The organism is Burkholderia sp. Bmkn7 (assembly GCF_041103175.1).
Lineage (GTDB): Bacteria > Pseudomonadota > Gammaproteobacteria > Burkholderiales > Burkholderiaceae > Burkholderia > Burkholderia cepacia.
Window position 1 is genome coordinate 1 of the sequence record NZ_JBGCUH010000003.1, and the last position, 56,259, is coordinate 56,259.

A 56,259-nucleotide genomic window follows, 5' to 3' on the forward strand; every position below is an offset into this window, starting at 1 on the left:
CGACGCACCGCCGGCTTCGACGATAACAAGCAGTGCAGACAAGCAAGGCGCGCTGCCCCAGGGGGGGCGCGCGATTCGATCCCGATTTGACAGGCGCACGACAAGGAGAATCCGCAATGAAGAAGAAACTGATCTGCCTGCTGGTGGCCGGCGCGTTGCCGGGCATCGCGCTGGCCGACTCGACATCCGCCGAGATCAAGGCGCTGCAGGCGCAGGTCGCGGCGCTGCAGAAGCAGATGAAGGCGATGCAGGCGCAACTTTCGGCGAAGGGCGGCACCGCGACCGCCCAGGCCGGCACGAAGGCCGCGCCGGTCGCCGTGGCCGTCGATCCGGGCTCGCCGGACTACGGCAAGGCACAGGCGACGCTGACCAACGACGAAGTCGGCGAAATGAAACAGCAGATCGCGAACCAGCAGCTGAAGGTCGATTCGCTGACGGACGCGGCCAACACGGGCCCGCTGGCCGGCCTGTCGGTCACGGGCTACATCGACCCGACCTACATCTACAACCGCGCGGCCGGCACGTCGTCGTTCCTGTTCGCGAACCACGAGAACGCGTACAACTACTTCAACAGCACGTTCGGCGATCTCTACCTCGACATCAAGAAGACCTTCGGCGTCGGCCCGATGGCACCGTCGGCGGAAATCACGCTGATGCCGAACCGCGGCAACGGCATCACGCTGCTGCAGAACTCGCGCGGCTCGATCACCGACAACCTGCTGAACACGGCGGTCATCAACGTGCCGATCACCGCCGAGACGACACTCGTCGCCGGCTTGATCCCGAGCTTCGGCGGCTACGAGGTGCAGCAGTCGAACCAGATGCTCACGCTCACGCACAACCTGCTGTACGATTTCTCGGATCCGGGCAGCTATGTCGGGATCGGCGCGAACTACACGAAGGGCAACTGGGCGTGGAAGTTCTTCCTCGGCAACGAGCAGTACCGCACGTACGGTTCGGTCACGCAGAAGGGCACCAACGCGCTCGGCGACCCGATCACGACCAGCAACAAGGTGCCGACCTTCACCGCGCGCGCGGACTACACGTGGTCGAGCGCGCTCGACATCGGCGGGTCGTTCAACATCGGGCGGCAGACGCTCGCAAGCGCGCTCGATGCGAACGGCAACGCCAACTACGGCCCGGGCGGGGCGGCACCGAGTGCGTACGGTTCGTTCTTCTTCGGTGAACTCGACGCGACCTACACGCTCGCCGACATTCAGTACAACGCGGAAGTCGACTACGGCCGTCAGCAGCATGCGGCGTTCAACGGCGGGCTCGCCCAGTGGTACGGCCTGTCGCTGCTCGCGCACCGCAAGTTCAACGCGCCGGTGGTCGGCCGCATGGGCGTGACGCTGCGCTACGACCTGCTCGCCAACTCGAAGAACGGCGGCGGCGGCGGCGGCATCGCGCTGAACGGGAACGGGATGGATCCGAGCAACGGCTTCGGCGTCGACGCGGACTGCCTCGCGCAGTCGAAGGCCGGCGGCGGCCTGGGCTTCGAGTGCAAGGGGGCGGTACGCCAGGACGTCGCGCTCGACCTGCTGTTCTACCCGACCCAGCAGATCACCGTGAAGGTCGAATACCGGCACGACTGGGCGAACAACAAGGTGTTCCTGCGCAACGACGGTTCGTACGGTAAGTCCAACGACCTGCTCGCGACGCAGTTCATCTATTCGTTCTGACGCAGCACACGCGGGACGCCGTGCCGCGCGCACGGCGTCCCGCGCCGTTTTTACCGGCCGCAACACGATGCATCGCGCATCGCGTGGCGGCCGCAACGAGGGAGTCGGTCTGATGACGCAGTCTTTCACCCGCCGCGCCGATGCGCTCGCGCGCGACTCGTACTACGAGGCGACGGCCGTGCGGCCGGCCGCCGACGACCCGGTGCTCGAAGACACGATCGACGTCGACGTCTGCGTGATCGGCGCCGGCTTCGCCGGCCTGTCGACGGCGCTCGACTGCCGCGCGCGCGGGCTGTCGGTCGCGGTCATCGATGCGCACCGGCCCGGCTGGGGCGCGTCGGGCCGCAACGGCGGGCAGGCGATCACCGGCTTCGCGAAGGACGAGGAAATCGAGCGGCAGCTCGGCGCCGACGGCGCACGCGCCGCGTGGTCGCTGTCGCTCGACGGCGTCGCGCTGATCGCCGAGCGGATCGCGCGTTACGGGATCGACTGCGACTTCACGCGCGGCTACCTGACGGTCGCGACCAAACCGCGCCGCATCGACGACCTGCGCGCATGGATGGACGCCGCAACCGGGCGCTGGGGCCATCCGTCGCTGTCGTGGCTCGACACCGGCGAGATCCGCGCGCGCATCGCGTCGACACGCTATCTCGCGGGTGTCTACGACCCGCTGTCGGGCCACCTGCATCCGCTCAAGTACTGCCTCGGCCTCGCCGATGCCGCGCGGCGCGAAGGCGTCGCGCTGTACGCACACACGCCCGCGCTCGACGTCGTGCGCGGCGCGCGGCCCGTCGTGCGCACGCCGTCGGGCGACGTGCGCTGCCGCTTCGTCGTGTCGTGCTGCAACGCGGGCCCAGGCGGCGTGCTGCCGGCCGCGACGGCCGCCCGCATCGCGCCCATCGCGTCGTACATCATCGCGACCGAGCCGCTCGGCCAGGCACGCGCCGATGCGCTGATCGCGCAGCGCGAGGCCGTGTGCGACAACAACTTCTTCCTCGACTACTTCCGGCTGTCGGCCGACCACCGGATGCTGTTCGGCGGCCGCGCGAATTCGGCCGGCGCGTCACCCGCCACGCTCGCCGAAACGATCCGGCGGCGCATGGTCGGCGTGTTCCCGCAGCTCGGCGACGTGCGCGTCGACCACGCGTGGGGCGGCTTCGTCGACGTCACGCGCAACCGCGCGCCGGATTTCGGCGCGCTCGATCCGAACTTCTTCTACGTCCAGGGTTTCAGCGGGCACGGCGTCGCGCTCACCGGCGTTGCCGGACGCGCGATTGCCGGCGCGGTCGCGGGCGACACGCGCGCGTTCGACCTGTTCGCACGCATGCGCCACCGGCGCTTCCCCGGCGGCGACGCGTGGCGGCAACCCGCGCTCGAGCTCGGGATGCTGTACCACCGCGTGCGCGAGCTGTTCTAAGCCAATTTATTCGTTTTCCCGACCATGCAGACATTTGCCAACCAGCCGCACGTCGCGTCCTACTACGCGGCGACCGCCAACGATACGACCCGCCACGCGCCGCTCGCCGGCACGATCGATGCCGACGTGTGCGTGATCGGCGCGGGCCTCACGGGCCTGTCCGCCGCGCTCAACCTCGCCGAGCGCGGCCATTCGGTGACCGTGCTCGAAGCGTCGCGGGTCGGATGGGCGGCGAGCGGCCGCAACGGCGGCCAGCTGATCGGCGGGTTCGCGTGCGACATCGATACGTTTGCGCAGTTCATGCCGGAAGGCGACGTGAAGCGCATCTGGGACATGGGGCTCGAAACGCTGTCGCTCGTGAAGTCGCGCATCGCGCAACACGACATCGACTGCGCGCTGGTGCCCGGCTACCTGACCGCCGCGAACACCGAACGCGATGCCGATTCACTGAAACGCTGGCGCGACGAAGCCGCGAAGCGCTTCGGCTACGACCGCTTCCACTTCGTCGAAGCCGACGAACTCGGCGACTACGTGCAGTCCGACCGCTATTGCGGCGGCCTGTACGACCCGGACAGCGGCCACCTGCATCCGCTGAACTACACGCTCGGCCTCGCGCGCGCGGCTACCGGCGCGGGCGTGCGCATCCACGAGGACAGCTGCGTGACGCGCGTGCGCGACGTCGCGGGCGGCCATGTCGTCGAGACGAGCGGCGGCAACGTGCGCGCACGTTTCGTCGTGCTCGCGTGCAACACCTTCGTCGGCACGCTCGCGCCCGCGCTGGCGAAGAAGATCATGCCGGTCGGCACCTACGTGATCGCGACCGAGCCGCTCGGCGAAGCGCGCGCCGCCGCACTGATGCCCGCGCGCGCGGCGATCTGCGACAGCCGCTTCGTGCTCGACTATTTCCGGCCGGCGCCCGACACGCGGCTCGTGTGGGGCGGCAAGGTCAGCTATTCGACGCGGGAGCCGCGCGATCTCGCCGCGGCGATGCGCGCGGACATGCTGAAGACGTTCCCGCAGCTCGCGGACGTGAAGGTCGACTACGCGTGGGGCGGCTTCGTCGACATCACGATGAACCGCGCGCCGCACTTCGGCCGCATCGCGCCGACGCTGTATTTCGCGCAGGGGTTCTCGGGGCACGGCGTGAACACGACCGCGCTCGCGGGCAAGCTGATCGCCGAGGCGATCGACGGACAGGCGAGCCGCTTCGACCTGTTCGACAAGATCCGCCATCGCGACTTCCCCGGCGGCGAGGCATTGCGCACGCCGGCGCTCGTGCTCGCGATGAGCTGGTACCGGCTGCTCGACGCGTTCGGCGTGCATTGAGCGGCGGCGCGGGCGACGAGCGCCGCCGCCCGCCATGCAAGACGGCCGCGCGAACGCGGCCGCCGGGTGCCGGATGCCGGATGCCGGATGCCGGATGCCGGATGCCGGATGCCGGATGTCGCGGCGCCGGCGCGGCAGGCAGGCGACCTGGCCTGCCCGACCGGCCGAAGCCGCTGCATCCGCGCGGGTCAGTCAGTCCCGTACTTCGGCGAGTGCGGCCCGTACAGCAACCCGTTCGGCGGCCCCGCCGACAACAACCTGCTGCTGGTCAGCCCGGCCACATCGTGCGCTTCGTCGGTCAGCGAATGCGCGACCTGCTTGACGGCCGCCTGCACCAGCATCCCGACGACACCGAACGCATTGACGCTCATGGAGTTGCCGACCTCCTTGCCGGTCGCACGGCCCTCGCCCTGCCACAGCACGTCGCCGCTCTTCAGGTCGACGAGCTTCGCCGACGCCGCGACCACCGTCGTGCTGTCCACCACGTGGTAGACGGAGCCGTATTGCGTGATCTTCGAATAGAGCGCGGCATCCGCGCCGAAGATCTCGCGCAGCTTCGCCGGCGACGTGTTCTGGATCTCGGCCGCGTTCGCGAGGCCGTTCTGCTTGAAGGTCTCGTCCATCACCGCGACCGGCACCACGTAGTAGCCCGACTCGGCGAGCGGCTGCGTCATCTGCGACAGCACCCCGTAGGTCGCGCCGACATCGGTGGTCTCGTTGACCGGCGGCAGCACGAGGATCGAGCGCGGCTGGCTCTTCTTGAAGGCCGTGTAGTCGGGACGCTTGACGGGTTGCGCGCACGCGCTCAGCAGCGCGACGAGCGACAGCACGGACAGCAGCTTGAATGAAAGTGTCTTGATCATGGCACGCACGTTACTGTTGGGCGGGAGTCGGATCGGCTTGCTTCCGGCCGGCGATCGCCTGGTCGGCGGCCTTCGGGTTCGCGGCCTGCGGATTCACGGCCTTCTTCTTCATCAGGAAATCCATGTACGACGCGGATTCCGGAAAGAGCGCCTTCTCGGCCTCGAACGACTGCGTGGCCTGCTGCCCGTTGCCGACGCTCGCGTAGAGCATCCCGAGATGCGCATGGAAGCCGGGCGGCGGCTTGTTACCCTTCGCGCGAATCTCCTGCAGCGCCTTCTCGAGCGCGTCGATCTGCTGTTGCGGCGAGCTTTGCCCCTTGAAGTATTCGTACACCTGCGGCTGATAGCCGTTCCACTGATAGAGCGGCGGCGTGGTCGGTGCCGCGCAGCCCGCGAGCAGCATGGCGGCCGCCGTCGCCGGCAGCCAGATTCCCCGTTTCATGGTCTTGTCTCTTCCGATGAGTGAGTGATTCGTCGAGCGCGTGTCGCGCACGGCGCTTACTGCGGCACCTTCAGCGTGCCGGCGTCGACCTGGTCGACGAGATGGTTCACGGCCTCCTGGATCGCGAGATCCAGCACCTTGCCGTTGAGCGTCGAGTCATAACCTGCGGTGCCGCCGAAGCCGATCACCTCGCGGTTCGACAGGCTAAACTCGCCCGCACCCTGGCTCGACGCGACGACTTCCGACGTCGTCGTGTCAACGATGTTCAGGTTGACCTTCGCGTATGCGACCTGCGTCTTGCCGCGGCCGAGGATGCCGAACAGCTGGTGATCGCCGACGTCCTTGCGGCCGAACTCGGTCACGTCGCCGGTCACCACGTAGTTCGCGCCCTTCACGGCCTGCGCCTTCTTCATGAAGCCGGCTTCCTGCTTGATCTCGTCGAGGTTCTCGCGATCGAGCACGTTGAAGCGGCGGCTCTGCTGCAGGCGCGTGACGAGGATCGTCTTCGCCTGCCCGCCGAGGCGGTCGATGCCGTCCGAGAAGATGCCGCGCATGTAGCTCGAGCGGTTGTCGAACTTGCCGACCGCGATCGCGACGGGCTTGCCCGCATAGGGCTTCTGTGCGCTGCTCACGGCCGGCACGTCGAGCGTGCGCGACGATTCGGTCGCGCAGCCGGACAGCGCCGCAACGAGCGCCGCCGCCACGAGGACGGTGCGTCGTGTCTGAATGTTCACTGTTGGTCTCCTTGTGTGGAAAGATGGCCCGGAACGGGCACGCCGGCTCGCGAACGACCCGGCGGTCGAAACGGTTGCGGTGCGAACGGGGATGCGTGCGTCGGCGCGATGGACGCACGCGCGTTCATCGCCGCACCGGCGGTGGCAGTAGATGAGTGAAAGGAGCGCGCAACCCGTGCGTTGCGACGACATGCGGATGCGCGGCGCGGTACGCGACAGGCTCGCGCGCGCCGGCTACACCGTTATTCTGGTTACTGCGCTGTTGATCGCGCATGATCGGCCCCGTATATGATTTTTCGCGATCATATCAAGCCTGTTTATCGAGATGAGGAGTCTTGATAATAGTTGACGATTTTCTTACTTATCCGACGCGCGTGGTCGAATCGGCGCAATTCCTCGCCGACAGGGGCTTTGCAGGCATATGGGCGCAGCGTGCCGATTTTCCTTTGTTGTCTCTGAAGATCGATCTCGAATCCGGCAATATCAAGATATATTGTCCGTACCGCCCATCCGCATGACCCCTATCCCGAGAATAATCGCCGAAATCCGGCTGCCTTTACCGCACCCGGCCGGTTCGCCTGTCACGATGCATTCCGGCAACCCTGCCGCGCGCGCGTACGAACGCGCGCGCATCCGCGCCCGCTAGTCGGCCACCTTCTGCCGCATCGTCACGAACTCCTCGGCCGCGGTCGGGTGAATGCCGATCGTGTCGTCGAACTGCGCCTTCGTCGCGCCCGCGCGAATCGCGATCGCAATCCCCTGGATGATCTCGCCCGCATCGCGGCCGACCATGTGCGCGCCGACCACGCGCTGGCTGTCGCGCGCGACGACGAGCTTCATCAGCGTGCGCTCGTCGCGGCCCGACAGCGTGTGGCGCAGTGCCTTGAACGACGTGCGGTAGATGTCGACGTCGCCGTCGTAAAGATCGCGCGCGGTCGCCTCGGTGAGACCGACCGTCGCGACCTCGGGCTGGCTGAACACCGCCGACGGCACCCATTCGTGATCGGTCGCGACACGCGACCCGCCGAACAGCGTGCGGGCAAGCAACGCGCCGTCGCGCGTCGCCACCGGCGTGAGCTGCGGCCGCGACGTGACGTCGCCGATCGCATGGATCGACGGCACCGACGTCGCCGAATACGCATCGACGGCAATCGCGCCGCGTGCGTCGAGCAGCACGCCCGCCTGTTCGAGCCCGAGCCCGTCGACGTTCGGCACGCGGCCGGTCGCATACAGCACTTGATCGTACGGCCCGTGCCGCGCATCGCCGACGCGCACGCTCAGTGTGCCGTCGTCCGCGCGTTCGATCGACTCGACCACCGCCCGCGCGTGGATCGTGACGCCCTGCTTCGTCATCTCGCCGGTGAGGAACTGGCGCACGTCGTCGTCGAAGCCGCGCAGGATCTTTTCGCCGCGATAGAACAGGTCGACGTGGCTGCCGAAGCCGTTGAAGATGCCCGCGAACTCGACCGCGATATAACCGCCGCCGACCACCGCGATGCGTGCGGGCCGCGCGGCGAGCGACAACGCCTCGCGCGACGTGATCGCATGTTCGATGCCGGGCCGCGCCGGCATCGACGGGCGCGAACCGGTCGCGATCGCGATGTGGCGCGCGCGGATCGTGCGTTCGCCGATCGCGACCGTGTGCGCATCGACGAGCGTCGCGCGCCCGGCGTGCATCTCGACGCCCGATTGCCGCAGCAGGTTGATGTAGATGTCGCTGAGCCGGTTGATCTCGCGGTCCTTCGCGGCGATCAGCGCGGGCCAGTCGAGCGTGCCGGCGCCGAAGGTCCAGCCGAAGCCCTGCGCGTCCTCGACTTCGTGCGGGTAGTGCGATGCGTAGACGAGCAGCTTCTTCGGGATGCAGCCGCGCAGCACGCAGGTGCCGCCGATCTGCTCTTCTTCCGCTATGCCGACGCGGGCACCGTACGACGCGGACATGCGCGCAAGCCGCACGCCGCCCGAGCCGGCCCCGATGACGAACAGGTCGTAGTCGAAATCCATCGCATTGCCTCATCGCAGTTCGGATGCAGGCACGATAGCAAGATTCCGGAATTCTTGCGGCACACGGTGCCGCCACGCGCACGCCCAATAAAAAACGGCGAGAGACGTTGCCTCTCGCCGGTCAAACCGGCTGCCGGGTGTGCCATGCGTCACCGATCGACCGCATGCCCGACCTGCCGGCTGCGCGGCACCGGCCCGGCCGGGCGCGCGAAGGGCGCGCCCACGGCCGGACCAGCCGCCATGCTCATGCCTGCGACGTGTCGCTGCCGTCCGTCGCCTGCGTGTCGTCTGCCTGCTGCGGCTGCTCTTCCTTCTTCTCGAGCATGCCTTCGATCGCTTCCGCGCCCTTGAAGCCGGCGACGGCGGCTGCCGCCTTGGTCAGCAGGCCCGCATCCGGATCCAGCTTTTCCGCGCCTTCGACGGCCGCGATTGCGCCAGCGATTTCACCCACGGTGTTCAGGATACCCATCGTCATCCCCTTTCAAGAAAATCGTGAGCGCATCGTCCCACGAAAAAAAACCGGCGAACCGAGATTGTCATCACCGGATACACAAGTTACGCACCAGGCCGGCCGCGCTCGCCGAGCGTGACCGGAACGACGCACCGCGCGAGCCTGGCGGCACGCAACGGGCGATGCACGCAGCGTAGCGGAAAGGCTTCGCGCGCACTGTAAAAGTATGTTCTGGATTGCCGACGGTTCCCTTACGGCGCGGGGGTCTCGTGATGGAGCATTCGCCGAATAGTCGTGCGCGCGTATGAAGGTCGCACGACGAAAAAAAAGAGGCGCCTCGCGGCGCCCCTTCGATGCATGCCGGACGACTGCCGGCGCATGCGTTCCGGCGTTCGTCAGAAGATATTGCGCAGGCCGATCGCGATGCCGGTCTGGTTGCTGCGGCCGGGCAGCTCGACGTTCGCCGCGCCGTTCGTCTTGTTGAAGTCGACGGTGCCGTAGACTTCCGTGCGCTTGCTGAGCGCGTACTCGGCGATGCCGACGATCGCGTAGCGGTTGCCGCTCGCGAGCGTGCCGTTCGTGGTCATCGCATTGCGCATGTGGTCGTAGTAGAACGCGCCCGTCAGCGTCAGCGGTGCGCTGACCTGCCAGCTCACGCCCGCGAACGGACCGTCGTCGATCCGGCCGGTGCCCTTCGCGACCGGAATCGACTGCTGGGCGAGCAGGCTGTCGACGAAACCCGTGTCGTCCTTCGAGCGCAGGTAGCCCGCGTAGATCTTCGCCTTGCTGAACGCATACACGACGTTCGCGTGGTAGATCGTCTGCTTGCGCGCCGAGTTGTCGCTGTTCTGCTGCGCACCGGCCGCGATGCTGAGCGGGCCCATCACGTACGACAGCGACACGCCCCACGCATTGCCCTTGCCGAGCGAACCCGGGATCTGGCCCGAGAAGCCGCCGGCGCCGGTCGATTCGTAGTTGGTGCCGGTCGAGTACATCGCCTTCGCGGTCAGGCCTTCGAACTTGCCCGTGTACTTGATCTGGTTGTCCGCATACAGGCCGCCGCCGAGTGCGACCGGCAGCCACGCGTTTTCGAGATAGTTGCCGACCGTCAGCGGATCGTAGGTGTCCGACAGCAGGTCGAACAGCGGCGTCTTCTGGCGGCCGAGGGTCACCGTGCCGTACGGGCTCTGCAGGCCGACGTACGCCGCGCGGTTGAACAGGCGGCCGCTGTCGGCGAATGCGCCGTTCTGCAGGTTCACGCCGCTTTCGAGGTTGAACACGGCCTTCAGGCCGCCGCCGAGATCTTCCGTGCCGTAGATGCCGAAGCGGCTGTTCGTGATCGCGCCGTTGGTCATCGACAGCAGGCCGTCGTTCTTGGCGTTGGCGTTGGTGAGGTAGCGAATGCTGGCGTCGGCGACGCCCCAGAGCGTGACCGAGCTTTGTGCGGCCGCGTACTGGCTGGCAAATGCGAGCGCGGCGCCCCCTGCGATGGCTGCGAGTCGGGTGGTCTGCTTCATGAGCTTTCCTGGTTGTAGGTGTCTCCGTTCATGGCCGGCCGCGTGCGCAGCCGGGTGGCGATCGCTCGCGTTCTTGGCGCGCGCGATGTGGGCTGAATCATATGACGACTGCAATCGCTGAAAGAAATTGAAATGCGCGGTAACGGCGGAACTGTCGCCCGCGCACAACGCTGCGCGCGCGAGGCGCGCCGGGCGGGCGTCGGATGCCGCACGGCATCCTCCGGCCACGCGGCTTACGGGATGTCGGGTCTGTAAGCATCGCCCCGCAGGCGCGGGGGAACGGGCAGGCGGCCGGAAGTGCCGGCGGGAGGCTCCGTCACGCCGCCACAGGCGGCTCGCCGGGCGTCTCGCGCCGGCGCCAGGCACGCCGGAGGATCTCCGCGAACGCACCGGCGAGCAGCAGCACGGCACCCCACAGCGCGAACTCCGGCACGAGCCGCGTGACGAGGCCGCCGATCACCGCGCCGGCCAGGAAGCAGAAGCTGATCGTCGCGAGCAGCGCCGAGTCGTGCAGCGCGCCCGCGTCGTAGCGCGGGATCAGCCCGACGAACAGCTTCTGCGCGGCGCGGCGCAGGTTGCCGGTCGTCATCACCGACGTGTACGACAGTTCCTCGAGATGGGTGAACGACAGCGTCTGCAGCGTCGCGACGAACGAAATGCCCGGAATCAGCCATGCGCTCGACGCGCCGACGAGCCCGCTCGCGGCGACGCCGAGAAAGGCGATCTCGACGAGCAGGCTCGCGAATGCGGTATGCCGCATCCAGCCGCGCTGCGCGGCGAGGCCGAGCAGGTGCGCGACGAACACCGCGACCACGAAGCCGCCGAGCGGCGGCACGTGGTGCAGCGCGGCCGCCCATTCGCCGGCCGACACGTTGATGCCGAGCAGCGCGACGTTGCCCGTCATCGTGTTCGCGAACACGTGGCCGTGGCCCACGTACGTGTACGCATCGAGGTAGCCGCCGGACAGCGTCAGCAACGCGGCGACGGTGAGATTGCGGCTGGCGCCGTCGAGATCCATCGAGCCTCCCGTGAAGATTCGCGCCAGTATGGCGCACGGGACGTTACCGTGCGACGGTCATTGCCCGATACCCGTGAGCCCGATCAGCGCGCCGCCCGCGAGCAGCCACAGCGGATGGATGCGCGTGCGCCACGCGAGCACCGCGCACGCGGCGGTGATGCCCCACTGGATCGCCGTGCGGTTCGACGCCTCGGAGATCAGCACCGCGCTCGCCGCGACGAGCCCGGCCGTGACGGGCATCATCCCCTCCTGCACGTAGCGGCGCCACGGCCGGTCGCGAAAGCGCTCCCACGCATGCAGCGCGAGCACGGTGACGATCGACGACGGCCCGAACTTCGCGAGCGACGCGACCAGCAGCCCGCTCCAGCCGGCCACGTGCCAGCCGACCAGCGACACGATCATCATGTTCGGCCCGGGCGCCGCCTGGGCCAGCGCGAACAGCGCGGTGAACTCGTGCGCGCTCATCCAGTGATGGACGTCGACGACCTGCCGCTGCATCTCCGGCAGGATCGTGTTGCCGCCGCCGAATGCGAGCAGCGACAACTGGCTGAAGATCGTCGCGATGGCGATCAGCGTGTCGTTCATGGCCGGCCTCCCGGCTGCGCGTCGCGCGCCGCGGCCGGCGCCGGCTGCGGCGTGCCCGCGTCGCGGCGGCGCGACGCGAGCCAGATGCTGACGGGCGTCAGCACAAGCATCGCGGTCAGCAGCGGGATGCGCAGCACCGCGATCGCGACGAACGCGAGCGCCGCGATGCCGGCCGCCGCGCGCGCGTGCCGCAGCGGCTTCGCGACCTTCACGGCCATCGCGACGAGCAGCCCGGCCGCCGCGGCGGCGAGCCCCGCGAACAGGTGCTGCACGCGCGGATCGTTCTGCGTCTTCGCATACAGCACGCCGAGCGCGACGACGACGAGCGTCGGGCCCGCGATCAGCCCGAGAATGGCGGCGAACGCGCCGGCCACGCCGCGAAAGCGCATGCCGACGGCCACCGACAGGTTGATCACGTTGCCGCCCGGCAGGAACTGGCACAGCCCGAGCAGGTCGGTGAATTCGTCGGCGGAAAGCCACTTGCGCTCGTCGACGATGGTGCGCCGCGCGAACGGCAGCGCGCCGCCGAACGACATGAGGCCAAGCGACAGGAAGCCGGTGAACAACTCGGCGAGGCCGATGCGGCGGGGTGACGCGGCCGGCGGCGGAGCGGCGGGCGGAAAGGCGGATTGCATGGGGCTCCTCATCAAACGGTGAACCGAGGTTACCGCCGTTCGGCAGGCCTGCAAAACGATTTTATCGACGCGCCCTTGTGATCTAGAATCACAAGCATGGCACGCGATCTCCCGCCCTTTTCCGCGCTTCGGGCCTTTGAAGCCGCGGCACGACATGAAAGCTTCAGCGCCGCCGGCGACGAGCTGCATGTGACTCACGGTGCCATCAGCCGCCAGATCGCCGGGTTCGAGGCATGGCTCGGCAAGCCGGTGTTCCACCGCTACGGCAAGCGCGTGAAGCTCACCGACGAAGGCCGCCGCTACCTGGACACCGTGCGCGCGGCGTTCGACAGCATCGCGCACGCGACCGAGCAGCTGCGCAACACCGGCGCGGCGCGCGTGCTGCGCATCAACGCGCTGCCGACCTTCGCGATGAAATGGCTATTGCCGCGCCTGTCGCGGTTCCAGCGCGACGTGCCGAACGTCGAGCTGAAGCTGTCGACGTCGAACGCGCCGCTCGACGCGCTCGACGGTTTCGACGTCGCGATCCGCCGCGGCCCCGGCCACTGGTCGAACTGCACGAGCGGCCACTTCCTCGACGAAAGCGTGATTCCGGTCTGCAGCCCCGCGTTGCTCAAACGCGCGCCGATCGCGCGCGCGGACGATCTCGCGCGCCACGTGCTGCTGCATTCGGATACGCGGCCGGAAGGCTGGCGCGACTGGTTCGCGGCGGCCGGCGTGACGATGAAGGGGCGCAAGCGGCAGTCGTTCGACCACTTCTACCTGGCGCTGCAGGCGGCCGTCGACGGGCTCGGCGTCGCGCTCGGCCCGTTGCCGCTGATCGACGACGAGCTCGCGAGCGGCCGGCTCGTGATGCCGCTGGCGGGGCCGCGCATCGCGACGCGCAGCTACTGGTGGATCGCGCCGCGTGCGCCGGCCGACGATCCGCTCGTCGCGCAGTTCTGCGCGTGGCTGCAGGCGCAGTCGAATACCGGCGCGTGAGGCAAGCGCCCGCGGGCGGCATTGCACCGCCCGCTCCCGAATCACACCACCGGGCCCGGTTCCTTTTCCTTGCGCAGGATCGCGTACAGGATGATCGCGCCGAACGTCGCGGTGCCGATCCCGCCGAGCCCGAAGCCGCCGATCTTCAGCGAGAAGTCGCCGGCGCCGAGCACGAGCGTGACGGCCGCGACGATCAGGTTGCGGTTGTCGGAGAAGTCGACCTTGTTGACGACCCAGATCCGCGCGCCCGTCACCGCGATCAGCCCGAACACGACGATCGACACGCCGCCGAGCACGGGGCCCGGAATCGTCTGGATCACCGCGCCGAACTTCGGCGAGAAACCGAGCACGATCGCGATCAGCGCGGCGACCGCGAACACGAGCGTCGAGTAGATCCGCGTGACGGCCATCACGCCGATGTTCTCCGCGTAGGTCGTCACGCCCGTGCCGCCGACGCTGCCCGACACGATCGTCGCGAGCCCGTCGCCGATGAACGCGCGGCCCACGTAGCGATCGAGGCTGGTGCCCGTCATCGCGCTGACGGCCTTGATGTGGCCGAGGTTCTCCGCGACCAGGATCACCGCGATCGGCGCGAGCATCAGCATCGCGTGCGGATCGAACACCGGCGCGCGGAAGCTCGGCACGCCGAACCAGGCCGCGTGCCCGACGATCGAGAAATCGATCGGCTTGCCGAGCCCCATCCCGTTGGTCACGACCGCGTAGATCACGTAAGCGATCACCAGCCCGACGAGGATCAGCAGGCGCTGCACCATGCCGCGCGAGAACACCGCGACGCCGCCGACGCACAGCACCGTGACGAGCGCCATCACCGATTCGAAGGTCGACCCGGACACGCCCTTGACCGCGATCGGCGCAAGGTTGAGCCCGATCACCGCGACCACCGCGCCGGTCACGACCGGCGGCATCAGCGTCTCGATCCAGCGCGTGCCGATCGCCTGCACCAGCGCGCCGATCGCGACGTACACGACACCGCACGCGACGATCCCGCCGAGCGCGACCGGGATGTTCGGGTTCGGGCCGCTGCCGCCATAACCGGTCACCGCGATCACGAGGCCGATGAACGCGAAGCTCGAGCCGAGGTAGCTCGGCACGCGGCCGCCGACCAGCACGAAGAACAGCAGTGTGCCGATGCCCGACATGAAGATGCACAGGTTCGGGTCGAAGCCCATCAGCAGCGGCGCGAGCACGGTCGAGCCGAACATCGCGACGACGTGCTGCACGCCCATCGCGACCATCTGCGGCCACGGCAGGCGCTCGTCGGGGCCGACCACGCGCGATGCCGCGCCGGTCGATTGCACCCGCCAGCGCGGGAAGTAGGAATCGGACATGGGGAAAAGGGCTCCTGTCGGTCGGTCGCCGGCTGCGGAGGATGCGCCGGTCTGGAATCTGGCGCGAGTTTACGGAGCGGAAATGGGGCTGGCAAGCAGACCGACACGCGGGCCGGCGGGCGGCGCCGGCAGGCGCGGGGCGCGGCCGGGTGCAGGCGAAACGGGGCGCGATCGCGCGGCCCGGCGGCCGGCCGGCCGCGCATCGGGGGCAAGCGGGCGGCGGTCGACACCGGCCGCGACGCAAGCGTGCGCTCACATCGCGGCCGGCGCGGCGTGCATCAGGGGTTGATGTACTGGAACAGCGACAGGTTCTGCAGCTGCGCGTAAGCCTTCTGCGAGCCCGTCAGCGCGTTCTGCATCTGCAGGAACTGGCTGATCGTCGACACCATGTTGGTGCTCGTCAGGTCGGACAGGTTGCTGGTGACCTGCAGCGTGTTGGTCTGGTTCACGGTCTGCATCGCCTTGATTTCCTGCTCGCGGCCGCCGACCGACGCCTGCACGGTGAGGACGTTCGTCATCATGTTGTTCAGCTTCGTCGTGCCGGTGGTCATCGCGTTCGCGAGCGAGGCCGCGGCGGACGTGTTGCTGCTGATCGGCACCTTCAGCGCGGCGATCATCGAGTCGAGCGCCGCGAACACGTCGGTGCCGGCCTTCGGCGCGGGCGTGACGGTGAACGTGTCGCCAGGAGCCGGCGTTCCCGACACCGGCACCGACAGGCCGTTGCCGAGCGCGATCCCGGCGCCGGCCGAATACGGCTGCGCGGGGTTCGTGGTCGGCGGCACCACGGTGTTGTCGGTGACCGTATAGGTTGGCGCGGCGGCCGTCCCGCCGAACGTGATCGTGAACTGGTGCGTGTTGGTCGCGGCCGACGGGCTCGTGATCGACACCGCGCCGATCGTGCCCGTGCCCGTGTTGCCCGCGCCGGCGAGCGGCACCGGCTGGCTGCCGAGCATCGGCACCGACAGGAACACGTTCGCGCCGTTGTCGCCCTGCGAGATCGCGCGCGTATCGGCGATCTGCACCTGCCGCGTGCCCGTGTCGCCGCTGTAGGTCACGCCGCCGCCCGGCGCGTTCGAGAACGGCGCAGTGGTCGACTGGAAGCCCGAAAACAGGTAGTTGCCCGAGCCGTCGGTCGAGTTTGCGAGCGTCAGCAACTGGTCGCGATAGCCCTGCAGCTGGGTCGCTTGCGCCGCGCGGTCGCTGTCGGACAGCGAGCCGTCGCCGGCCTGGATCACGACCGTATGGATGTTGTTCAGCAGGTTGTTGACGCTGATGAGCGTCTGGTCTTCCTTCTGCAGCGACGACAGCGCGGCGCTCTGGTTCGACGCATACTGCGACAGCGTCGCCGACGTCATCGACAGCTGCACCGCCTGCGCGGCGCCGAGCGGGTTGTCGGCAGGCGTCGAGAGGCTCACGCCGCTCGAGATCTGCTGGTACAGCTGCGAGAGCTGCGCCTGCTGATCGTTCATCTGCGCGACGTTCATCTGGTAGAACTGCGTGGTGGAAATCCGCATCTGATCGATCTCCGAAATCAGTTGAACAGGCCGAGCACGGTCTGGAACAGCGTCGACGCGGTCTGGATCACCTTCGCGTTCGCCTGGTAGAGCTGCTGGTACTGCATCAGGTTGGCCGCCTCTTCGTTCTGGTTCACGCCCGACACCGACTGCTGCGCCTGCGTGATCTGGCCGATCAGCGAAGTCTGCGCGGCGCTCGACGACTTCAGCTGGCTCGTCGTGTTGCCGATGCTGTTCACGTAGCTCGCGTACGCGCCCGTCAGCGTGGTCGAGCCGTTGCCGAACGATTTCGCGCTGACGAGCTTCGACAGCGCAAGCGCGTTGCTGCCGTCGTTCGTGCCGCCCGTGTTCGGCGCGACCGTGAACGTGTCGCCGGCCGTGGGCGCGCCCGACACCGTGACCGTGACGCCGGCCGTCAGCGTGATCGGCGTGCCGGACTGGTACGGCTGCGCCGCGCTGGTCGTCGGCGGCACGGCCGTGTTGTCGGTGACGGTGTAGGTCGGGCTGGCGGTCGTGCCGCCCATCGTGATCGTGTAGTTGTGCGGGTTGGCCGCGGCCGTCGCGCTGGTGACCGACAGCCCGCCGATCGTGCCGGTGCCCGTGTTCGTCTTGGTGGCCGACGGCACGTACGGCGACGCCGCCGCGATCGCGGAGCCGTTCGACGTCGCGAGGCCGAAGCCGTTCAGCGCGCCGCGGGTCGGCTGCACGGTGAACTTGTCGCCGGCGCTCATCGCGCCGGACGAGAACGAGAAGTTCAGCCCGCCGATCGACGCCGGCATACTGGCCGACTGGCCGACCACCGCGCCGCTCGCGCGGTCGGTCAGCGTGTAGTTCGTGCCGTCGTACGACAGCGTGTAGTCGCTCGTGGTCGGTTGCGACGCGTTCGCGAACGACACGGACAGCGCCGCGTTGCCGGTATTGCCCTGGTTCGCGTACGTAATCGGCGTGCCGGTCGTGAACAGGTTGCCGCCGACGTTGCCCGACAGGTCGATGCCGAGCGCGTTCTGCGCGTTGACCTGCGCGGCGAAGCTGGTCGCGATCGCGCCGAGCTGCGCTTCGGCCGGGTCGAGCGTCTGGCTGCGGAACGCGAGCAGGCCGCCGAGCGTGCCGCCCGACAGCGACGCGTCGGACAGCGCCTGGTTCGGCCCCTGCGGGTTCGCGCCGGCGATGCCCTGCGACACGACGGTCAGCTCGCTCGGATCGGACGGCGACGTGACGGCCGCGAGCTGGTAGCTCTTGTTCGCGACGACGAGCGGCGTGCCGCCCGCGAGAAACACGCTGTAGCCGTCGCTGTTGCGCACGACCTGCACGCCCGCGAGGTTCGACAGGTTCGACACCGCGAGGTCGCGCTGGTCCATCAGCTGGTTCGGCGGCTGGCCCTGGCTGCTCGCGGACGCGATCTGCTGGTTCAGTTGCGCGATCTGCGCGGTGTACGCGTTGATCTGCGTCACGGTGCTCGTGAGCTGCGTGTTCACGCTCTGGCGCAGCGCGTCGTACTGCTGGCCGGCCGCCGTGATCTGGTTCGCGAGCGTCTGCGCATTGCTCATCGCGGTCTGCCGCACCGACGCGTCGGACGCGCTGTTCGCGACGTTCTGCATCCCGGTGAAGTAGTTCGTGATCGCGGTCGAGATGCCGGACGTCGGGCTGCCGATGTAGTTGTTCAGCTGCGTGACGAGCGAATACCACGTCGACAGTGCGCCGCTCTGCGTCTGCGCACCGTTCAGCTGGTCGCTCAGGTACTGGCTGTACTGCCGCTGCACGGTGACGGTGTTCACGCCCTGCGGCATGTAACCGCTGCTCGTGTACTGGCCGCTTGCCTCGGCATAAACGGGGCGTTCGACCGAATAACCCGGCGTCGCCGCGTTGCTGATGTTCTGGCCGGTCGTCGTGAGGCCCCAGAGTGCGGCATTCAGGCCGCTGACGCCGAGGTTCATGAGTGTGTTGGACATGCGCGATCCTGATGAGCCGGCCGCGCTGCGGCCGCCGGGTTGCGTGACTCCCGGTATAACGGCCGCGGATCGAAAAAATTGAGGAAAAAATGCACGCGCGACGCGCGCTCGCGCGTGGCGGGTCGAAACGCCCGGCGGCCCGGGCCGGCGGCGGTTGCTTGGGCAACCTCGGGCAGCCTCGAGCGGCCCCGGGCGGGGCCGGCCGCCGCGTGCGCGTCAGGCCCGCGCGAGCGAGCGGCGCTTCATCTCGAGCTGCGTGATCAGCCGCTGCAGCGTGTTCTCCGCGCTGCCCGGCAGCGACATGTAGCGAAAGCCGAGCTGGTAGCGCCGCGACCCGTTCGGCATCTGCGTCGAACGCTGCGACACGAGCTGCAGGTCGAGCGACAGCTTGCCGTGGCCGGTCAGCTCGAGCTCGACGTCGGGCAGCAGCGTGCCGACCTCGAGCGCCTCGACGCGTTCGTCGGCCGTGCGCAGCCCTACCCCGCCGAGCGACAGGTTGTGCACCTCGAACAGGAAGCTCTCGCCGTCCGGCAGCTTGCCGCGGCACACGTACGGATCGACGACCGGCGCATCGACGCGGAAATACTCGCGGCGCTGGATGCACATCAGGACGTCGGGGAAATCGGCGACGAACGCGGGCAGCCCCTCGTAGCGCGTCTCGCGCGGCGTGCCCGTGGAGAATTCGACGCGCACGCCCTCCGGCGCGGCCGCGAACGTGCAGTGCGACGCGCCCAGGATGCCGGCGTTCTGCTCGGACAGCGCGCCCCAGTCGAACGTGAACGTCCGCGCGCCGACATCCACCTCGAGCAGGCGCGTGACGAGCTGGCCGCCCGGGTACTGGACGGTCAGGAAATCGCCGCGATTGACGAGGTTGCGCAGCTGCACGCCGATTTCCAGCGGATTGCGGCGGGCATAGTCGGGCCCGGAGTGGCCTGCATCCAGGCTGGGGTCCGTCGACGTTTCGATATTCATGGCTAGCCGGTCTTTCTTGTCATGGGCGCCCGGGCAACCGGTGCGCGATAAAACCGGGCCAGAACGGGGGCCCGGTCGCAGGTCTCTCACACTTAGCGGCAGTGCTGACCGAAAGTTTAGATCGAAACGGGGATTTTTTTCGCGCAAACGTTGAAACCGCGCGCGGCGGGCTGCCGGGCGCGGTCCGAAAGGGGCAACGGCACTGGCCGACGGGCCGTCAGCCGATCTGCTGCATGATCGAGATCAGCTTCTTCGCGTAGTTCGGGTCGGTCGCGTAGCCGGCCTTCTGCATCCCGTGCGCGAAGCCTTCGACGCTGCGGCTCGCGCTCAGCACGCCCGAGTAGCGCGGATTGTTCTTCAGCAGGGTCGCGTAATCGGTCATCGCGTGCTCGTACGAGTCGTACGCGCGGAACTTCGCGACCACGCGGCGCGGCGTGCCGTTCACGTATTCGGTCGTCAGCGCCGACACCGTGCGGCCGGTCCAGCCCTTGGTCGCCTTGATGCCGAACACGTTGTAGCTGGTCGAGCCGTCGCTCGCGCGGATCTCGCGCTTGCCCCAGCCCGACTCGAGCGCGGCCTGACCGACGATGAAGCGCGCCGGGATGCCGGTCGACGCGCTGGCCGCCTGCGCGGGGCCCGCGAGCCGGTCGACGAACGCGTCGGCGTCCTGCACGCCGCTCGCGCCCTTCAGCGGCGGCGTCAGCGCGCTGCCGGCCGAGTAGCCGCGCGTGCCGGCGAGCCCGCCGTTGTTCGCCGCGTTCGCGTAGGCCTTCGCCATCGCGTTCATCGCGGCGAGGCCGCCTTCGTTACCCGACGTGCCGAGGCCGCCTGCGCCCAGGCCGGCCGCGCCGACATCGGCCGCCGTGTCGCTGCCCGCGCCCTGCCCCGCATTGCGCAGCAGCTGCTTCATCAGCGCGTCGGCGACGCCGATCCCGCGCGTCGACATCTGCTGCGCGAGCTGCTGGTCGAGCATCGACGTGTACAGCTTGGACGTATGCGAATCGAACAGCCCGCCGTCCGGCGACGCGTCGCGCATGCTCTTGAGCATCATCTGCGTGAACATCGCGTCGAACTGGCCGGCGACCGCCTTCGCGCCGGCCTGCGGCGACTGTTTCGCCTGCGCGCGCAGCGCGTCGAAACCCTGCACGTCGAGCGCGAAGCGCTGCGTGAGGTCGTTCGCGTTCGGAAGAGAGGCTGCCATTTAGATGATCTCCAGGTCGGCGCGCAGCGCGCCGGCGGCCTTCATCGCCTGCAGGATCGACATCAGGTCCGCGGGCGTCGCGCCGAGCGTGTTCAGCGCCTTCACGACGTCGGCGAGATTCGCGCCGGCCGTCACCATCTTCAGCGCGCCGTTGTCCTGCTTGAGCTGGATCTGCGACTGCTGCGCCACCACCGTCTGCCCGTTCGAGAACGGCCCCGGCTGCGATACCACCGGCTGAGTGTTGACCACGACCGACAGGTTGCCGTGCGCGACCGCGCAGCTCTGCAGCGTGACCATCTGGTTCATCACGATCGAGCCGGTGCGCGCGTTCAGGATCACCTTCGCCGCGGCCTTGTCCGGGCTCACGTCGAGGTTCTGCAGGCGCGCCATGAACGCGACCTGCTGCGCCGAATCGGCCGGCGCGGCGAGCTGGATCGTGCGGCCGTCGAGCGCCGTCGCGGTGCCCGGGCCGAAGCTCGAATTGACCGCGGACACGATCCGCTGCGCGGTGCCGTAGTCCATGTCGTTCAGCTGCAGCTGCAGCACGCCGTTCATCTGCGCGATCGCGTTCGGCACCGAACGCTCGACGATCGCGCCGCCGACGATCCGGCCGGCCGCGAGCTGGTTCACCTGCACGCGGCTGCCGTTCGCGCTCGCGCCCGCGCCGCCGACCGCCATGTTGCCCTGCGCGAGCGCGTAGACCTGGCCGTCCGCGCCCTTCAGCGGCGTGAGCAGCAGCGTGCCGCCGCGCAGGCTTTTCGCGTTGCCGAGCGACGACACGGTGACGTCGAGCGCCTCGCCCGGCCGCGCGAACGGCGGCAGCGTGGCGGTCACCATCACGGCCGCGACGTTCTTCAGCTGCATGTTGCTCAGCGACGACGGGCCGCCGTTGGCCGAACCGTTGTTGATCGAGATGCCGAGGTTCGCGAGCATGTTCGCGAGCGTCTGCGTCGTGAACGGCGTCTGCATCGTCTGGTCGCCCGTGCCGTCGAGACCGACGACGAGGCCATAGCCGATCAGCGGGTTGTCGCGCACGCCCTGGATCTGCGCGAGATCCTTCAGGCGTTCCGCGTGCGCGGGCGCCGCGCCGAGCACGCAGGCCGCCAGCACGAAGGCGGCCAGTGCACGGAACGACAGGCGGTGGAAAAGAGGCGGCTGCATCGTCATCACCACGGCGCGATGTTGAGGAAGAAGCGCTGCAGCCAGCCCATCGTCTCGGCTTCGTTGATGTAGCCCTTCGACGAGTATTCGATCTTCGCGTCGGCGACCTGCGTCGAGTAGACCGAGTTCGCGCCCGAGATCGTGTTCGGGTTCACGACGCCCGAGAAGCGCACGAATTCGTTGCCCTGGTTGATCAGCATCTGCTTCTCGCCGCTGACCACCAGGTTGCCGTTCGGCAGCACGTTGGTGACGGTCACGGTGATCGTGCCGTTGAACGTGTTCGCCGCGCTCGCGCCGCCGGTCGCCGCGAACTTGTTGTTGCCGGCGGCCGACAGGTTCGCCTTCGCGAACAGCCCGCCGAGGAAGCCGGCCGTCGGCACGTTGAAGTCGGTGTTGCCCTGCCGGTTCGTGTTCGCGCCCGACGACTTGGTCGCGTTGATGTTCTCCGCGATCATGATCGTCAGGATGTCGCCGACGTTGCGCGGCCGCTGATCCTCGAAGAGCGGCCGCCCCGCGTATCCGGGGTTGTAGATCGAGCCGGGCGCCTGCATCGACATCGGCGCCGGCGGCTGTGCCGTCATCGGCTGCTGGATGATCGGATCGCGCGGAATCTGCGCGCAACCGGCGGCGAGCGCCGCCACCGCGATCGCGCATGCGGCGCGGACGGTGGCTGACGGGAGGAGGCGAACCTGCTTCATGGCGACGACGGGACTTTCCGGTTAGCTCTTCATCTGCGTGACGGTCTGCAGCATCTGGTCGGACGTCGTCACGGCCTTGCTGTTGATCTCGTAGGCACGCTGCGTCTGGATCATGTTGACGAGCTCCTGCACGACGTTCACGTTCGACGCTTCGACGTAGTTCTGGTTGAGCACGCCCGCGCCGTTCAGGCCCGGCTGCGACACGTTCGGCGCGCCCGACGACGTGGTCTCGGAGAACAGGTTCTCGCCGCGCGCCTCGAGGCCGGCCGGGTTGATGAAGGTCGCGATCTGCAGCGAGCCGATCTGCACCGAGTTGGTCGAGCCCGCCTGCGTGACCGACACGACGCCGTCCTTGCCGATCGTCAGCGACGTCGCGTTCTGCGGGATCGTGATCGCCGGCAGGATCTGGTAGCCGCTCGACGTGACGAGCTGGCCCTGCGCGTTGGTCTGGAACGAGCCGTCGCGCGTGTACGCGTTCGTGCCGTCCGGCATCAGCACCTGGAAGAAGCCCGCGCCGTTGATCGCGACGTCCTTCGAGTTGCCGGTCTGCGTGAGGCCGCCCTGCGTGTACAGGCGCTCGGTCGCGACCTGCTGCACGCCGGTGCCGAGCTGCAGGCCCGACGGCAGCTCGGTCTGCTGCGTCGAGTTCGCGCCCGGCTGGCGGATGGTCTGGTACAGCAGATCCTCGAATACCGCGCGCGACGCCTTGAAGCCGTTCGTGCTGGTGTTCGCGAGGTTGTTCGAAATCACGTCCATCTGCGCCTGCTGCGCATTCATGCCGGTGGCGGCGATGTAGAGCGAACGGTTCACTTGTCAATTCTCCTGCGTGGGCTGGCGCGGGCGCTCAGCTGAAGTTGAGCAGCTGGTTCGCCGACTGCTCGTTCTGGTCGGCCGTCTGGATCAGCTTCGACTGAAGCTGGAACGCGCGCGCGTTGTCGATCATCGCGACCATCGCGGTCACCGGGTTGACGTTGCTGCCCTCGAGCGAATTCGGCGTGACGACCACGTTCGGGTCGGCGTCGGCCGGATTGCCGTCGGCGGTGCGGAACAACCCGTCGTTGCCGCGCGTGAGCGTGGCCGGATCGGGATTGACGAGCTTCATCTGGTCGACGATCGCGACCGCCGTCGGCGGGTCGCCCGGCATCAGCGCGGACACCGTGCCGTCCTTGCCGATCGTCACTTCCGCGTTCGGCGGCACCGAGATCGGGCCGCCGTTGCCGACGACCGGCAGGTTGCTCGCGGTGACGAGCTGGCCGTTCTCGTCGACATGCAGGTTGCCGGCGCGCGTGTACGCCTCGCTGCCGTCGGCCGCCTGCACCGCCAGCCAGCCGGCGCCCTGCACGGCGACGTCGAGCGGGTTGCCGGTGCGCGTGATCGGACCCGGCGCGTAATCGGCGCCGGGCGTCGACGCGAGCACGTAGGTGCGCGTCGTCGTCGGGTCGATGTTGCTGCCGTCGCCGAAATTCATCGGCACCGCGCGATACGTCGCGAGCTGCGCGCGAAAGCCCGTCGTCGACGCGTTCGCGAGGTTGTTCGCGACGATCGCCTGCTGGTCGAGCGACTGCGACGCGCCCGTCATCGCCGTGTAGATCAGTCGGTCCATGGCTGCCCGTTATCCGCGCTTACAGGTTGATGAGCGTCTGGTCGACGGTCTGCTGCGTCTTGATCGTCTGCGCGTTCGCCTGGTAGTTGCGCTGCGCGGTGATCAGGTTGACGAGCTGCGACGTGAGGTCGACGTTCGAGCTCTCGAGCGCGCTGCCCTGCAGCGTGCCGTGGTTCGTGCTGCCCGGCGCCGAGATCTGCGGCACGCCCGACGCGGAGCTCTCCGCGTACTGGTTGCCGCCGAGGTTCACCAGCCCGTTCGGGTTGTTGAAGTTCGCGAGCGCGATCTGGCCGAGCACGGACGTCTGGCCGTTCGAATAGTTGCCGGTCAGCTTGCCGTCGGTGCCGATCGTGTAGGTCGTCAGCGTGCCGCTCGCGAAGCCGTCCTGCGCGAGGTTGTTCACGCCGTCCTTGCCGCCGTACTGCGTCGTGCCGGTCAGGTCGAGCGTGAGGTTCTGCGGCGTCGCCGAGCCGTCGGTGTTCGGCACCGTGAACTGGAACTGGCCGAGCGACGTGGTCGGCGTGGCCGGCGTGCCCGTCGTCGTGCTCTGGATCGCGCCCGACGAGTTGAACGTGACCGTCCCGAGGTCGTTCGTCGCGCCGCCCTGCACGCCCGCGTATGCTTCCCACGTGCCGGCCGCCGACTTCACGAAATACATGTTGACCGCTTGCGAGCCGCCGAGCGAGTCGTATACCTGGATCGACGTCGAGTAGTTGTACGTCGTATTGTCGGTCGCGTTGAACGGCGTCTTGGTCGGCACCGTGTCCTGCGAGTTCAGGTTGAACTGCGCGGAGATCTTGGTCGTCGCGGTCGGCGCGAGGTTGGTCGTCGGCGCCTGCAGCGGCACGGTCTGCGCGGTGTTGATCACGCCGCCCGCGTTGGCTGCATAGCCCATCAGGTTGCGGCCCTGCGAGTCGACGATGAAGCCGTTCTTGTCACGCTGGAACGTGCCGTCGCGCGAGTACGTCGTCACGCCGTTGTTCGACATCTGGAAGAAGCCGTTGCCGTTGATCGCGACGTCGAGCGACGAGTTCGTCGTGGTGATCCCGCCCTGGCCGAAGTTCTGCTCGACCGAGTTCAGCCGCGTCCCGATGCCGATCTGCGTGTTGGTCGACGTCGCGACCGAGTTCGCGTACATGTCGGCGAACTGCGCGGTGCTCGACTTGAAGCCGACCGTGTTCGCGTTGGCGATGTTGTTGCCGATCACGTCGAGCGCGTTCGATGCACCCGAGAGGCCGCTCAGACCCTGTTGATAACCCATTTCGGTCTCCGTTTCGAGAATGCTCGATCAGTATCAGTTGGTGGTGTTGCCGCCGGCCGACGACGAGGACGACGCGGTGTTCGGGAAGATCGACGCGACCTGGGTCAGCCCCACCGTCGTGCCGTTCGACAGCACGAGCCCCGCCGTGCCGTCCGCCTGCTTGATCACGCTCTGCACCGTCGCGGCCGCGAGCGTCGTGGCCGGCTGCGGCGTGCCGTTGCTGTCGGTGTACGACGCGCTGACCGTGTACTTGCCGTCCGGCAGCGCGTTGCCCGCCGAGTCGGTCGGCGTCCAGTTGAACGGCACGGTGCCGGCCGACTGCGCGCCCGCCTTGATCGTGTTCACCACGGTGCCCGCCGCGTTCTTCACGGTGATCGTCAGGTTCGACACCGAGCTCGACAGCGACACGCCGAACGGCGACGCCGCGCCGCCCTTCACCGCGACCGCGTTGCCCGGCGCGAGCACGTTCGTGCCGATCAGCAGCGCGGCCTGCGTCTGCTGGCCGGCCGTGAGCTGCGACGACAGCGACGTGAGCGACGTATTCAGCTGCGCGATGCCGCTCACCGTGTTGATCTGCGCGAGCTGCGACGTCATCTGCGAGCTGTCGACCGGGCTCGTAGGATCCTGGTTCTGCAGCTGCGTGACGAGCAGCTTCAGGAACGTCGCCTGCAGGTCGCTCGCCGACGTGCCGTTGGTCGACGACACGTTGTTGGTGTTCATCGTGTCGGTCGGCAGGTTCGACACGTTCGTGCCGTTGCTGCCGATCGTCGTGCTGGAGGAAGTCATCCTGGGTGGCCTTCTGTCTGGACTTTCGGAACTGTCGGGTCTGTAAGGTCGGTCGGCGCGCGGCTTACGAGCCGATCGTCAGCGTCTTGAGCATCAGCGTCTTCGCGGTGTTCAGCGTCTCGACGTTGGCCTGGTACGAGCGCGACGCCGAGATCATGTTCACCATCTCCTGCACCGGATCGACGTTCGGCATCTGCACGTAGCCGTTCGCGTCGGCGGCCGGGTTCGACGGGTCGTAGGTCGACTTCATCGGCGACGGGTCGTCCATCACCTTCGTCACGCGCACGCCGCCCACGCCCTGGCCGGACGCGGTGCGCGCGCCGCCGATCGGGTCGGTCGCGAACACGACCTGCTTGGCCTTGTACGGCTTGCCGTCGGGGCCGGTCGCGCTGTCGGCGTTCGCGAGGTTCGACGCGGTGACGTTCAGGCGCTGCGACTGCGCGGACAGCGCCGAGCCGGCGACGCCGAAGATGTTCATCAACGAAGGCATGGAAGCTCCTTTTGCTCGGATTCGGAGGCGGCGCGCGCCGTCACTGGTTCGTCGTGATCGCGGCGATCATCGCCTTGATCTGCTGGGTCATCACGGTCATCCCGGTCTGGTAGTGCAGCGCGTTGTTCGCGAACTGCACGCGCTCGACGTCGAGATCGACCGTGTTGCCGTCGAGCGACGGCTGCAGCGGCATCCGGTACTGCGCGCGGCCGTAGTCGTCCGCCGGGCCGCCCGTCGGGATCAGCTTCGCGGTGCCGGCCATGTGGCCCGCCGCCGTCGACACCATCGACATGCCGCTCGTCACGCCGGCCGGCTGCGTCATCGGCAGTTGCGCGGCGTTGCTCGGCGCGAGGCCGCAATTGGCCTGCTTCAGCGAGCGCGCGAGCGTCGACGCGAAATCGACGTCGCGGGCCTGGTAGCCGGGCGTGTCGGAGTTCGCGATGTTCGACGACAGCAGTTCCTGCCGGTAGGCGCGCACGTCGAGCGCCTGTCGGCCGAACGCGAATTCCGCATCGAGTTTGTCCAGCATGTGTGCGTCTCTCCGTATGAAGCGCTGCACGCCCCTCGCGCCGGATGGCGGCCCGAGAGGCTTTTTTCCATGACAGCGATGGTAGGCGCCGGACGCAACCGGCAATCGGGCGAATAACGCGGCAAAGGCCCCCTCTATTCATCGTTTGCGCGACGGCCCCGCTCCCTAGAATGCGAAGCGGAGCAACGGATCGGGGATCGGGCGATGACTGGCAGCGCACTTCGCGGAAGGAACGGGCGGCTCATGCACGTCCGGCGTGCGTTTGCGCGTGCCTTTGCGCTCTCCGCGGCACTGTGGATCGCCGCCCCGGCCGCGCACGCGGACGACGGGATGATCGTGATTCCCGGGCGCGGCGAGACGGCCGAAACCGCGCTCGCGCACGCCAATGCGGCAAGCGGCGGGCAGTTCGCCGGGAATGCGGCGATGGCGCCGGGTGCGGGCCTCGCGCCGGACGCGGGTCGCTCGACGAGCGGCACGGGTGCCGCCAGCACCGGCTACGCGCCGCAACCGGCCGGCACGATGGTCGTGACGACCGTCCCGCCGCCGGCTGCTGTGGGACCGGCACCGGCGCCCGCGCCCCGCCCCGTCTACGCAGCCGCCCGCGCGAACGCCGGATACGGCGCGCCGCGTGCCGCCGATCCGACTGCGATCGCGACGGTCGTCGCCGGCACGGCCGAACCCGCGTCGAATCCCGTGCGGCCGGCCCCGCAGCCGGCCTTCGCCGCACGCATGGCGGCCGCCCGCGCCGCGTCGGCGTTGCCGGCGCCGCGCGCGACGCCGGGTTCCGCCAACCCGGCCCCGGCAGCCAATACCACCAATGCCGCCCAGCCCGCGACGCCGCCCGGCCAGCAGGATCCCGAGTCGATCCGCCGCGCGGCCCTCGCGTTCCTGCAGCAGCAGATCGCGGGCCTGCCCGGCAAGACCACCGCGACGGTCACGACCGCGTTTCCGCGCGGGCTCGCCGCGTGCACGACGCTCGAGCCGTTCATGCCGACCGGCGCGCGCCTGTGGGGCCGCACGACGGTCGGCGTGCGCTGCGCGGGCGAGCGGCCGTGGACCGTCTACCTGCAGGCGAAAGTCACCGTACAGGCCACCTATTACGTCGCCGCGCGCCAGATCGCGCCCGGCGAGCCGCTCTCCGCGGCCGACCTGGTCGCCCGCGACGGCGACCTGACGGTACTGCCGCTCGCGGTGATCACTGATCCGGCGCAGGCGATCGGCTCGACCGCGCTCGCGCGCATCTCGGCCGGGCTGCCGCTGCGGCAGGACCTGCTGAAGAGCGCGGCGTCGGTGTCGGCCGGCCAGACGGTGCGGGTGGTCGCGGCCGGGCCCGGTTTCACGATTTCGGCCGAGGGCAGCGCGCTGGCGAATGCCGCGCCCGGCCAGTCGGTCAGGGTGCGGATGGCGGCGGGCCAGATCGTCACGGCGATCGTCAAGGACGCCGGCACCGTGGAGATTCCGCTGTAGGGACGGATCCTGCGGCAAGAATGTAAAGAATTGTTTATTCGGAGCATTTCGGGCTCGCGATGCTAAAGTTCGGGCCGACCCGGCCGTTATCTGGGTCAAACCGAACAGGAAACCCATCGTGAAGATCGATTCCACTCCGAACCCGAGCCCCCTGGCGCCGACCGGCAACGGCGCGACCCGTGCGCCATCCGGCGCGGCCTCGTCTTCGTCCGCGCAGGCGGCCGACGCAGGGTCGACCGGCGGCGACACGACCGTGAACCTGTCGGGTCTGTCCGGCCAGTTGCGTTCGGTATCCGCGTCCGGCAACGCCGATATCGACACGGGCCTCGTCCAGTCGATCAAGGACGCGCTGAACAACGGCACGTTGACGATCGATGCGAGCAAGATCGCCGACGGCATATTGAATACCGCCCGCGAGCTGCTGCAGCAGCAGCGCCCGGGCAACTGAAGCCGGCCTCGCGGCCGGTCCCCCGGTCTACCGGTTTGCCGGCGCGCCCAACCCGCGCCGGCGCGACGAGCATGACGCGATGAGAGAAGAGCTGCTGGCCACGGTCAACGACGAACACGCGACGGTCGAGGCGTTCGCGTCCCTGCTCGCCTACGAGGAAAAGGCGCTGACGATGGCCCAGCCGCTCGAGATGCTGCCCGGGATCGTCGAGAAGAAGAGCGAGCTGATCGACCGGCTCGCGCAGCTCGAACGCACGCGCGACACCCAGCTTTCCGCGCTCGGCTTTCCGGCCGGCAAGAAGGGGATGGACCAGGCCGCCGAGCGCGATGCGCGCCTCGCCGGCCGCTGGCAGTTGCTGCAACAGGCCGCCGAACGCGCGCGCCAGGCCAATGCGAACAACGGGATGCTGATCCGGATCCGGATGGACTACAACGAGCGCGCGCTCGCGGTACTGCGCTCGGCGCCCGCGCCGGCCGGCGTCTATGGCCCCGACGGGCGCGTATCGGCGCTCATGCGCTGAAGCACGGACTGACCAACCGAGCGACCGGCAGCGGCGCCGCTGCCTTTCCTGCCGCACCACCTCATAGCAGCTCGTAGTACCTCGCAGCACCTCGCCGCCATTCGCGGCTTCCCGAGTTTCGACAGACCGGGCTCGAACCCGGCACCCACGGTCCCTTCCGATACACGGCTGCGCAGCCGCGCCGCCGTCCCGTCACAACAATCAGAAGAGGGCCGCATGCCATATTTCCGCATTCCGTTTTCGTACCGCACCGCCGCCGTTTCCGCCGCCGCGACGCTGGGCGCCGCATTGACGCTGTCCACCGCGCAGGCCGCCGGCGCCGCGCCGCTGCCCGTGCCAACGGGCGACATGTCGCTGTCGCCGGCCGGCCCCGACGTCGTGCCGCCGGCCGCCCCGGCTACGCCCGGCGCGACGCCGCGCGCGCCGCGCCGCGGCTCCGACACCTACACGTACCTGCGCTGCTGGTACCGGATCGACGCGGATCCGCTGAAGCCGGCCGCGACCTACGAATGGGCGCGCGACCCCGCCGGCGGCGACTGGTATCGCGTGTCCGGCTACTGGTGGGCGGACGGCATCACGCAGTGGAAGAACATGTTCTACAGCACGACGACGCAGGACACGCTCGCCGACGTGTGCCGCAAGACGCTGGCCGCGAAAGGCATCAGGTCCGACCTCGTGCAGGCGGTCGCGGCGAACAACGCGCTGTCGTTCAACTACACGGTGTGGACCGTCGACGCCGCGCAACAGGACGCACGCGTCAACAAGCTGATCGTGTTCGGCGACAGCCTGTCCGACACGCAGAACATGTTCAACGCGAGCCAGTGGAAGCTGCCGAACGCCACGAGCTGGAATGCGGGGCGCTTCAGCAACGGCCCGGTGTGGGCCGAATATCTCGCGAACGCGCTGCGGCTGCCGTTCTACAACTGGGCGATCGGCGGCGCGGCGACCGACCAGTACCTCGTCGTGCCGGGCCTCGTGCAGCAGATCGACTCGTGGCGCGAATACATGGATCGCGCACCGGACTACCGGCCCGCCAACACGCTGTTCGCGGTGTTCGCGGGCGGCAACGACCTGGTGAACTACGGGCGCTCGCCCGAGCAGGCGGCGAATGCGGTGCGCGACAGCCTCGAGCGGCTCGCCGCGGCCGGCGCGACGCGGATCATGCTCGTCACGCTGCCGGACGTGTCGCGCGCACCGGTGTTCGCGACGCGCACCGACACGGCAAACGTCGCCGCGCAGGTGAAGGACTACAACCGGCGCCTCGCCGACGCGGCCGCCGCGCTGCGCGCCCGTTACGGCGCGACGCTGCGGCTCGAGGTGTTCGACGCGTACGCGCTGTTCGACGACCTGCTGAGCCATCCGGCCCAATACGGCTTCGACGACGCGAAGCGCGCATGCCTCGACATCCCGAAACCGTCGTCGCTCACCTACCTGAGCGCGCAGACGCCGCGTGCGGACTGCCGCGACCCGGCGCGCTTCGTGTTCTGGGACACGCTGCACCCGACGACACGCACGCACGCGTGGCTCGCCGAGCGGATCGCGCCGTTCGCGCGGGCGCGCCTGCTGAACTGACCGGCGCGGGCGGCGGTGCCTACAGCAGCGGACACGCGGTGACCTGCGTGCCGCGCTCGACGCACAGCCGCTCGTAGTCGCGCAGGTACGCGCGCTCGTCGTCGTCCAGCAGGTCGAGATCGATCAGGTCCCAGTCGTAGCCGACCGTCACGATGTTCTCGAACGTCACGGTGTCCGGCTGCGCGTCGTCCTGACGGATGATCACGATGTTCTCGATCCGCACGCCGCCCTTGCCCGGCAGGTAGATGCCCGGCTCGACCGAAATCACCGCATTCGGCACGAGCCCGTACTGCGCGCCCGGCGCGAACCGCACGCCGCCCTCGTGCACGTGAATCCCGACGCCGTGCCCGGTGCCGTGGCCGAAATCGTGGCCGTGATCGCGGCACACCTGCCGCACGAGCGCATCGACGTCGCCGCCCTTTGCCGTGCTCGGGAAGCGCGTGACGAGCCCCTTGATGCAGGCCTTCAGCGCGACCGTGTAGATCTCGCGCTGCCACGGCTGCGCGACCGTGTCCGGGTGCGTCCGGCGCAGCACCACGCGCGTGCAGTCCGTCGCGAAGCCGGCTTCGTAATACGCGCCGCTGTCGAGCAGCACGAGTTCGCCTTCCGTCAGCTCGACGTCGGCGCTCGCCGCCGTGTAATGCGCGAACGCGCTGTTCGCGCCGTTCGCGGCGATCGACGGAAACGTCAGCGCAACCGCGGAGCGCGCGGCGTATGCATCGTTGATCGCGCGCGCCAGGTCGTATTCGGTATGGCGCACGCCCGGCTCGCCCGTCTTCGCCCAGCGCATCGTCTCGGCGATCGCCGCGGAACTGCGCGCAAACGCGTCGCGGAACCGGTCGAGCACCGCCGGCGTCTTGCCGGCCCGCATCGCCTCGACCGGGTTGAAGTCGGCATGCCGCGCCTGCGGCCACACCCGCTTCACCGCGTCGACGAGCGCGCAGTTCACCGATTCGAAGCCGTAGCACACGTGCTCGACCGCGAACGGCGCGAGAAAGCGCTCGAGCGCCGCGACATCGCGCCGGATCACATGCAGCGCCGGATACGATTCGAGCATGACCTCGCAGCGGTCGCAGCCTTCCGGCAGGAACAACGCCACCTGCCCGCCCACCGCGAACAGGAAGCCGAGGTGCGACGACGCATTCGGGATGTGATAACCGCGGCTGTTCAGCAGATACGCGAGGTCGTCCGATGCGCAGGTGAAGAAGGCGGTCCTGCCGTCCGGCGCGCCGGTGTGCGCGGCGAGCTTGGCGTTCAGCGCGTCGAGGTTCTGCGCGACGCTCAGGCCGGTCATCGCTTCCGGCACCTCGAAGATCGGCCGCTCGACGACCCAGCCCGGCAACGCGATCGCGCGATCGATCTCGCGATCGGCGAGACTCGTCCAGTCGAGCGACGCGGCCTGCGTCCGCTCGAACAGGCGATCGCGCTGCGCGACGCTGATCCGCCGCGCGTCGTAGCCGACCCGTGCGAGCCGGCTCCCGTGCGCGACCAGCCAGTCGGCCATCGCCTGCCAGATCGTCACGTTCATCCCGAGCTTCTCGATGCGCACGCGTGCCGGATCGCACTGCTGCTCGGCCTGCAGGTGATAACGGCCGTCGACGAACAGCACGAACGGCGGCACGCCGAGCGCCTGCGCGGTCGCCGCGCTCAGGAAGATCCCGCAGCCGGCCGAACCGTCGAAGCCCGACAGCGCATAACGCGGGTTGTTGCTGCGCGGCAGGTACTCGGTCACGTATTCGTCCTGTGACGTGACCAATACCGCATCGAGCCGCGCGGCGTCGAGCAGGCGCGACAGGGCCGCCTGCGTGTCGACGACGGACGCGTCGTAGGGGGGGAGGCCGGAGAAGCTGTATTTCAGTCGATCGATCATCGGAAGCCCGTTATGCATTGTTGTCGGCGGCCGGCGGTGACGCGGCGGGGGTACAGGCCAAAAGCGGGCCCAAAGCGGGCCCAAAGCAGGCTTGAAGCAGGCCTGACGCGGCCCGGCGCCGCTGCACGGTCGACGCTCGACCCGGCGCGGCACGACGCCGGGCCGCCGTACCGTCCCGGCGGCAGGCCCTTTAAAAAATTTCGTCTCACTTAACTTTTTTTGATACGCGCGACAGAATCTAGAGCACGCTGAAATCGAGGTCAAGCTGAAATTTTCGTAGCGCTAAAATCGGCATGACGCTTGCGGATCCCGGCACAACGGGCGTTCGTCCGGCGGCACCGCGCGGTACAATGCGCCGGCATCGCCGCCCCGACGGCCGTGCTTCATGCGGTGCGCGGAATTCCCTGTCCGGCGACTGCACCGCCCGTCCGCCCGCCTCCCGATTCGTTGCCGCGAAAGAGATTCATGGATTCAGACCTCATGCGTATCGGCCAGCGCATTCGCCGCCTGCGCCGGGAAGCGAAGAAGACGCTGCAGGAAGTCGCGACCGAAGCGAAACTGTCGGTCGGGTTCCTGTCCCAGGTCGAGCGCCATCTCACGGGCATCTCGCTGTCGTCGCTCGTCAACGTCGCGAAGGCGCTCGACGTGCCGCTCGGCGCGCTGATCGACCAGCCGCGCCAGGTGCGGCCCGATTCGCACGAGGGCAGCCGCAAGGCGTACGCGCTCGACGCCACGTCGCAATGGTACGAACGCCTGTCCACCACGTTCGACGGCAGCCAGATCAACGCGCTCAAGGTGCGGATGATGGAAGGCTACCGCTCGGAATGGGTGGCGCACGGCGGCGACGAATTCGTGTACGTGCTGGCCGGCCGGATCTGCTTCACGATCGGCAAGAAGCATTACCCGCTGTCGCCCGGCGACTCGCTGCACTTCGACGCGCGCAAGCGGCATCGGGTCGCCAACGTGGGCGACGGGCCGGCCGAGCTGATCGCGGTCGGCACGCTGCCGCTGTTCGACGACCGTCGCGCCGGGTTCGTGTCCGCGACGACGGACACCACGAAACCGGCCCCCGTCGTGCGCGCCACGGCGGGCGAACCGCGCACGAGCCGCCGCGCGCCGGCGCCCGAACGGGCGGATCGCGATCGGGCCGCCGGCTCGGTGAAAAAAGACCAGAAGGCGGCAGCCAAGCCGCGCGCGGCCGCCGGCAAACGCGTGGCGGCCGCCAAGCCGGCACGCAAGAAGAAGCCATAACGGCTTTGCAGGCGCGCGACGCGCGCCCTTCCTGCCGACCTTCCTGCCGCCCTATTCGCCGATCGCGAGCGCCTGCGCGACAGCCTCGATCCGCGCGCGATGCACGGCCTCCCGGATCTTCTCCGTATCGTTGCCGATGCCGCGCGCGATCGCGCCGGCATCGACGCTGCGCGCGGCCGCGAGCGCGACGCGCAGCCGCTCGGCCTGCGGATACGGCTGCGTATCGAGCCCGAGCCGCCCGCGCGCATCCGATTCACACGCCTGCAGCATCTCGGCGAAACGCGCCGGCTTGCGCAGCGCGTCGCTGCGCTCGAACAGCCGCACCAGCGCGGCCGCGCCCATCTCCATCACGCGATGCAGGTTGCCGTGCTCGCGCGCGACCACGAGCGCGAGATCGCGGCATTCGTTCGGCACGCGCAGCCGTTCGCACAACGGCTTGAGCAGGTCGACGCTGCGTCCCTCGTGGCCGATATGGCGCGGCAGCACGTCGGCAGGCGTCGTCGCCTTGCCGAGATCGTGCGTGAGCGCCGCGAAGCGCACCGGCAGCGAATAACCCTGCTTCGCCGCATAGTCGACGACCATCATCACGTGCACGCCGGTGTCGACCTCCGGGTGGTAGTCGGCGCGCTGCGGCACGCCCCACAACGCATCGACTTCGGGCAGGATGCGCGCGAGCGCGCCGCACTCGCGCAGCACCGCGAACATCCGCGACGGTTTCACCTCCATGAGCCCGCGCGCGATTTCCTGCCAGACGCGTTCGGGCACGAGCGCGTCGACCTCGCCCGCATCGACCATCCGCCGCATCAGCGCGAGCGTTTCGTCCGCGACCGTGAAATCCGCGAACCGCGCGGCAAAGCGCGCGATGCGCAGGATCCGCACCGGATCCTCGACGAACGCATCGCTCACATGGCGGAACACGCGCGCGCGCAGGTCGGCCTGCCCGTCGAACGGGTCGATCACGGGCCCGACCAGCTCGCCCTCCGGGCTCACCTCGCGCGCCATCGCGTTGATCGTCAGGTCGCGCCGCGCGAGATCCTCATCGAGCGTCACGTCCGGCGCGTAATGAAACTGGAAGCCGTGATAACCGGCCGCCGTCTTGCGCTCGGTGCGTGCGAGCGCGTACTCCTCCTGCGTCCGCGGATGCAGGAAGACCGGGAAATCCTTGCCCACCGGCCGGAAACCCTGCGCGGCCATCTGCTCGGGGGTCGCGCCCACCACCACGTAGTCGCGGTCCTGCACGGGCACGCCGAGCAATTCGTCGCGGATCGCACCGCCTACAGCGTAGATGTTCATGGCTGCGGCTCGAATTCGGCGATCACGTTCGTTTCACGGCGCGCGGCGTCGATCCAGCGCTGGACGGCCGGCAGCGCCGTCACGCGGGCCGCATAACCGGCCGCCTCCGGCGACAGGCCCGGCGCGTACGTGTTGAAGCGCATCACGACGGGCGCGTACATCGCATCGGCAATCCCGAATTCGCCGAACAGGAACGGCCCGCCCGACGCCTCGAGGCACGCGCTCCACAACGCGTCGATGCGCGCGACGTCGGCGAGCGCATCGGGCGTCGCGCCGCGCCCCGGCATCGACGCGCGCACGTTCATGCCCATCTGCGTGCGCAGCGCCGCGAAGCCCGCATGCATCTCGGCCGCGACGCAGCGCGCATGCGCGCGCTCGAGCGGATCGGCCGGCCACATCGGAAACTGCGGATAGCGTTCGGCGAGCGTCTCGGCGATCGCGAGCGAATCCCAGATCGCGACGCCGTGGTCGTCGATCAGGCACGGTACCTTGCCGGACGGCGAATACTCGAGGATGCGTGCGGCCGTGTCGTCGTGACGCAGCTCGATCGCGATCTCGTCGAACGGGATGCCGAAATGCACGAGCAGCAGCCACGGACGCATCGACCACGACGAGTAGTTCTTGTCTCCAATGACGAGTTTCATGACGGTGTTCCGGAAAGCGAGAAGGTGAAAAGGGTGAAGCTGAACGCCTAGCGGCGCGAGCGGAACCAGTCGAACCGGGACCGCTGCGCGGCCTGGCCGAGATACGCGGGCGCGATGCTTTCGAGACTCGCGGGCGAGATCCCGAGCTCCGGCGCGAGCGGCCCCGACAGCACGTTCGGCACCGACATCGTCGCGAGATTGTCGCGCGTGAGCACGGGCTCGCCGGGCAGGCATTCGAACACGCTCGCCTGCAGCCGCGCGAGCGCGTCGGGCAGCCGCACGATGCGTGCCTGCCGGCCGACCAGCGTGCCGCAATAGCGCACCAGCTGCTCGAGCGTGTAGACGGTCGGGCCGCCGAGTTCGTAGGTCTTGCCGTGCGCGGCCGCGAGATCGAGCGTGTTGACGAACGCACGCACGACATCGCCGACGAACACGGGCTGGAAGCGCGCGTCGGGCATCGCGAGCGGCAGCACGGGCACCGTGCGCTGCAGGTTCGCGAACGCGTTGAGGAACGCATCGCCGGGGCCGAACACGACCGACGGGCGGAAGATCGTCAGCGCGAGCGAATCGGTCGCCGCGATCGCATGCAGCGCGGCCTCGCCGTCGCCCTTCGAGCGCTGGTACATGCTCGCGCCATGCGAATCGGCGCCGAGCGCGCTCATGTGCAGCACGCGCCGCACGCCCACCTCGGTGCAGGCGGTCGCGAGCGCGGCCGGCAGCGTGACGTGCGCGCGTTCGAAGCCGGGCCCGTAGGGCGTACCGCGGCCGCCGTGCAGCACGCCGACGAGGTTGATCGCCGCGTGCGCACCGGCGACGAAGCGCGCGAGCGTGCGCGTGTCGAGCGCTTCGAGCTCGACGATTTCGACCGGCAGCATCTGCAGGTGGCGCGCGTGGTCGCGCCGGCGCGTGCCGATCCGTACCTGCTTGCCGGCTTCGATCAGCGCATTGACGAGCCTGCTGCCGATGAAGCCGGTGCCGCCCAGCAGCGCGACGGTCTGGCGATCCATGATGTGGGCCTCAAAAGAACACTGCCGCGTCTCGCGCGGCAGTGTGAAGATTGCTTATCAGGGCGAGATCATGCCTAGACGTTTCTTCAACGACTGCGGTTTGCCCTCGAAGAGCGCCGCGTAATAGACGGTGTTCGACAGCACGTTCTTCACGTAGTCGCGCGTCTCGTTGAACGGAATCGTTTCTGCGAAGATCGCGCCTTCGACCGGCTGCGTCAACACCTGGCGCCACTGGCGCGGCCGGCCCGGGCCAGCGTTGTAGCCGGCCGTGGCGAGCACCGGCGAGCTGTCGAAGTTGTTGTAGATGTCCGCCAGATACCAGGTGCCGAGCTGGATGTTGGTATCGATGTCGTGCATCTGCGTGCGCGAGATCGTGCCGAGGCCGAGCTTCTTCGCGACCATCTGCGCGGTGGCCGGCATCAGCTGCATCAGGCCGCCCGCGCCCACCGACGAACGCGCGCTCGTGATGAAGCGCGACTCCTGGCGGATCAGCCCGTACGCCCATTCGGTGTCGAGGCCCGTCGACTGCGCGTAGCGCTCGACGATGTTGCGGTACGGCGACGGGTAGCGCAGCGTGAAATCGTGCTCCGCTTTCGTGCGGTCGGCCGTGTTGACCGTGCGGTCGAGCAGGTCGACACGCTTGCCGTACTCGGCGGCCGCGAGCAGCTGGCGATCGGTCATCCCGCGCAGCGGCCAGTTCCATTCGCGGTTGCCCTCGAGGCGCAGGTTCAGCGCGTAGAAACGCTGCGCGAGCGCGAAGCCCGGAATCTTGCCCATCGCGTCGATCTCGGCGTCGCTCACCTTCGTGCGCGGCGGGATCGTCGTGCGCTGGCCCAGCTCTTCACCGGCGAGCTGCCCGTAGAAGTTGTACTGCCCGGCGACCTGCTCGAATTCCTGGTTCGCCTGCAGCGTGTCGCCGCTCTGCTTGAGCGCGCGCGCATGCCAGTAGATCCACGCCGGATCGTCGCGCAGCGACGGCGGCATCTGCTCGATCGACCAGCGCACCATCGGCCAGTTGCCGGCGAGCAGCGCGGCGCGCGTGCGCCATTCGTAGCCCGGGTTCGACAGCGGCGCATTCTTGGATTTCGCATACCAGACCGATGCGAGCGGCGAGCGCTTGATCGCGCCCTGGTAGCCGATCGCGCCCCACGCGATCGCCTGCTCCTGTTTGGTCAGCGAAGGCGCGACCGTCGTGAGCATGCCGGCGGCCGCGTCCGGATCGTTGCGCGCCATGCGGCCGAGCGCGATCAGCGCGAGCTGGTGCGACGTCGCGTCGGGGCCGACACCGCGCGCGAGGTACAGCGGCGGCGCGCTCGTCGCCTGGTCGAAGCCGACCGGACGCGCGCCGAGCGCGTCGACGATCTTGCCGCCGAGCGTCGTGTAGTTCTGCTCGTACGCGAGGCGCGCCTGCTGCCACACGTCGTCGCTCGTGAACTGCTGGTTGACCGTCAGCGCGGTGATCAGGTCGACGCATGCGTCGCCGTAATTCTTCGGCTCGACGAGCAGCGCACGCGCCGCATCGGCGACGTTCTCGCCGCGCGCCGCGCGCGATTCGAGCGCATAACACTTGACCTGCGTGTCGTCGTCGAGCACGAAGCGCTTGTATTGATCGTCGAAGTTGCGCCAGTCGTGGCGCGCACCGAGCACGAGCAGGTAGTCGTTGCGCAGGCGGTCGGCGATCGCCTGGCCATCGTAGCGCTGCAGGAACGACTGCACGGGCGCGTCCGGCGCATCCACGCGCGCGCGGCCCGTCGAATCGAACAACTGCGGCTTGATCTGGAAATACTCGACGTAGGACGGTACCGGATAGTTCGGAATCATCGACGCGAGCTGCGCGGCTTTCGCGGCGTCGTTGCGGCGCGCGGCTTCACGAAGCTGCACGAAGGTCTGGTCGTCCCCGGAGACCGTATCGTCGTTCGGTGCGGCGCACGCGGCCGTGCCCGCGACGAGCGCGGTGGCCGAAAGCGTCAGCGCGACCGCGCGATATACTCGGAAAAGGCTGTTCGACATCGTTTTGAATGGAGCACGAAGTGAGCGAAAGCATAGCACGCAACCCTGTGCCGAACCCGAAGGTTGCGCTACGCAAAACGCTGTCCGGCGCGCGTCGCGACGCCGCGTCGCAACCCGCCGCGAATGCCGCGCTCGACGCGCGGCTGCGCACGCTGCTCGAACGGCTCGCGCCGCGCACGGTCGGGTTCTACTGGCCGCTGCCGGGTGAATTCGATGCGCGCGATGCGGTGCTCGCCTGGTGCGCGGCCGGTGCCGGCCGGCGCGCGGCGCTGCCCGTGATCGGCGAGCGGCACACGCCGCTCGAGTTCCATGCATGGGGCACGCACACGCCGATGCGCGAAGGCCATCACCGGATTCCGGAACCGGCGTCGGGAATCGTCGTCGTGCCCGACCTGTTGCTGATTCCCTGTGTGGGATTCGATCTGCAGCGCTACCGGCTCGGCTACGGCGGCGGCTATTACGACCGCACGCTCGCCGCGTGGCCGGGCAGCCAGCCGCCCGTGACGGTCGGCATCGCCTATGAAGCGTGCCGCGTCGACGCACTGCCGGCCGAAGCGCACGATCTCGCACTGGGCTGGATCGTGACCGACGGCGCGCTCTACCCGGCCGCCGGATGATGCGGCGGGCGCCGCCGCGTCCGTCGTCGCACGCCCGCCGGCGCATTGCCGCGCGCCACGGCCGGCGCAACCCCGGCCCACCCCTGACCCAACCGTTTACAGCGACGCCGCCGCGCGCGCGGCCGTGTCGTACAGGCCCGATGCGTTGCGCAGCAACTGCGCCGCGTCGCCGATCTGCTCGTTGGTGAGCCCGCTGTCCTTCAGCGTCTCGATCAGGCAGTGCTCGCGCACCTCGCGGTACTTCAGGCACAGCTCGCGGCCCGCGTCGGTCGCGAAGAAGAACACTTCCTTGCCGCTCTTCTCGCTCTTCACATAGCCGCGGGCGATCAGTTTTTTCAGCGCATAGGTCGCGACGTGCGTATCCTCGATATTGAGCACGAAGCAGATGTCGGCGAGCTTCTTCTTGCGTTCACGGTGGCTGACGTGATGCAGCAGCGACACCTCGACCGCCGTCATGTCCTTCGCGCCGGCCGCCGACATGCAGCGCACCATCCACCGGTTGAACGCGTTGCCTGCCATGATGAGCCCGTATTCGAGCTCCGACAGCTCCGCGCTCGAATCGGAAACGAGGTGTTCGGATGACACGATCTTGGTCGCAGGACGCTTCATGTAAAGACGGAGCAAGCCGGATGACAGGGTGTGCCGAGTGTACGCCAGAAGCCCGGACATACGGGCTAGGCGAAAACGCTTATTGGGAAGTTGTCGATATTTTATTGACAATGTGCGCTAACATTGCCGTCCGAACCGTGCCAGTCTGATGACGCAACCCCGCATTTATCCGCTCGGCGATGCCGCCCTCGTCTGCGAGGTGCCGCCGCCCGCCACGCTCGATTGCCAGCGCCGCGTCTGGGCCGTTGCCGAGGTCGCGCGCGCGTGGCCCGACGTGGTCGACGTCGTCCCCGGCATGAACAACCTGACGATCGTGTTCGACCCGCTCGCCGCGACGGCCGACTCGCTCACGCCCGCGCTGCGTGACGCGTGGGAGACGGCCGACGTCGAGCATGCGGACGGTCGCGAGGTCGAAATCCCGGTCGAGTACGGCGGCGCCGCCGGCCCCGACCTGACGGCCGTCGCCGCCCATACCGGCCTGTCGGCCGACGAAGTCGTCGCGCGCCACGCAGCCGGCGCCTACGTCGTGTTCTTCGTCGGCTTCCAGCCGGGCTTCGCGTATCTCGGCGGGCTCGATGCCGCGCTGCACACGCCGCGCCGCGCGGCGCCGCGCCTCGAGGTGCCGGCCGGCTCGGTCGGCATCGGCGGCGCACAGACAGGCATCTACCCGGCCACGTCTCCCGGCGGCTGGCAACTGATCGGCCGCACGTCGCACGTGCTGTTCGATCCGGCGCGGCCGCAGCCGACGCTGCTGCTGCCCGGCGACCGCGTGCGCTTCACCATTGCGGGAGTCGACGCGCGATGACCCAGAACAACGCACCGGGCACCATCGAGGTGGTGCGGGCCGGCCCGCTGTCCACCGTGCAGGATCTCGGCCGCCGCGGCTCGCGCCATCTCGGCGTCGCGCAGGGCGGCGCGCTCGACAGCCTCGCGCTCGAGGTCGGCAACCGGCTGGTCGGCAACCGTCCCGACGCGGCCGCCGTCGAAATCACGATCGGCCCGGCCGCCTTCCGCTTCACGCGCGCGACCCGCATCGCGATCACCGGCACCGAGTTCGGCGCCACGCTCGACGGCCGGCGCGTATATTCGTGGTGGAGCCTGCCGGTCGAGGCCGGGCAGACGCTCGTGCTGCCGGCCGCGAAACGCGGGATGCGCGGCTACCTGTGCATCGCCGGCGGCATCGACGTGCTACCGATGCTCGGCTCGCGCAGCACCGATCTCGCGTCGCGCTTCGGCGGCCTCGGCGGCCGCGCGCTGCGCGACGGCGATCGCCTCCCGGTCGGCGTGCTTCCGGCCGGGATGGGCTGCCTCGCGGCCGATGCGCCCGAATTCGGCGTAAAGGCGCCGGCGTGGTGCGCGTTCGCGCGCGTCGACGAGCCGCCGCGCCGCCACCGCCCCGCGCATGCGCCGTGGGCGATGCCCGTGCGCGTGCTGCCGGGGCCCGACTACGCGTCGTTCGCCGCCGATGCGCAGCAGGCGTTCTGGGACGAGGAATGGCTCGTCACGGCGAACAGCAACCGCATGGGTTATCGGCTTGCGGGCGTCGAACTCGTGCGCGAGCGGCCGGCCGAGCTGCTGTCGCATGCGGTGCTGCCCGGCACGATCCAGGTGCCGCCGAACGGCCAGCCGATCGTGCTGATGCACGACGCGCAGACCACCGGCGGCTACCCGAAGATCGGCACGGTGATCCGTGCGGACCTGTGGAAACTCGCGCAGGCGCGGCTCAACCTGCCGATCCGCTTCGTGCGCACGACACCCGACGCCGCGCGCGCCGCCCTGGCCGCAGAACGTGCCTACCTGCGGCAGATCGACGTGGCGATCGACCTGCGCGAGGAAGCGCGCCGCCGCGCCCAGTCGCGCGCGGCATGACGATGGCGGTAGCAGTACCGAAGGCAGTAGCAGCAAGAACGGGCCACGCAATCAGTGGACGAGGAACACCATGGAAATCGATCTGAATGCCGATCTCGGCGAAGGATGCGGATCGGACGAGGCGCTGCTCGACCTCGTCACATCGGCGAACATCGCATGCGGCTGGCATGCAGGCGGCGCGAATGCGATGCGCGACTGCGTGCGCTGGGCCGTGCAGAAGGGCGTGTCGATCGGCGCGCACCCGAGCTTTCACGATCCGGAGAATTTCGGCCGCAAGGAAATGCAGCTGCCGGCCGGCGACATCTACGCGGGCGTGCTGTACCAGCTCGGCGCGCTGTCGGCGATCGCGCAGGCCGAAGGCGGGCGCATCGCGCACGTGAAACCGCACGGCGCGCTGTACAACCAGGCCGCACGCGACCCGATGATCGCCGATGCGGTGGTGTCCGCGATCCGCGACTTCGATCCGTCGCTCGCGGTGTTCGGGCTCGCGAACAGCGTGTTCGTCGCAGCCGCACGGCATGCGGGGCTCGCCGCGGTGGAGGAAGTGTTCGCCGATCGCGGCTACCGCGCGGACGGCTCGCTCGTGCCGCGCAGCCAGCCCGGCGCGCTGATCGACGATGAAGACGCGGTGCTCGCGCGCACGCTCGACATGGTGCGCAACCGGCAGGTGCGGGCACTGAGCGGCGAATGGGTGCCGCTCAATGCGCAGACCGTCTGCCTGCATGGCGACGGGCCGCATGCGCTCGCGTTCGCGAAGCGGATTCGAGCGGCGCTCGAGGCCTCCGGTGTCGATGTGGTGGCGCCGGGTGCGCTGCAGGCGGACGAGGGGACGTAAGCCATCCCCCGCCCGCAGTCCCTTGCTCCACGCGTAGCGCTTCTTGAGTGCAAGCCGCATCGCCTGCGTGCGTCGCGATAGCCTGAGCATCCGACGCGACGCGCCTTCACCGGTCGCCAAGTTTCTCCCATCGTCGAAAACGACAGATTTCGACCGCTCCCCGAAGTCTCCCTCTCGGCCAGCGCCTCCATTCGAAAGGCACGCTATTGCGACTCCTTTGACCTGCGCCCAAAAATCGATCCGCCGGGGCCGCGGAGAAACTCACGCACACTTCGCCAAAATCACGGAACGCCTTGTCTCAAAAAAAACCGTGAGAAATTCCATATTTTCTGACGACCGAACCGCTGTTAAGTTTGAGGGGAGACGGTCAATCGAATAGCGATCGGCTTGCTCGTATTTACAGGATACCTAAATTCAGGCGAGTTCTGACGCAAAACGAAACCGACCAAGCCAGCGGCGCAATTACCTGCATGCTCAATCCGAACCCGATCAATCTCGCCGACCTCGCGATCGCAACAGCGCTGGGAGCGCTGGCCGGCCCTCAAATGGCCATTCTGGCTGGCGGAGGGAATTTCCCTTCCGAAAGCTGGATTTGCCGGTTCTGATCGAGTCGAAGCCCCGACCAACCCGGCCGGGGCAATGTTCCTCCCCGACCTGACGAATCTTGATCGAAAAGCGCTCCAGCCAATGAAACTCCGCACGGTCACCGACATGCTGACGAGATACTGGACCTACGGCGTTTTTCTTGCTCCGCTAGCCCCCCGTTTCGGAGGCAACTGGAAGGGCATCATTCTTGCTGCAACCATCCGGACAGCTATAGTTTCGCTTTCCTATGCGATTCTGCTTCGCGCCTTCTCGTCACAAAAGACTTTCGGGTGGCTAATCGTCACCTCAGCCGCGCTTCTCTACTCGCTCCGGGTCGAATTCCGATGGAGCCGCAAAAATCGACACTGACGTCACGCGTCGTGCAGAAACCCCAAACGAACTCAAACCGATGAAATTCCGACCGCAATGAACGCACTGAAACGCCTCCCTGATTCGCCGGGTTCAGTTCAGTCCGCTTGCATCCCGCTTCGGAGGCGGGCGCACCGGAATTATCATGGCCGCCGCCGCGAAAACGGCGCTGTTCGCAATCGTCAATGCTGTCGTTCTTTGCTTCAGCGACATCGGAACCCCTATGTCCTGGATCGCATCCACAGCGCTCACGTTTCTTGCCATGCTGGGAAGCGAAGTAGTCTGCCGTTGGGCCCATCGCCACTAGCCGCGACACGCGCCGGCTGATCGACCCTGTTTGTGCGACACCACCGAAACGATGTCCGTTGGACGAGATCGTCCGAATCGATCATGCGGCCCGTCAATCAATGAAAAACAAAACCCTCGCCGAAACGCTCAGAAAATTTGCCCGGTACGGCATCTTTCTCGGTCCTCTTGCTCCTCGTCTGGGAGGTGGGTGGATCGGCACCCTGGCTGGCGGAGCAGTCAGAGGTCTCATATTTTCCACACTATCCGCACTAGCGCTGTACCTGCTGGGCACATGGGAACTGTTCAAATGGAGCGCGGGGGCCGTCGTATTCCTCGTGTATTCGCTCTTGCTCGAAATAGATCTCAGCCGGCCGCGACGACGCTGACAGCGGATCAACATGCTCGTTCACGCCGACATCGCACCACGCTTGCGGGCAACCGGCTCACCCGATCCGCTCTCCCATCCCTCACCTTCGCATGCATCGATCATCCCGAGCGCGAGTGCCCGCGTAATGGCGTGTGTGCGATTCCTCACACCCAGTATCCGCATCGCGCTCGCAATGTGATTGTCGACCGTGCCGATGGCCAGACTCAGCATCGCCGCGATTTCCTTCGTCGAATACCCCGCGCAAAGCAACTGCAGAACATCCTGCTGGCGCGCCGTCAACCGCATGCCCGCCACGATTTCCGGAAACGCAGGGCGCCCGTCGAGTATCGACTGCAATGCGCCGGAGAACACGCCGAGCGGTGCATCCTTGACGACGTACGCGATCATGCCGAGGCGCTTCGCCTCGGCGATCCACGACGGCCGCGCGCCGGCCGTGACGATCGCGCATCGATCGGCAATACCCGACGCGTGAAACTGTCGTGCCAGCGCCAGCCCGCCGCGGGGCATCTCGAGATCCACAAGAATCCGGAACCACGTGGGCACCCGACGAAAAGCGTCGATCGCACCGACTGCACTGTGACAAACCGTAACGTCGAGCCGGCTGTCGAGGTCAACGAGCACCCCGCCGATCGCATCCGCGACGATCGGGTGCCCATCGACCACCAGCACCGGCAGGCGCTCGCGTCCTTCTCGTTGCATCCGTCCACTCCTGTTCGCACCTGAGACAGAACGTCGACGGTGCCATCGCGGGCATCTCGAAACAATCGCATACCGTCCAATCCGCCAATCCGTGGACCGTAGTGCACGCCCGATGCGCGTGCAGGGTGCGATTCGACGATGGAACAGATGCGCCCGCAGGCGGTGTATGGATCATGCCGGCGTGCCCGGCAAGCGACGGGGCGATGCGCAGCAGCGCATCAGGACGCGCGCGATCGCGATTGGAACGGATCGGCGGCACAAAAGAAAAAAGCGCCCTCGTGGCGCTTTTCCGTTGGCGCAATCGCTGCGGCTTCGCCGTCTGTCGATTCGCCCCCCGAAACCGTCTTTCGACGGTGACCGGAAAAATCTTCCGGATTAAAAAACGTCCGCCGCCGCCCGATCACTGCCTTCCCCGGTCAGACGACGGAACGTTGCTTATCTGCAAGTCGGCCTGCATGCATGTTTTGTCCGACGATGATTGGCCCCGCCGTGCATGCAGACACTCCGCGGCCGGCACGTGCTTCACGTGCCGGCAACGCTAACCCCGCGCTTATTTCTGCTACCCCGTAGAACTTATCTATTCTTTTCATTTTTTCAACTTGTGGGGTGAAGAATAGATATTGGCGGAACGGGATGTCAATCGTTTTAAACGCTATTTTCCGACGATTCAAGGGTTTTCCTTATCGATTGCCGCCCACGCGCACGCGTTTCGCCGCGGGTGCGCGAGGCCAATCAAACAGGGGAAGATCGGTGCGGGCCGTCGGGCGCGATCAGTTCGCGTCAACCCGGTATCCTTGCTGGCGCAACAATTCGAGCACGCCGCGCGGGCCGCCCAGATGCAGCGCGCCGATCGCGACGAACAGCGGCCGGTTCGGTGCGGCGATTGCCGTCATCCGTGCAACAAAGCGGCGGTTGCGCTCGTACACGATCTTGTTGTCGATCGACGCCGACAACACCTTCGAACGCGCGAGCCGTTCGCTCTTCGCGACGGCCCACGCCGAGATCGCGTCGGCGTCGCCAATTCGCCACAGTCGATGCAGCGCCTTGATGTCGTCGGCGTTCTGCGCGGGCGTCTGCACCATGTCCTGCGCGAGCATCTCGCGCTGCTCGGCGAGCGTCAGCCCGGTGAACGCGCGCATCTGTTCGGCGAGCGTCTCGAGCCCGATCACGCGGCCGCCCTTCTTCTTCAGGAACACGTTCTGCAACTGCGCCTCGGTACCGTATTCGGTCTGCAGGCCGGCCGACAGCGAATCGTAGGTCTCGACGACGAGCGCCGCGAGCCACGGCCGCATCTTGCGGATCTCGGCGAGCGCGGCCGGGTTGCCGCGCAGGCGCGCCGCGAGCCGCTGCCACAGCGGCTCCGGTAGCAGGCGCTGCAGGCACGGGTAGCGGCATACGCCGTACTTCGACACGTCGTCCTGCGATTCGAGCAGGTCGTCGGGCGACAGCTCGAGCGCGAGCGTCGGCGATGCGGCGAGCGCCGCGAGAATGCGCGGCCGGAACGGCTGCGCGCTCGGGTAATCGGACGGGTCGCCCGTGTGCAGCGTGCCGAGCACGTAGAGCGTGACACGCCCCTTGGTCGCGACGTAGAACGGCATGCGCGCGGGCTGCACGCGCACCGCGCCGCTCGCGACCGTGCCGTTCGACACGGCGGGTGCATGAAAGCCCGGCAGGCTCATGCCGGGGGGCGGGACTTGCGACGGATGGATCGGTGAAGTGGCCGGCGCGCGCCCTTCGGCGCGCGCGGATTCGACGGGAACCACGAGGCTGGCCGCCACGCACGCGCCGGCCAGCGCCGCGCCCGTGACGGTACGCACGCCCCAGCGCCGCGCGTAGCGGTACGCGCGCATCACGCGCGCGCCGCCTGCCCCCGCACGGCGCACGCCGGACGCGCGCGCCGCCATCACTTCAGGCATTCGCCTCCCCTACCTCCTCGGCCCGATGGCAGGCCACGCGCCGGCCGTCGACCTCGCGCAGCTGCGGCTCCTCCGCACGGCAACGCTCGACCGCATACGGGCAGCGCTGGTGGAACGCGCAGCCCGACGGCGGATTGAGCGGCGACGGCAGTTCGCCCTGCAGCTTGATCTGCACGCGGCGGTCTTCCTCGAAGATCGCCGGCGTCGCCGACATCAGCGCGCGCGTGTACGGATGGCGCGGCCGCGCGTAGATCGTCGCCTTGTCGCCGAGCTCGGCGACGCTGCCGAAGTACATCACCATCACGTCGTCCGCAACGTGCTCGACCACCGACAGGTTGTGCGAGATGAACACGTAGCTCGTCTTGAACTGCTCCTGCAGATCCATGAACAGGTTCAGGATCTGCGCCTGGATCGACACGTCGAGCGCGGACACCGGCTCGTCGGCGACGACGATGCGCGGATCGAGGATCATCGCGCGCGCGATCGCGACACGCTGGCGCTGGCCGCCCGAGAACATGTGCGGATAGCGCTTCGCGTGCTCGGGCCGCAGGCCGACCGTGCGCATGATCTGCGCGATGCGCTGCGCGCGTTCGGCGGCCGTCAGGTTCGCGTTGATCTCGAGCGGCTCGGAGAGCGTCTGCTCGACGGTCTTGCGCGGGTTCAGCGACGCGAACGGGTTCTGGAACACCATCTGCACGCGGCGGCGCAGGTCGGCGACCGTCTCGCGGTTCGCGCCGGCGACGTCCTTGCCGTCGATCGTCAGGTGGCCCGCGGTGGGCGTCTCGATCATCGTGAGCTGGCGCGCGAGCGTGGATTTTCCGCAGCCCGATTCGCCGACGACGGCGAGCGTCTTGCCGCGCTTCAGCGAGAACGACACGCCGTTCAGCGCCTTCACCGTACCCTGCCCGAACATCCCGCGTTTCACCGAATAGTGTTTCGCGAGGCCGTCGGCCACCAGCACGGCTTCCTCGTCGTGCGGCGTGGCACGCGTCTGATTGACTGCATTCATCGTGCACCTCCCGTCAGGTCGAGGTTGGAAACATTGAGCGGCTTGATGCAGCGCGCACGCATCGCATCGTTGGCCGGCACCAGTGTATCGAGCGCCGGCCGCGCCTTGCGGCAATCGTCGACGACGTACTTGCAGCGCGGCGCGAACAGGCACCCGGACGGGCGATCATCGCGGCCCGGCACCATGCCCGGCAATGCGGCAAGGCGACGCGCCCCCTTATTGTGCTCGGGAATCGCGGCGAGCAGCGCTTCGGTGTACGGATGATGCGGCGCGCGGAAGATGTCGGGCACGCGATTGGTCTCGATGACCTCGCCTGCATACATCACCGCGACACGCTGCGCGACTTCCGACACCACGGCCAGGTCGTGCGAGATCAGCACGAGCGCCATCCCGCGCTCCTTCTGCAGCTTCACGAGCAGGTCCATGATCTGCGCCTGGATCGTCACGTCGAGCGCGGTGGTCGGCTCGTCGGCGATCAGCAGCTTCGGGTTGCACGCGACGGCCATCGCGATCATCACGCGCTGGTTCATCCCGCCCGACATCTGGTGCGGGAACGACGCGATGCGGTTCTTCGCATCGGGAATGCCGACCTGGTCGAGCAGTTCGAGCGCGCGCCGGTGCAGCGCGTCGCCGCGCAGCCCTTCGTGCAGCTTCAGCACTTCCTTGATCTGGTAACCGACGGTGTAGCTCGGGTTCAGGCTCGTCAGCGCATCCTGGAACACCATCGCGATGTCCTTGCCGACGATCTTGCGGCGCGCTTTCGGCGATGCCTTCAGCAGGTCCACGCCGTTGAACGTGACCTCGTCGGCCGTCACCTTGCCCGGTGCGTCGATCAGGCCCATCAGCGCCATCATCGTCACGCTCTTGCCCGAGCCCGATTCGCCGACGACGCCCACCACCTCGCCCGGCGCGATCGACAGGTTGATCCGGTCGACGGCGGGCAGGCCGTTGAAGTTCACCGCGAGATTGCGGATGGTCAGTAGGTTCTCGCTCATGTCATGCCATCCGCTTCAGTTTGGGATCGAGCGCGTCGCGCAGCCCGTCGCCGAGCAGGTTGATCGCGAGCACCGAAATCAGGATCGACAGGCCGGGCATCGTCACGATCCACCATGCGTTGTCGATGTAGTCGCGCGCAGAAGCGAGCATTGCGCCCCACTCGGCGGTCGGCGGCTGCACGCCGAGGCCGAGGAAGCCGAGCGCGGCCGCGTCGAGGATCGCCGACGAGAAGCCGAGCGTCGCCTGCACGATCAGCGGCGCCGTGCAGTTCGGCAGCACCTGCGAGAACATCAGGCGCAGCGTGCCGGCACCGGCCACGCGCGACGCCGTCACGTACTCCTTCTGCAGCTCGCCGAGCGCCGACGCACGCGTGAGACGCACATAGGCCGGCAGCGCGACGATCGCGATCGCGAACATCGTGTTGGTGAGGCCCGGGCCGATGATCGCGACGACCGCGACCGCGAGCAGCAGCGACGGCAGCGCGAGCAGCACGTCCATGATGCGCATCACGGGCGTGTCGGCCCACTTCTGGAAGAACGCGGCGACGAGCCCGAGCACGATGCCGGGGATCAGCGCGAGCACGACCGACACGAAGCCGATCCAGAACGACATCCGTGCGCCGAACATCAGGCGCGACAGGATGTCGCGGCCCGCTTCGTCGGTGCCGAGGATGAATTGCCAGTTGCCGCCCGCGAGCCACGCGGGCGGAATCTTCACGTAGTCGCGGTATTGCTCGACCGGGCTGTGCGGCGCGAGCAGCGGTGCGAGCAGCGCGACCAGGATCAGCACGATCACGACGATCCCGGCGCCGACGGCGCCGCGGTTGCGCGAGAAGTTGGCCCAGAACTCGCGCAGCGCGAGCGCACGGCCGCCGGCCGGCGCGGATTCGCTCGGCAAGGTGTTTTGCAGATTGCTCATGGAATTACCTCGTGTGGCGGATGCGCGGATTCAGCACGCCGTACAGCAGGTCGACGACCAGGTTCACGACGATCACGAGCGTCGCGATCAGCAGGATGCCGCCCTGGACGACCGGATAGTCGCGACGGCCGATCGCATCGATCAGCCACTTGCCGACACCGGGCCACGAAAAGAGCGTCTCGGTCAGCACGGCGCCCGCGAGCAGCGTGCCGATCTGCAGGCCGATCACGGTGACGACCGGGATCAGCGCATTGCGCAGCGCATGCACGACGACCACGCGCGCGGGCGACAGCCCCTTCGCGCGTGCGGTGCGGATGTAGTCCTCGCGCAGCACTTCGAGCATCGACGAACGCGTCATCCGTGCGATCACCGCGAGCGGGATCGTGCCGAGCACGATCGCGGGCAGGATCAGATGGCTGACCGCCGACTTGAACGAGCCTTCGTCCGGCGCGAGCAGCGCGTCGATCAGCATGAAGCCCGTCGGATGCGGGAAGTCGTATTCGACGGCGATGCGCCCCGACACGGGCGTCCAGCCGAGGTATGACGAAAACACCATGATGAGGATCAGCCCCCACCAGAAGATCGGCATCGAGTAGCCGGTGAGCGCGGTGCCCATCACGCCGTGATCGACGACCGAGCCGCGCCGCAGCGCGGCGATCACGCCGGCCGGCAGGCCGACCGCGAGCGCGAACACGAGCGCGCACAGCGACAGTTCGACGGTCGCCGGGAAGCGCGCGAAGAACTCGCCCGCGACGCTCGTGTTGGTGATGATCGACGTGCCGAGGTCGCCATGCAGCGCCCGGCCGATGTAGTGGAGGTACTGCATGGGCAGCGGCTGGTCGAGCCCGAGGCGTTTCATCGCCTCCGCATGCATCGCGGGATCGACGCCGCGCTCGCCCATCATCACTTCGATGGGGTCGCCCGGTATCAGGTGAATCAGCGCAAACGCCAGGATGGTGATGCCGATGAAGGTCGGGATCACCATCCCCACGCGGCGCAACACGAATGTGAACATGATGCGTCTCGTATTTTCTTGTGGGAAATGTGCGACCGGCGACGGGAAGCTTTTGGCCTCCCGCCGCCGGATGAATTAGCCGGTCTTCGCGACAGCTTACGACAGGCGTATTACTTCACGCCAACACCGTCGAAACGAGCATAGCCGAGCGGCTCGATACGCATGTCGACCACGTTCTTGCGCACCGGCTGGTAGACCGTCGAGTTCGCGATCGGCGAGAACGGCAACTGTTGCGCGAAGATCTGCTGGGCCTGCGTGTAGAGCTTCGTCCGCGCGTCCTGGCCCGTCGTCGTGCGGCCCTTCTGGACCAGCTCGTCGAACGGCTTGTAGCACCAGTGCGAGAAGTTGTTGCCCTTGATCGCTTCGCAGCCGAGCAGCGTGCCGAGCCAGTTGTCCGGGTCGCCGTTGTCGCCCGTCCAGCCGATCAGCATCGTGTCCTGCTCGCCCGAGTGCGCGCGCTTGATGTACTCGCCCCACTCGTACGTGACGATCTTCGCCTTCACGCCGATCTTCGCCCAGTCGGCCTGGATCATCTCGGCCATCAGGCGGGCGTTCGGGTTGTACGCGCGCTGCACCGGCATCGCCCACAGCGTGATCTCGAAGCCGTTCGCATAACCGGCCTTCGCCAGCAGCGCCTTCGCCTTCGCGGTGTCGTACGCGGCCATCTTCAGGTTCTTGTCGTACGACCATTGGGTCGGCGGCATCGGCGCGGAAGCCGCCTGGCCGGCGCCCTGGTAGACGGATTCGAGGATCGCCTTCTTGTTGATCGCCATGTCGAGCGCCTGACGCACCTCGAGCTTGTCGACCGGCTTGTGCTCGACGTTGTACGCGAGGTAGCCGAGGTTGAAGCCTGCCTGCGACGGCATGTCGACACCCGAATCGGCCTTCAGCGTCGCGATGTCGGCCGGACGCGGATAGCTCATCACCTGGCATTCGTTGCGCTTGATCTTCTGCACGCGCACGCCCGGGTCGGGCGTGATCGAGAAGATCAGCTTCGAGATCTTCACTTCGCCCTTCTTCCAGTAATCAGGATTGCCGTCGAACCGGATCGTCGCATCCTTCGTGTAGCTGCGGAAGATGAACGGGCCCGTGCCGACCGGCTTCTGGTTGATGTCGGCGGCCTTGCCGGCCTTCATCAGCTGGTCGCCGTATTCGGCCGACAGGATCGACGCGAATTCCATCGCCATGTTCTGGATGAACGGCGCATTCGGCTCGGCCAGCGTGAACTTCACGGTGTACGGATCGACCTTCTCGACCTTCGTGATCAGCTTGTCGAGGCCCATGTCGGTGAAGTACGGGAACGACACCGGGTACGCCTTGCGGAACGCCTGGTTCGGGTCGAGCATGCGCTGGAACGTGAACAGCACGTCGTCCGCGTTGAATTCACGCGTCGGCTTGAAGAAGTCGGTCGTGTGGAACTTCACGCCGTGGCGCAGGTGGAACGTGTACACCTTGCCGTCGGACGATACGTCCCATTTCTCGGCGAGGCCCGGCTCGACCTTCGTGCCGCCGCGCTCGAATTCGACGAGGCGGTTGTAGACGGTGAACGTGGCGGCGGTGAAATCGACGCCGGTCGTGAATTGCGCGGAATCGAAACCCGCCGGGCTGCCTTCTGAGCAGTAGACGAGCGTTTTGTTCGGAATCTGTGCGAATGCAGAACCCGCGACGCCGAGCGATGCCGCTGCCACGCCTGCAATGGCGGTAACACGCAGGGTGTGCAACAGACGATTGTATTCCATGTTTCCTCCAGGTCTCCAGGTCGGAACCGGCCCGCCAGGGGCCGGCGTACGCGGATATTACTTGAGCTAACGATGTGGCAACAAGCTGGAGAAAAAACTCCTCTACATGCCCGCGCGGGTTTGTGCCGATGTTTAGTGGGGGTAAAAAATGCGAAAACGCGCGCGAGCGACAATTCCGTTCATCTCGCGCAAGTTTCGTTCGACGACTAAACAATTCGGGCGCGAACACGAAGGCTCGATGCGCCGTTTCCGCGTGTTCCGCAGCACATCATTGCGTTTTGCGAAACGATCCGATGACCGCCTTCAAATCGTCATGTCGTCACGCGGGTGCGTCGAGATCGGCGCTGCGCGCGGGCACGAACGCGACCGCGACGATCGACAGCGCGATTCCCGCCATCACGTAGTAAGTCGGCGCGAGCGGCGTGCCCGTGACCTTGATCAGCCACGTGACGATGAACTGCCCGAAACCGCCGAACAGCATCACCGCGACGTTGTACGCGATCGACAGCCCGGTCGAGCGCACGTTGGCCGGGAACAGTTCGGCGATCATCGCGCCGAACGGCCCGTAGTAGCCCGCGAGCGTGATCGACAGCACGACCTGCACCGCGATCAGCCGCGCGATGCTCGGCGCCGCGTCGAGCCACGCGAACAGCGGATACATCAGCGCGAGCGTCAGCACCAGCGACCACAGCGACAGCCCCTTGCGGCCGATGCGGTCCGACCACGCGCCCGCGACCGGCGACAGCACCATCAGCAGCAGGTTGCCGGCGATCACCGCGTAGAACGATTCCGCGTAGGGCAGCTTCAGCTGCTTCACCGCGAAGGTCGGCAGATAGCTGATCAGCACGTAGATCGTCACCGTCAGCGCGATCACCGAGCCGAGCCCGCACAGCACCTCGCGCGGGTGGCGCGTGAACACTTCGCCGAGCGTCGCGCGGCGTGCGTTCTGCTGCGCATGCAGGAACGCTTCGGAATCGGCGAGATGGCGGCGGATGTAGAAGCCGATCGGGCCGATCACGAGCCCGAGGATGAACGGCACGCGCCAGCCCCAGCTGCGCAGTGCATCGTGCGACAGCCCGCGCGTGACGGCCGCGCCGACGAGCGCGCCGATCAGCAGCGCGGCCGCCTGGCTCGCCATCTGCCAGCTGCCGTAGAAGCCGCGTTTCGAGAACGGCGCGGCCTCGATCAGCAGCGCCGTCGCGCTGCCGAATTCACCGCCCGCGGAGAAGCCCTGCAGCAGGCGGCCCAGCACGATCAGGATCGGCCCGCCGATGCCGATCGCCGCGTAGGGCGGCGCGACCGCGAGCAGGAAGATGCCGCCCGTCATCAACAGGATCACGAGGGACAGCGCGGCCTTGCGGCCGGCGCGATCCGCGTACAGCCCGAACACGATGCCGCCGATCGGGCGCATGAAGAATGCGACGCCGAACGTCGCCGTCGTCAGCAGCAGCGACGAATATTCGCTGGAGGTCGGGAAGAACAGCTCGGCGATCACGACCGTCATGAAGCCGAACACCGTGAAGTCGTACCACTCGAGCGCGTTGCCGATCACGGCGGCGAACACCGCGCGGCGGTTCAGCGCACGCTCGGGCCGAATCGTTTTCGTTGAATTCGCAATCGTCGCCATGCGTGCCTCGTCCTCGTCAGTACGCCGTGTCGGGCGGCGCGGTGCGCGGGGTGCCCGCGGCGCGCTGGTTTGCAGCGAGTGTAGAAAGCGACGGAACCGTTTTCAAGCAATAAAAAACGCCCGCCATCGTTCGACGGCGGGCGTTTTGCGGTTTTCGCCACAATGCGGCATCGCACGATGCCGCACGGGCCTCAACCCATCTTCGAGAAGGCGCTGCACCAGCCCTTCGCCGACACCTGCTTGCCGGGGAAGGCGCCGCACGGGCCCGAGGCCGAGCCCTTCTTGCCCTGGTACAGCATGCAGGCCGCACAATCCTGGCCCGCTGCGTATTTCGGGTACTTCGTCTTGTCGACCTTCGTGGCATCGGCCTTGTAGCCGAGCGCCACGGCGGTCGGATCGGTTTCCGACAGCATCGGCGCATCGGCCAGCGCTTCGCGCGACAGCGCCAGCGCGGACACGGCACCAATGCTCGTAATCAGGAAACTCCGACGGGATGTTTTCATGGGGGACTCGCTCCAACGTTATCGGTTTGAAAGCTGTTCTGGCGACAGCCGTTCGACAGAATAACGCTCAAGCGAATAAATGTGCGCGCCGAAATTCCAGAGATAAGGAATTTCACACGGCTGCCACGTGCCCGCAACCTGGCCGACACGTGCCCGCTACATATCCGCGACACGCCCGCCACATCAGCGGTAAGCCGCCATGTCGCCCACGCGCTGCGCGAGCGCGAGCGACGCGGTGAGCCCCGGCGACTCGATGCCGAACAGGTTCACGAGCCCGCGCACGCCATGCTGCGCGGCGCCCTGCACGATGAAATCGGCCGGCGGCTCGCCGGGCCCCGCGAGCTTCGGCCGGATGCCCGCGTAGGCCGGCTGCAGCGCGTCGTCGGGCAAGCCCGGCCAGAACGCGCGGATCGACGCGTAAAACGCGGTCGCACGCGCCGGATCGACTTCGTAGCGCAGCGAATCGCACCACTCGACATCCGGGCCGAAACGCGCCTGCCCGCCGAGATCGAGCGTCAGGTGCACGCCGAGCCCCGCGCGATCGGGCATCGGGTAGATCAGGTGCGAGAACGGCGCGCGGCCCGACAGGCTGAAGTAATTGCCGCGCGCGAGATAGAGCGGCGGCACCCAGCGCGGGTCGAGGCCGCGCGTGCGGCGCGCCAGCGCCTGCGCGCCGAGGCCCGCGCTGTTGATCACGCACGCGGCCTCGATCTCGGCGGGCGCGTCGCCGCCCGTGCGCACGACGAAGCGCCCGCCGCGCAGCACGTCGATCGATTCGACCGCGGATTTCAGCGCGCACACGGCGCCGTCGCGCTCGGCGTCGCCGAGCAGCGCGAGCATCAGCTGGTGGCTGTCGACGATGCCGGTGGACGGCGAGAACAACGCCTCGACGCATTCGAGCGCGGGCTCGAGCGTCTGCGCCTCGGCACGCGTGAGCGGCATCAGGTCGAGCACGCCGTTTTCGGCCGCGCGCGCGGCGATCGCCTTCAACTGCTTCACCTGCGCGACGCTGGTGGCGACGAGCAGCTTG

The 56,259-nt window shown here is 67.9% G+C and carries 54 protein-coding genes (1 of these 54 only partly in view); 15 read left to right on the forward strand and 39 right to left on the reverse strand.

The genetic code is table 11. The features are described 5' to 3' along the window. Positions 1 to 116 precede the first annotated feature (116 nt). From AB3K92_RS21385 to AB3K92_RS21395, 3 genes are all read left to right on the forward strand, one after another. A complete protein-coding gene (locus AB3K92_RS21385) occupies positions 117 to 1,682 on the forward strand; it encodes a DUF3138 family protein (protein ID WP_027788938.1) in 1,566 nt (521 codons plus the stop codon). Between the two features lie 112 nt (positions 1,683 to 1,794). Then, positions 1,795 to 3,099: an FAD-binding oxidoreductase gene (locus AB3K92_RS21390; protein WP_060326690.1), complete on the forward strand. Its 1,305-nt coding sequence runs from the start codon at positions 1,795 to 1,797 to the stop codon at positions 3,097 to 3,099. 24 nt (positions 3,100 to 3,123) lie between these two features. Further along, positions 3,124 to 4,425, forward strand: coding sequence for an FAD-binding oxidoreductase (locus AB3K92_RS21395; RefSeq protein WP_048026634.1), 1,302 nt, complete (start codon positions 3,124 to 3,126; stop codon positions 4,423 to 4,425). A 188-nt stretch (positions 4,426 to 4,613) separates the two neighbouring features. Here the strand turns inward: AB3K92_RS21395 and AB3K92_RS21400 are convergent, their stop codons facing one another. From AB3K92_RS21400 to AB3K92_RS21440, 9 genes are all read right to left on the reverse strand, one after another. Beyond that, on the reverse strand, positions 4,614 to 5,288 hold the full coding sequence (locus AB3K92_RS21400) for a DUF799 domain-containing protein (RefSeq protein WP_369465805.1): 675 nt from the start codon (positions 5,286 to 5,288) through the stop codon (positions 4,614 to 4,616). A gap of 10 nt (positions 5,289 to 5,298) precedes the next feature. Continuing rightward, positions 5,299 to 5,730, reverse strand: coding sequence for a DUF4810 domain-containing protein (locus tag AB3K92_RS21405; RefSeq protein ID WP_048026633.1), 432 nt, complete (start codon positions 5,728 to 5,730; stop codon positions 5,299 to 5,301). 56 nt (positions 5,731 to 5,786) lie between these two features. Continuing rightward, the gene (locus tag AB3K92_RS21410) at positions 5,787 to 6,458 is read right to left on the reverse strand and encodes a CsgG/HfaB family protein (protein ID WP_182670311.1); all 672 of its coding nucleotides are present in this window, start codon (positions 6,456 to 6,458) and stop codon (positions 5,787 to 5,789) included. 648 nt (positions 6,459 to 7,106) lie between these two features. Beyond that, positions 7,107 to 8,465, reverse strand: a complete 1,359-nt coding sequence (gor, locus tag AB3K92_RS21415; RefSeq protein ID WP_369465806.1) for a glutathione-disulfide reductase — start codon at positions 8,463 to 8,465, stop codon at positions 7,107 to 7,109. 244 nt (positions 8,466 to 8,709) lie between these two features. Then, the gene (locus AB3K92_RS21420; RefSeq protein ID WP_027788932.1) at positions 8,710 to 8,934 is read right to left on the reverse strand and encodes a hypothetical protein; all 225 of its coding nucleotides are present in this window, start codon (positions 8,932 to 8,934) and stop codon (positions 8,710 to 8,712) included. A gap of 377 nt (positions 8,935 to 9,311) precedes the next feature. After that, positions 9,312 to 10,433, reverse strand: coding sequence for a porin (locus tag AB3K92_RS21425; RefSeq protein WP_011353454.1), 1,122 nt, complete (start codon positions 10,431 to 10,433; stop codon positions 9,312 to 9,314). Positions 10,434 to 10,749: 316 nt separating this feature from the next. Further along, entirely contained in the window at positions 10,750 to 11,451 is a 702-nt protein-coding gene (locus tag AB3K92_RS21430) for a YoaK family protein (RefSeq protein WP_059496526.1), read from the reverse strand. Between the two features lie 57 nt (positions 11,452 to 11,508). Next, positions 11,509 to 12,036, reverse strand: a complete 528-nt coding sequence (locus AB3K92_RS21435) for a chromate transporter (protein ID WP_369465807.1) — start codon at positions 12,034 to 12,036, stop codon at positions 11,509 to 11,511. Beyond that, positions 12,033 to 12,671 carry a chromate transporter gene (locus AB3K92_RS21440; protein WP_369465808.1) on the reverse strand — a complete coding sequence of 213 codons (639 nt, stop codon included), beginning with the start codon at positions 12,669 to 12,671 and terminating at the stop codon, positions 12,033 to 12,035. The genes AB3K92_RS21435 and AB3K92_RS21440 overlap by 4 nt, the downstream gene beginning before the upstream one ends. A gap of 96 nt (positions 12,672 to 12,767) precedes the next feature. On the opposite strand from AB3K92_RS21440, the gene AB3K92_RS21445 reads away from it, so the two are divergent. Next, positions 12,768 to 13,652: a transcriptional regulator GcvA gene (locus AB3K92_RS21445; RefSeq protein WP_021163478.1), complete on the forward strand. Its 885-nt coding sequence runs from the start codon at positions 12,768 to 12,770 to the stop codon at positions 13,650 to 13,652. Positions 13,653 to 13,693: 41 nt separating this feature from the next. Here the strand turns inward: AB3K92_RS21445 and AB3K92_RS21450 are convergent, their stop codons facing one another. The 13 genes from AB3K92_RS21450 to AB3K92_RS21510 form a co-directional block, all read right to left on the reverse strand. Continuing rightward, complete coding sequence (locus AB3K92_RS21450) at positions 13,694 to 15,001, reverse strand: solute carrier family 23 protein (protein WP_059586886.1); 1,308 nt, start codon at positions 14,999 to 15,001, stop codon at positions 13,694 to 13,696. A gap of 278 nt (positions 15,002 to 15,279) precedes the next feature. Further along, the gene (flgL, locus tag AB3K92_RS21455; protein ID WP_059496532.1) at positions 15,280 to 16,515 is read right to left on the reverse strand and encodes a flagellar hook-associated protein FlgL; all 1,236 of its coding nucleotides are present in this window, start codon (positions 16,513 to 16,515) and stop codon (positions 15,280 to 15,282) included. Between the two features lie 17 nt (positions 16,516 to 16,532). Further along, positions 16,533 to 18,464, reverse strand: coding sequence for a flagellar hook-associated protein FlgK (gene flgK / locus AB3K92_RS21460; protein WP_369465809.1), 1,932 nt, complete (start codon positions 18,462 to 18,464; stop codon positions 16,533 to 16,535). Between the two features lie 216 nt (positions 18,465 to 18,680). Next, positions 18,681 to 19,436, reverse strand: a complete 756-nt coding sequence (locus tag AB3K92_RS21465; protein ID WP_021164374.1) for a flagellar brake protein — start codon at positions 19,434 to 19,436, stop codon at positions 18,681 to 18,683. 217 nt (positions 19,437 to 19,653) lie between these two features. Then, complete coding sequence (flgJ, locus tag AB3K92_RS21470) at positions 19,654 to 20,637, reverse strand: flagellar assembly peptidoglycan hydrolase FlgJ (protein WP_027788924.1); 984 nt, start codon at positions 20,635 to 20,637, stop codon at positions 19,654 to 19,656. After that, complete coding sequence (locus AB3K92_RS21475) at positions 20,638 to 21,798, reverse strand: flagellar basal body P-ring protein FlgI (protein ID WP_369465810.1); 1,161 nt, start codon at positions 21,796 to 21,798, stop codon at positions 20,638 to 20,640. Between the two features lie 5 nt (positions 21,799 to 21,803). Continuing rightward, entirely contained in the window at positions 21,804 to 22,496 is a 693-nt protein-coding gene (gene flgH, locus AB3K92_RS21480) for a flagellar basal body L-ring protein FlgH (RefSeq protein WP_369465811.1), read from the reverse strand. A gap of 21 nt (positions 22,497 to 22,517) precedes the next feature. Further along, positions 22,518 to 23,306: a flagellar basal-body rod protein FlgG gene (gene flgG, locus AB3K92_RS21485; protein WP_021164160.1), complete on the reverse strand. Its 789-nt coding sequence runs from the start codon at positions 23,304 to 23,306 to the stop codon at positions 22,518 to 22,520. A 34-nt stretch (positions 23,307 to 23,340) separates the two neighbouring features. After that, positions 23,341 to 24,099: a flagellar basal-body rod protein FlgF gene (gene flgF, locus AB3K92_RS21490; RefSeq protein WP_027788921.1), complete on the reverse strand. Its 759-nt coding sequence runs from the start codon at positions 24,097 to 24,099 to the stop codon at positions 23,341 to 23,343. 19 nt (positions 24,100 to 24,118) lie between these two features. Then, the gene (flgE, locus tag AB3K92_RS21495; protein ID WP_021164158.1) at positions 24,119 to 25,360 is read right to left on the reverse strand and encodes a flagellar hook protein FlgE; all 1,242 of its coding nucleotides are present in this window, start codon (positions 25,358 to 25,360) and stop codon (positions 24,119 to 24,121) included. Between the two features lie 33 nt (positions 25,361 to 25,393). Then, on the reverse strand, positions 25,394 to 26,146 hold the full coding sequence (gene flgD, locus AB3K92_RS21500; RefSeq protein ID WP_369465812.1) for a flagellar hook assembly protein FlgD: 753 nt from the start codon (positions 26,144 to 26,146) through the stop codon (positions 25,394 to 25,396). A 64-nt stretch (positions 26,147 to 26,210) separates the two neighbouring features. Then, on the reverse strand, positions 26,211 to 26,636 hold the full coding sequence (gene flgC, locus AB3K92_RS21505; RefSeq protein ID WP_021164156.1) for a flagellar basal body rod protein FlgC: 426 nt from the start codon (positions 26,634 to 26,636) through the stop codon (positions 26,211 to 26,213). A 40-nt stretch (positions 26,637 to 26,676) separates the two neighbouring features. Then, positions 26,677 to 27,165: a flagellar basal body rod protein FlgB gene (locus AB3K92_RS21510; protein ID WP_369465813.1), complete on the reverse strand. Its 489-nt coding sequence runs from the start codon at positions 27,163 to 27,165 to the stop codon at positions 26,677 to 26,679. Positions 27,166 to 27,369: 204 nt separating this feature from the next. Here AB3K92_RS21510 and flgA point away from each other — a divergent pair, with 204 nt between their 5' ends. From flgA to AB3K92_RS21530, 4 genes are all read left to right on the forward strand, one after another. Next, a complete protein-coding gene (flgA, locus tag AB3K92_RS21515; protein WP_369465814.1) occupies positions 27,370 to 28,632 on the forward strand; it encodes a flagellar basal body P-ring formation chaperone FlgA in 1,263 nt (420 codons plus the stop codon). A 118-nt stretch (positions 28,633 to 28,750) separates the two neighbouring features. Continuing rightward, positions 28,751 to 29,080, forward strand: coding sequence for a flagellar biosynthesis anti-sigma factor FlgM (gene flgM, locus AB3K92_RS21520; RefSeq protein ID WP_048026624.1), 330 nt, complete (start codon positions 28,751 to 28,753; stop codon positions 29,078 to 29,080). A 79-nt stretch (positions 29,081 to 29,159) separates the two neighbouring features. Then, positions 29,160 to 29,600 (forward strand): flagella synthesis protein FlgN, encoded by a 441-nt coding sequence (locus AB3K92_RS21525; protein WP_021163144.1) that lies wholly within the window; start codon positions 29,160 to 29,162, stop codon positions 29,598 to 29,600. Positions 29,601 to 29,816: 216 nt separating this feature from the next. Beyond that, entirely contained in the window at positions 29,817 to 31,172 is a 1,356-nt protein-coding gene (locus AB3K92_RS21530) for an SGNH/GDSL hydrolase family protein (protein ID WP_369465815.1), read from the forward strand. Between the two features lie 19 nt (positions 31,173 to 31,191). Here the strand turns inward: AB3K92_RS21530 and AB3K92_RS21535 are convergent, their stop codons facing one another. After that, positions 31,192 to 33,042: a M24 family metallopeptidase gene (locus AB3K92_RS21535; protein ID WP_369465816.1), complete on the reverse strand. Its 1,851-nt coding sequence runs from the start codon at positions 33,040 to 33,042 to the stop codon at positions 31,192 to 31,194. Positions 33,043 to 33,507: 465 nt separating this feature from the next. Here AB3K92_RS21535 and AB3K92_RS21540 point away from each other — a divergent pair, with 465 nt between their 5' ends. Further along, positions 33,508 to 34,293, forward strand: coding sequence for a helix-turn-helix domain-containing protein (locus tag AB3K92_RS21540; protein ID WP_059483912.1), 786 nt, complete (start codon positions 33,508 to 33,510; stop codon positions 34,291 to 34,293). Positions 34,294 to 34,344: 51 nt separating this feature from the next. On the opposite strand, the gene AB3K92_RS21545 is transcribed toward AB3K92_RS21540, so the two are convergent. Genes AB3K92_RS21545 through AB3K92_RS21560 form a run of 4 tightly spaced genes read right to left on the reverse strand, consistent with a single transcriptional unit; the run spans position 34,345 to position 39,247 of the window. After that, on the reverse strand, positions 34,345 to 35,586 hold the full coding sequence (locus AB3K92_RS21545) for a multifunctional CCA addition/repair protein (protein WP_021163148.1): 1,242 nt from the start codon (positions 35,584 to 35,586) through the stop codon (positions 34,345 to 34,347). Continuing rightward, on the reverse strand, positions 35,583 to 36,230 hold the full coding sequence (locus tag AB3K92_RS21550; protein ID WP_042977654.1) for a glutathione S-transferase family protein: 648 nt from the start codon (positions 36,228 to 36,230) through the stop codon (positions 35,583 to 35,585). The genes AB3K92_RS21545 and AB3K92_RS21550 overlap by 4 nt, the downstream gene beginning before the upstream one ends. Positions 36,231 to 36,277: 47 nt before the next feature. Then, the gene (locus tag AB3K92_RS21555; RefSeq protein ID WP_369465817.1) at positions 36,278 to 37,237 is read right to left on the reverse strand and encodes a complex I NDUFA9 subunit family protein; all 960 of its coding nucleotides are present in this window, start codon (positions 37,235 to 37,237) and stop codon (positions 36,278 to 36,280) included. A gap of 57 nt (positions 37,238 to 37,294) precedes the next feature. After that, entirely contained in the window at positions 37,295 to 39,247 is a 1,953-nt protein-coding gene (locus tag AB3K92_RS21560; protein WP_048026618.1) for a lytic transglycosylase domain-containing protein, read from the reverse strand. 8 nt (positions 39,248 to 39,255) lie between these two features. Between AB3K92_RS21560 and AB3K92_RS21565 the strand changes: the two genes are divergently transcribed. Continuing rightward, positions 39,256 to 39,864 (forward strand): 5-formyltetrahydrofolate cyclo-ligase, encoded by a 609-nt coding sequence (locus AB3K92_RS21565; RefSeq protein ID WP_369465818.1) that lies wholly within the window; start codon positions 39,256 to 39,258, stop codon positions 39,862 to 39,864. Between the two features lie 96 nt (positions 39,865 to 39,960). Here AB3K92_RS21565 and AB3K92_RS21570 read toward each other — a convergent pair whose 3' ends face one another. Beyond that, a complete protein-coding gene (locus tag AB3K92_RS21570) occupies positions 39,961 to 40,473 on the reverse strand; it encodes a winged helix DNA-binding protein (protein WP_059496546.1) in 513 nt (170 codons plus the stop codon). A gap of 148 nt (positions 40,474 to 40,621) precedes the next feature. On the opposite strand from AB3K92_RS21570, the gene pxpB reads away from it, so the two are divergent. The 5 genes from pxpB to AB3K92_RS21595 all read left to right on the forward strand — a co-directional run bounded on the left by pxpB (position 40,622) and on the right by AB3K92_RS21595 (position 44,805). Continuing rightward, positions 40,622 to 41,278, forward strand: coding sequence for a 5-oxoprolinase subunit PxpB (pxpB, locus tag AB3K92_RS21575; RefSeq protein ID WP_369465819.1), 657 nt, complete (start codon positions 40,622 to 40,624; stop codon positions 41,276 to 41,278). Continuing rightward, a complete protein-coding gene (locus AB3K92_RS21580; protein WP_059483932.1) occupies positions 41,275 to 42,342 on the forward strand; it encodes a biotin-dependent carboxyltransferase family protein in 1,068 nt (355 codons plus the stop codon). The genes pxpB and AB3K92_RS21580 overlap by 4 nt, the downstream gene beginning before the upstream one ends. 70 nt (positions 42,343 to 42,412) lie before the next feature. Then, positions 42,413 to 43,177, forward strand: a complete 765-nt coding sequence (pxpA, locus tag AB3K92_RS21585) for a 5-oxoprolinase subunit PxpA (protein WP_059483934.1) — start codon at positions 42,413 to 42,415, stop codon at positions 43,175 to 43,177. Positions 43,178 to 43,647: 470 nt separating this feature from the next. Next, a complete protein-coding gene (locus AB3K92_RS21590; RefSeq protein ID WP_369465820.1) occupies positions 43,648 to 43,782 on the forward strand; it encodes a hypothetical protein in 135 nt (44 codons plus the stop codon). Between the two features lie 714 nt (positions 43,783 to 44,496). Further along, positions 44,497 to 44,805 (forward strand): hypothetical protein, encoded by a 309-nt coding sequence (locus AB3K92_RS21595; RefSeq protein WP_111998588.1) that lies wholly within the window; start codon positions 44,497 to 44,499, stop codon positions 44,803 to 44,805. 20 nt (positions 44,806 to 44,825) lie between these two features. Here the strand turns inward: AB3K92_RS21595 and AB3K92_RS21600 are convergent, their stop codons facing one another. The 11 genes from AB3K92_RS21600 to AB3K92_RS21650 all read right to left on the reverse strand — a co-directional run. Continuing rightward, positions 44,826 to 45,506, reverse strand: a complete 681-nt coding sequence (locus AB3K92_RS21600; RefSeq protein WP_111998589.1) for a response regulator transcription factor — start codon at positions 45,504 to 45,506, stop codon at positions 44,826 to 44,828. A 416-nt stretch (positions 45,507 to 45,922) separates the two neighbouring features. Next, a complete protein-coding gene (locus AB3K92_RS21605; RefSeq protein ID WP_124469190.1) occupies positions 45,923 to 46,177 on the reverse strand; it encodes a hypothetical protein in 255 nt (84 codons plus the stop codon). 99 nt (positions 46,178 to 46,276) lie between these two features. Then, positions 46,277 to 47,422: a TraB/GumN family protein gene (locus AB3K92_RS21610; RefSeq protein WP_021163771.1), complete on the reverse strand. Its 1,146-nt coding sequence runs from the start codon at positions 47,420 to 47,422 to the stop codon at positions 46,277 to 46,279. Then, complete coding sequence (locus AB3K92_RS21615; protein ID WP_021163770.1) at positions 47,415 to 48,431, reverse strand: peptide ABC transporter ATP-binding protein; 1,017 nt, start codon at positions 48,429 to 48,431, stop codon at positions 47,415 to 47,417. The genes AB3K92_RS21610 and AB3K92_RS21615 overlap by 8 nt, the downstream gene beginning before the upstream one ends. After that, complete coding sequence (locus tag AB3K92_RS21620; protein WP_021163769.1) at positions 48,428 to 49,426, reverse strand: ABC transporter ATP-binding protein; 999 nt, start codon at positions 49,424 to 49,426, stop codon at positions 48,428 to 48,430. Before AB3K92_RS21620 ends, AB3K92_RS21615 begins: the two co-directional genes overlap by 4 nt. A 1-nt stretch (position 49,427) precedes the next feature. Further along, positions 49,428 to 50,345: an ABC transporter permease subunit gene (locus AB3K92_RS21625; protein ID WP_021163768.1), complete on the reverse strand. Its 918-nt coding sequence runs from the start codon at positions 50,343 to 50,345 to the stop codon at positions 49,428 to 49,430. A gap of 4 nt (positions 50,346 to 50,349) precedes the next feature. After that, positions 50,350 to 51,360, reverse strand: a complete 1,011-nt coding sequence (locus AB3K92_RS21630) for an ABC transporter permease subunit (protein WP_011353491.1) — start codon at positions 51,358 to 51,360, stop codon at positions 50,350 to 50,352. Between the two features lie 110 nt (positions 51,361 to 51,470). Continuing rightward, complete coding sequence (locus tag AB3K92_RS21635) at positions 51,471 to 53,099, reverse strand: ABC transporter substrate-binding protein (RefSeq protein ID WP_021163767.1); 1,629 nt, start codon at positions 53,097 to 53,099, stop codon at positions 51,471 to 51,473. Positions 53,100 to 53,418: 319 nt separating this feature from the next. Further along, positions 53,419 to 54,726, reverse strand: a complete 1,308-nt coding sequence (locus tag AB3K92_RS21640) for an MFS transporter (protein ID WP_021163766.1) — start codon at positions 54,724 to 54,726, stop codon at positions 53,419 to 53,421. Positions 54,727 to 54,917: 191 nt separating this feature from the next. Beyond that, entirely contained in the window at positions 54,918 to 55,229 is a 312-nt protein-coding gene (locus AB3K92_RS21645; RefSeq protein WP_021163765.1) for a high-potential iron-sulfur protein, read from the reverse strand. A 183-nt stretch (positions 55,230 to 55,412) separates the two neighbouring features. Then, positions 55,413 to 56,259 carry the 3' portion of an NAD(P)/FAD-dependent oxidoreductase gene (locus tag AB3K92_RS21650; protein WP_124589746.1) on the reverse strand. 263 nt of this gene lie beyond the right edge of the window, so 847 of the gene's 1,110 nt are visible here — the last part of the coding sequence; its start codon lies beyond the right edge, outside the window — the gene reads right to left on this strand; the stop codon is at positions 55,413 to 55,415.

Excerpts from the sequence above, each read along its gene's own strand:
- AB3K92_RS21435 (WP_369465807.1), bottom strand. The coding sequence starts at position 12,036 with ATGAACGACACGCTGATCGCCATCGCGACGATCTTCAGCCAGTTGTCG.
- AB3K92_RS21570 (WP_059496546.1), bottom strand. The coding sequence starts at position 40,473 with ATGAAGCGTCCTGCGACCAAGATCGTGTCATCCGAACACCTCGTTTCC.
- flgH (WP_369465811.1), bottom strand. The coding sequence starts at position 22,496 with ATGAAGCAGGTTCGCCTCCTCCCGTCAGCCACCGTCCGCGCCGCATGC.
- AB3K92_RS21430 (WP_059496526.1), bottom strand. The coding sequence starts at position 11,451 with ATGGATCTCGACGGCGCCAGCCGCAATCTCACCGTCGCCGCGTTGCTG.
- AB3K92_RS21475 (WP_369465810.1), bottom strand. The coding sequence starts at position 21,798 with ATGCAGCCGCCTCTTTTCCACCGCCTGTCGTTCCGTGCACTGGCCGCC.
- AB3K92_RS21620 (WP_021163769.1), bottom strand. The coding sequence starts at position 49,426 with ATGAGCGAGAACCTACTGACCATCCGCAATCTCGCGGTGAACTTCAAC.
- AB3K92_RS21420 (WP_027788932.1), bottom strand. The coding sequence starts at position 8,934 with ATGGGTATCCTGAACACCGTGGGTGAAATCGCTGGCGCAATCGCGGCC.
- flgL (WP_059496532.1), bottom strand. The coding sequence starts at position 16,515 with ATGCGGATTTCCACCACGCAGTTCTACCAGATGAACGTCGCGCAGATG.
- flgF (WP_027788921.1), bottom strand. The coding sequence starts at position 24,099 with ATGGACCGACTGATCTACACGGCGATGACGGGCGCGTCGCAGTCGCTC.
- AB3K92_RS21600 (WP_111998589.1), bottom strand. The coding sequence starts at position 45,506 with ATGCAACGAGAAGGACGCGAGCGCCTGCCGGTGCTGGTGGTCGATGGG.
- AB3K92_RS21445 (WP_021163478.1), top strand. The coding sequence starts at position 12,768 with ATGGCACGCGATCTCCCGCCCTTTTCCGCGCTTCGGGCCTTTGAAGCC.
- AB3K92_RS21590 (WP_369465820.1), top strand. The coding sequence starts at position 43,648 with ATGCTCAATCCGAACCCGATCAATCTCGCCGACCTCGCGATCGCAACA.
- AB3K92_RS21400 (WP_369465805.1), bottom strand. The coding sequence starts at position 5,288 with ATGATCAAGACACTTTCATTCAAGCTGCTGTCCGTGCTGTCGCTCGTC.
- AB3K92_RS21390 (WP_060326690.1), top strand. The coding sequence starts at position 1,795 with ATGACGCAGTCTTTCACCCGCCGCGCCGATGCGCTCGCGCGCGACTCG.
- flgE (WP_021164158.1), bottom strand. The coding sequence starts at position 25,360 with ATGGGTTATCAACAGGGTCTGAGCGGCCTCTCGGGTGCATCGAACGCG.
- AB3K92_RS21425 (WP_011353454.1), bottom strand. The coding sequence starts at position 10,433 with ATGAAGCAGACCACCCGACTCGCAGCCATCGCAGGGGGCGCCGCGCTC.
- AB3K92_RS21630 (WP_011353491.1), bottom strand. The coding sequence starts at position 51,360 with ATGTTCACATTCGTGTTGCGCCGCGTGGGGATGGTGATCCCGACCTTC.
- AB3K92_RS21610 (WP_021163771.1), bottom strand. The coding sequence starts at position 47,422 with ATGCCTGAAGTGATGGCGGCGCGCGCGTCCGGCGTGCGCCGTGCGGGG.
- AB3K92_RS21535 (WP_369465816.1), bottom strand. The coding sequence starts at position 33,042 with ATGATCGATCGACTGAAATACAGCTTCTCCGGCCTCCCCCCCTACGAC.
- gor (WP_369465806.1), bottom strand. The coding sequence starts at position 8,465 with ATGGATTTCGACTACGACCTGTTCGTCATCGGGGCCGGCTCGGGCGGC.
- AB3K92_RS21440 (WP_369465808.1), bottom strand. The coding sequence starts at position 12,671 with ATGCAATCCGCCTTTCCGCCCGCCGCTCCGCCGCCGGCCGCGTCACCC.
- AB3K92_RS21465 (WP_021164374.1), bottom strand. The coding sequence starts at position 19,436 with ATGAATATCGAAACGTCGACGGACCCCAGCCTGGATGCAGGCCACTCC.
- flgD (WP_369465812.1), bottom strand. The coding sequence starts at position 26,146 with ATGACTTCCTCCAGCACGACGATCGGCAGCAACGGCACGAACGTGTCG.
- AB3K92_RS21625 (WP_021163768.1), bottom strand. The coding sequence starts at position 50,345 with ATGAGCAATCTGCAAAACACCTTGCCGAGCGAATCCGCGCCGGCCGGC.
- AB3K92_RS21525 (WP_021163144.1), top strand. The coding sequence starts at position 29,160 with ATGAGAGAAGAGCTGCTGGCCACGGTCAACGACGAACACGCGACGGTC.
- pxpA (WP_059483934.1), top strand. The coding sequence starts at position 42,413 with ATGGAAATCGATCTGAATGCCGATCTCGGCGAAGGATGCGGATCGGAC.
- flgK (WP_369465809.1), bottom strand. The coding sequence starts at position 18,464 with ATGTCCAACACACTCATGAACCTCGGCGTCAGCGGCCTGAATGCCGCA.
- AB3K92_RS21545 (WP_021163148.1), bottom strand. The coding sequence starts at position 35,586 with ATGAACATCTACGCTGTAGGCGGTGCGATCCGCGACGAATTGCTCGGC.
- AB3K92_RS21540 (WP_059483912.1), top strand. The coding sequence starts at position 33,508 with ATGGATTCAGACCTCATGCGTATCGGCCAGCGCATTCGCCGCCTGCGC.
- AB3K92_RS21580 (WP_059483932.1), top strand. The coding sequence starts at position 41,275 with ATGACCCAGAACAACGCACCGGGCACCATCGAGGTGGTGCGGGCCGGC.
- AB3K92_RS21450 (WP_059586886.1), bottom strand. The coding sequence starts at position 15,001 with ATGTCCGATTCCTACTTCCCGCGCTGGCGGGTGCAATCGACCGGCGCG.
- AB3K92_RS21510 (WP_369465813.1), bottom strand. The coding sequence starts at position 27,165 with ATGCTGGACAAACTCGATGCGGAATTCGCGTTCGGCCGACAGGCGCTC.
- AB3K92_RS21395 (WP_048026634.1), top strand. The coding sequence starts at position 3,124 with ATGCAGACATTTGCCAACCAGCCGCACGTCGCGTCCTACTACGCGGCG.
- pxpB (WP_369465819.1), top strand. The coding sequence starts at position 40,622 with ATGACGCAACCCCGCATTTATCCGCTCGGCGATGCCGCCCTCGTCTGC.
- flgC (WP_021164156.1), bottom strand. The coding sequence starts at position 26,636 with ATGCCTTCGTTGATGAACATCTTCGGCGTCGCCGGCTCGGCGCTGTCC.
- flgJ (WP_027788924.1), bottom strand. The coding sequence starts at position 20,637 with ATGGCAGCCTCTCTTCCGAACGCGAACGACCTCACGCAGCGCTTCGCG.
- AB3K92_RS21405 (WP_048026633.1), bottom strand. The coding sequence starts at position 5,730 with ATGAAACGGGGAATCTGGCTGCCGGCGACGGCGGCCGCCATGCTGCTC.
- flgA (WP_369465814.1), top strand. The coding sequence starts at position 27,370 with ATGACTGGCAGCGCACTTCGCGGAAGGAACGGGCGGCTCATGCACGTC.
- AB3K92_RS21645 (WP_021163765.1), bottom strand. The coding sequence starts at position 55,229 with ATGAAAACATCCCGTCGGAGTTTCCTGATTACGAGCATTGGTGCCGTG.
- AB3K92_RS21555 (WP_369465817.1), bottom strand. The coding sequence starts at position 37,237 with ATGGATCGCCAGACCGTCGCGCTGCTGGGCGGCACCGGCTTCATCGGC.
- AB3K92_RS21530 (WP_369465815.1), top strand. The coding sequence starts at position 29,817 with ATGCCATATTTCCGCATTCCGTTTTCGTACCGCACCGCCGCCGTTTCC.
- AB3K92_RS21560 (WP_048026618.1), bottom strand. The coding sequence starts at position 39,247 with ATGTCGAACAGCCTTTTCCGAGTATATCGCGCGGTCGCGCTGACGCTT.
- AB3K92_RS21640 (WP_021163766.1), bottom strand. The coding sequence starts at position 54,726 with ATGGCGACGATTGCGAATTCAACGAAAACGATTCGGCCCGAGCGTGCG.
- AB3K92_RS21615 (WP_021163770.1), bottom strand. The coding sequence starts at position 48,431 with ATGAATGCAGTCAATCAGACGCGTGCCACGCCGCACGACGAGGAAGCC.
- AB3K92_RS21635 (WP_021163767.1), bottom strand. The coding sequence starts at position 53,099 with ATGGAATACAATCGTCTGTTGCACACCCTGCGTGTTACCGCCATTGCA.
- AB3K92_RS21385 (WP_027788938.1), top strand. The coding sequence starts at position 117 with ATGAAGAAGAAACTGATCTGCCTGCTGGTGGCCGGCGCGTTGCCGGGC.
- AB3K92_RS21565 (WP_369465818.1), top strand. The coding sequence starts at position 39,256 with ATGGAGCACGAAGTGAGCGAAAGCATAGCACGCAACCCTGTGCCGAAC.
- AB3K92_RS21550 (WP_042977654.1), bottom strand. The coding sequence starts at position 36,230 with ATGAAACTCGTCATTGGAGACAAGAACTACTCGTCGTGGTCGATGCGT.